Consider the following 57,671-nt stretch of genomic DNA (forward strand, 5'->3'; position numbering starts at 1 on the left):
GGGGGAGTTCGGCTCCGTTGGCCGGGTTGACCGGGATCAGCCGGGCACGCACCGCCGCGTTCAGCGCGGTCCGCAAGGTGGCGTGGATCCGCACCGCGGTAGCGGGCGACAGTCGGCGACCGGTCGGCGAGGGGCGGGACGTGAGCGTCGCGAGCAGTCCGTTGACGTCGCGGGAGGTGAGTTGGTGGAGCAGGATCCGTCCCAACTGCGGGATGAGGTAGAGGCGGATGTGTGTGGCGTAGCCTTGCCGGGTCGACGGACGCAGGGCGTCCTTGGTGGCCAGCCAGCGTGCCAGCCACTGCCCGATGGTGCATCCGGCCCCTGCTCCGTCGTGGTCGGCAGCGGCCAGGGCACGGCCTGCCGCCTGTGCTTCCTCAGGGTCAGCGTAACCGCCCTGGCGGACGCGCTGCCGCTGCCCGTCCAGGCCGCGTACCTGGACCGCGAAATACCAGCTGCCGTGATCGTCATCTACCGGCAGACGCGGACACGTCACCTCTCGTTGGCGTCCCGTTTCCGCATCCACACAGCCGCATCGCCTGCTGACCTGCACACGAGTCTTCGGCATCTGTCCCACCTCCACCCCTCACGGTGGGCGACGACAGACGCGCCAGCCAGGGCTCGCACTCGATCAGGGGATGACCTCAGGGCAAGTGTCTAGGGTGCGGGGAACTCAGGTTGAGCCAGGTCAGCTCTCCGTACCGGTTGGCTGCCTGCTGGGAGGCTTTAGGGCGTTCTGGTGCTGGCGGACGTTGGGCCTCTGTCCGGCCTTCTGGCGCTGGTTCGCCTCCGGCAGCGTGAACGCGTACGCCCTCAGCTCATTACGGGGCGTCACATCGTACGAGGTGGGCCCACCACACGCTGACCCTCACCCCTGGTCGTCCCGAGCCATCAGGTGGAACCCTGACCTCCGCTCTAGCGACAAGACTGGCGATCAAGTGCCGCCTCCGCCACCATGGGAGGCCGCCCTCAACGCGTCCTCTTCCCAGTCCGAGCAGAAGGAAGATCGCGATGCAGCCACCGATTCCCACTCCTGATCAGATCGGCACTGTCGACCTGGCGTCCTGGGCCGTCGTTCCCGGCCCATCAAACCAGGACAAGGACGAACACGGCGCCTGGGACGTCACGGCCGGCGACGAGGAGCAGTACGCCCTGTACTTCGAAGTCGCTGACGCCGCCCACCCCCGGCAGGTCGCCGAGTTCATCGTCGAGGCGGTGCGAGCACACGCCACCCGGTTGCGGCTCAGCGCCGCCTTCGACGACATCCTGCGCGAACGGGAGCGCCTGCGCACCCGCCCAGCCGGTGCGGACCTGTACGAGCTCGACCGCAGCCGGGTCGTGGCGATGATGGCGCAACTCGGCAAGCTCGCCGCCGAAGCCTACGAACCCGCGTCCGCGTCCGAGCAGGACGCGCAGACGCAGCGCATCTATGACGAGGTCACGCATCTAGCGGCACTGGCCGTGAGCTGGCTTGAGGCCATCCACGCCCGCTACGGTGCCGACGGCGCTTAGCGCGCTCGGCAAGCCTCCTCGCGCAGCATGCCGACGACGGCAGCCAGGTGGTGAGACAGGGAGTACGCCTTCCACTCGGTGCTCCCGCCAGGGCCGCCGTCCTCACAGGCCGCCCTCGCGATCTGCTCGTCACCCCAGGAGAAGCCCGTACCATAGGTCGGCCAATCCGAGGAGCCGACCAGCCTCTTGCAGAGCTCGAAGAAGCCCTTGTTGCCGCGACTTGTTCCCTTCGGCCAGTAGTACAGAGACCATTGCCGTCCGACCGTGTAACGCAGGTTCGGGGGCGGCCACTTGTCGTCTGCCGGGGGAGGGCCCGGATGGTCGACTCCGTAATCCCCGTAGCTGACGTCGTTCCACAGCCGGCTGATGCGGCACCGGAGGTCTGCCTCCCGCCGTGGGATGCGCCTGACCTCCGGTACGGCAGGCTTCACCAGATCCTCGGTGGAGGGAAACGACCCTCCTACGACCGTCACCGATTGCCAGGCGATGTCGAGGAGGTGGCGCAGAGGGCCTCCAACGCCTGTGCAAGTTTCGGAGGCAGAGGTGAAGTAACCGCAGTCGAGCATTAGGTCCGTTCGCTCCGCCGTTTCCCCCACGGCTTCCAGCTGATCCAGGAGTACGCGCGAATCAGACAGGTTGAAGGCGAAGGGGCGCCGTACGCGGAGGCACACGCCAGTGTGCAGTTTCTCCGTGGCGCGTCGCACTTCCTCCAGGTTCTCCGGCGCCTCATCCGTATGGATGACGGGACGGAAAGAGCCGACGCCGAGGTCTGCGACAAGGAGCCTGAGTGCCTCATATGCTCCTGAGGGCCCAAACCGGTCGGCAAGGGGCCTGGTATCCAGTGCGAAGTCGATGCTCTTGTCCAGCAGGCGGTTCCGGTGGATCTCCGACAGTACTCGCTGGACCGCGACCTTCGGCGACTCATCTTCAGCGCGCGCCACGATCTCGGTAAGAGGCCGGACGCTGTCCGATATCCGGTCACTCATATGCCTGAGCGCCAGCAGATTGGGCCGGCGACTGTTGATGATGACCACGTACACCGTCATGGTTGGTTCTCCGTGCGGTTGGTGAACCTCATGGCGGGTGAAGCGGCCATCCCTCGCCTGTGGGCAGGCCGCCACGGCCCGGTGCCACCGACGGTGAACTCTGCCTGTCAGCACGTCAATATCCGGAGAGCCAGATCCTCACATCGAAGAGTTGACGGCAGGTGTACATGGGGCAGATCCAGTTACGAGCTGTATTAGAGCAAATAATGCCTATGTGTTGGTTGGCGGCAAGAGGAGAAGAAGTTGCGACTCTTGCCGAGGTCTGCGGCATTTGGCGCATTGTCTATCCGTCGCGTCGAAGAGCGCGCGCTGGATCTCGTTGGGGACTCGTAACGCCAGTGACTTGTCACCGCCGAGCCGTCATGATCGGAAGCAGGTCACCCATTTACCGCTTGTGTCCTCCCGACGTCAGAGGCCATGGCGTCGCCGGCCTTGAACGCCGCGGCGTCCCCCATGGCTGCCGGCAGAAGGGGAGACGGATCACCCGGCCGACGTCAACGCCCTTCGGGTGGCTTCAAGCGCGAACCGGGCGGGGTCGAATTCCTGCGCGCTGTCCAGACCGGCCCAATGGACATATTCATCGTGCTCGTCGTGTCCGGGATCGGCCAGCGCCCGTCGGAAGTGTTCGTAGCCTCCGATGCCGCCGACGTCCTCTGGCGGGCAGGCGCCCGCCCCGTCCACCAGCACCGGGTAACGGACTCCTTCCTCCGCGGTGAGGATCTCCTCCAGCACGATGTCATGTCGCCAGCTGTCGCCCAGGTCGTACTCATACTCCATGGCCGCCCCGGCCTGTGTGAGCACCTCCTGCAACCGGGTCTTCTTCTCGTCCCGGACGTCCAGCTCCCATTCGGGTGACGCCTGGCCGTACAGGACGCCGCCCACCGTGAACAGGTGGAGGTGGCTGTTCTCCCAGCCCATCGCCGTGACCAGGATGTCGTGCAGTCTGGCGAGGGTGATCCCGGGGGAGACGAGCAGCCGCCGCCAGATCACCGGGTCCGCGCTCTCCTGGAGCGTCACCCGGATCTGGTAGATCGGCTCTCCCGGTGCGGCTTCACCCAGGGTGCGCTGTACGGCGTGCACGGCTGCCGGGGTCAGAGCCGCCGTCTCCTCAGTGAGCTCGACCACGCCCAGCCGAGCCAGGACGGTCAGCAGCCGATCGATGTCCTGATCGGTCATTCGCCGTTGCGCTTGCGGGTCGCGCATCTCGTAGTACGGCGATGCGATCTGCCAGGCCAGCTCCCGCAGATTCGCGACGGGCACCGGTCCGCCGTACAATCTACGCTGCAGCGCCGGCCAGATGAGCGCGAACTCCTCGCCGACCAGGGACGAGTACCAGTAGTTCTTGGGGAAGAGCGCCTGGCTCATCTTCCCCAACGCCGTGAACGACGCCTCCCGCAACCGCTTCGGGTCGTTCAGCAGTGGCGCCGCCTTCTTCACTGGCAGCAGCCGTCCCTTGACCACCCTGACCAGCCCGGTCGCTTTGGCCCATTCCACGATCAGGTTCAGTTCGGGCAGTTCGGTGCTGCTCTTCGTCCGGAACACCCGGTCGCCGATCTTCGGGTCGATCTCGTCGCCGGTCTTCAACAGCGCCACCAGCGTTCGCGCGTCCGACAGCGTCAGCTTCCCCGTCTGGGTCAGCTTTCGGCCTTCGCCCACCCACTCGGTGAACGCTCGCAACTCCTCTTCCATAGCGTTCAGAGTATGGCGCGGCGTTCGGCCTCAGCCGCCCGCGCCGCGCGAACGAGCCCTCCTGGCTCATGAACACCCGTAGGATCGGGTGTCGTGGCGAAGAAGCGCAAAGCGAAGGCAAGCCCCACGCGGGGGGTCAGCGGTCATCCTGCTCGGCGCGCGCTGCAAATGGCCGCCCGCCAGCCCGCACCCGATCCTCGTTCCGGGCTGGTTGAGTTGCTGCTGGGGACCGCTGGGGATGAATGGTGGCCGGACTCTCAGAATGCGATCATCGAGCGCCTCGCCGACCTGCCCGCCCACTCGCCTCTGCGGCTGGAGAACGCCGTCGTCGACCTGGTCGGCGAGGAGTTGTGGACACGTACTCAGACCGAGACCATGGGTTTCCACTGGGACCAGTACTTGGCCGCTCTGGCCGATCTCGTCCGCGACAAGATCCAAATCGGCGCGCGTACCGGCGGGCAGGTGGATGACCTGTGGCAGTTGCTGCACGGGCTGGCCGCGATGACCCCGTCGTCCAGCGGGCAGATGCTGCGCCGCGACCCCGACCTCGCCGTTCGAGAAGCCATCGAGGACACCACGGCGGCCTTGACCGAGGCTGGCATCGCTCCCGGGTGGCCGAGCGAGGTTCTCCGGGCCGCTCCTGCCGGGGAGCCACTGCTGCTGGCTGACGCGTACGGCTCGCGGTACGCGCTCCTGGCTCCCTTCACCTGGGGCGAGCAAGACCCGCACTGGTACTGCTGGGACATCGACCGTTGCACCGGAGACCGGGCCGTGCATGCCGGCGTCTTCGCCTCACCGCAGGAAGCGTTGACTGAGTGGCGAGCCGCAGTCGGGACGCACGCGGCACCCGCCTTCGCCCAACCGGCTCCGTGCGACCAGGCCACAGCCCGCGACCTGCTGGATCCGCTGTGCCGTTCCGACCTCGTGGGTGCCCTGCTGCTCGGCAGTGAGTCGCGACAACTCATCGCCGAGCATTTCCGCCTGCGCCAGCGCGCCCGCGCGCTCTGCGAGTCGTTCACCGTCGCTCCCGAGCCCAAGCCTCAGCAGGACCTGAACCCGATCATCGACGACTTCACCGCCCGGCTACGCGATCGAGATGACCGCAGCCCCGAACGGGAAGATGTCGCCACGCTCGCCGACAATTGGTCCCAGTTGTCCGGGCCCGGCTATTACGCCTGCTCCCCGCACCGGATCGAGCACGCCGTGATCCTCATCGCGGACGGTTACATCGAGAAGTACGCCGAGGCCGCACTCGATCTGCTGCCGCAGTGGGTCGAATGGTGCATCGAGCGCACCGGCCTGACCGGCGAACTGGCAGAGCGATCCCGCCGGGCAGCCACGAACAACCGGTGGGACGGATCCAACAGCATGGACCTGCGCCGCATCGAATAGGGCGGGCCCTTGCGCTTTCCGCGTGATGTGGTTCAAGGACTGAGCGAGTATCCATTATGGTCGTTCGGGTCCCTGGGGGTGAGGAATGCCGCCGTGCTCGGTGCGTGCTCGTACGCTCCGTCACGCGTTGTCAGGATCCGGCACTGCCTGACAGGCAAAACGCGCTGAGGCGGCACGAACCAGCACCCAAAGGCACAGGGCGGCATTAAAAGATCTTGCTTCTAATCCGATGGCCGCAGTGCTCGCAACTCCGATGTCTGCGCTTTCGAGACGAGTCGAGGCGAAGCTTGATCTAGTCTTTACGTTCGATCGCGTTGGCGGCCAATACTTGATTGATCGAAAGCAGCGCGTTGCCAATGATTTGCTGAACATGTACAGAATGCCTTGTCTCAAACTTCGGTAGGGCTCGCGCACGAGTTCTGGGACTTCGACTGCCTAATCCGACGGTCGCAGGTTCGAATCCTGCAGGGGTGCGCTTTGATCATGTTCTGACCTGCGGTTTTGTGGAATCGGATGCGTTCTAGAATTTTCGTCTAGTGCTTGCGTGCTCCGTGCGTGCTCGCGCGCGCCAACCCCCGCACACGCCATGATCGACATCGGCCTTCTGGGGACTACTTTGGCAAAGGAAACGGCCCCGTCTCGCCGTGCAAGCGCGGCGATCACTGGGCCGGTCTCCTGATGTAGCGGGTCAGGCCCGCAGCGGGATCACCTCTCCCGGTTCCTCCGGTTCCTCCGGTTTCTCCTCCTCGGCGAGCAGCGAGGTTGCGGTCTTCTCCGCGGCTGCCATCGCCACCTCGGGGAAGACCGAGGTGTAGGTGTCGGCGGTGAAGGAACTGGAGGTGTGCCCCAGCGTCTCCTGCACGACCTTCATCTCTACCCCGGCGGCCGGCATCAGCGAGGCGGCGCCGTGGCGGAGACCGTGGAGGCGGATGGGTGGCAAGATCCGCCGTGGCGGCCTCGCTGGGAGCAGAATCCCGACACCGGAAATATCGGCAGGTCGTCGACCGGTGGCAGGTCGGCTTCACCGACCTGACCGGCGGCCGGGGGCTGCTGGGCCAGGTTGAGGGCCGCGTCTCGACCGTGGTGGCCGCCTGGCTGACGGCCCAGCCCGCCACCTGGTGTGGCGCCATCACTCATGTGGCCATCGACATGTGTGCCATATTCCGCTCGGCGATCCGCGCTGCGCTGCCACACGCGAGGATCGTCGTCGATTATTTCCACGTGGTGCAGCTGGCCGATGCCAAGCTCGCCGAGCTGCGCAGGCGGCTGACCTGGAGATGCGCGGGCGCCGGGGCCGCAAGGGCGATCCCGAATACGATCGTCGCAGGCTGCTGCGCTCGGCCGCCGAAGAGCTCACCGATCAGCAGCGCACCGTCCTGGAACGGGATCTGACCAGGCCGGCTGGCACGCCAAGGTGAAACTGCGCGATCTGCTCGCCTTGGCCCGCACCCACCCTGCCTGCTCGCAGATCAGCCACCGCCTTCTACGCCTGGTGCGCCGACCACGCCTACCTGCCCGAGTTCGTGACGCTCGCCGCGACCGTCGAGGCCTGGCAGAGCGAGATCGTGTTCCGCTCGAATATTGAGTTACGCGCCCTGAGCTGTGGTTAAGCGACGTGGTGGTATTCGCTGATTGTGCTTGCGACGACGGGTTTTCGGCGGATGGAGCGCAGGTCGAGGAGATCGGTCATGTCCCGGGCGGGCTGCGTTCCCGTGTTCGGGGGACGTTGGTGCCGGGACTGGTGCGGCCAGTGCCCGTTGTAGTGGATCAGATACTCCTGAAGCAGGCGGGCCAGGTGACGTTCGTTGAGGATCAGGACCCGGTCGAGGCGTTCGCGGCGCAGGGTGCCGATGGCGCGCTCGCAGATGGCGTTCATCCTGGGTGTCCGCGGCAGCGTGGTGATGTCCCGCAGCCCTTCGGCTGTGAAGACATCCCGGAATGCTGCGGTGAAGAGCGGGTCTCGATCGTGGATCAAGAATCGCAGGCTGGCGATGCGGTCACCCAGGTCCATGGCCAGGTTGCGGGCTTGCTGCACGATCCATGCTCCGCTCGGGTGTGCGGTTACTCCGGCCAGGTGCAGTCGACGGGTGCCGTGCTCGATGAAGATCAGCGTATACAGCCGTTTGAGCAGTATGGTTTCGACCATGAGGAAGTCGCAGGCGGTGATCGCGTGGGCTTGGGCGGTCAGGAACTGCGGCCAGGTCGGTCCGGCTCGGCGGGGCGCCGGATCGATACCGGCAGCATGGAGGATCTCCCACACCGTGTAGGCCGTGATCGCCTGGCCCAGGCGAGCCAACTCGCCTTGGATTCTTCGGTGCCCCCATGTTGGGTTCTCCCGGGTCATCCGAACAATCAGTGCCTTGGCCGGTTGGCGGGTGCGGGGCCGTCCTTGGCGCCGTTTGTCGGTGAAGGTCCATTTACGCGGTACGAGGTTGCGGTGCCGGCGCAGGATCGTCGCTGGGGTGACCGGGAGTACTTCCGCCCACTGGCGGCGGAGTACCAGCCGAGACAATGCCGTGAGCCAGAGCCGGTCGGTGTGATCCTGCTGCGGCCGATCACCCACCTGACGGCGGAGTACCTGGTTTTCGTGACGAAGCACCAGCAGCTCAATGTCCTTGGACAGATCAGAGCGCACGAGCACCGCCAGCAGGCCGAACAAGCCCCTCATCAACCGGTAGACAAGCGACAACAACACTTCATGATGGTCGCAGCGGACGCTCTGATCCTGCAGCAAAACTCCAGCTCACAACACTAGGACGCCGGAGGGGTGGGGAGGAGCTGGTCGAACGCCAGCCCGCTGGACGCCTCGCCGGAACCGGTCGTCCGGGTCGCGGCGAGCCAAAGCAGCACCCGGCCGTCCCGCCACCGGGTGCGCTGGTAAGCCAGCGACACCTGAGTGCCGGCCCGCGGTACCTCCTCCTCGAACACGTGGTACGGCTCCGCCGGCGTCTGGTCGAGCCCGGTCCGCAGCAGCGTGGTCCGGGGCCGGATCCGGGCGCCGGGCGGCACGCCCTCCATCGTGCGCACCATCGCGCCCCGCTGAAGCTGCGTCTCCCGCACGTCGCCCGGCACGTGCATGACGACGAAGGGGATCCAGTTCTCCGGCACCGTGGTCATCGCCCGGTAGGAGATCGGCGCGGCGGCGTCGCCGGTGACCGGGGCGTCCGGCGGCAGGCCCGCGAGCAGCCGCCGGTGGGCCAGGGTCTCCTCGGCCGCCTCTGACCCCCGCTTGCCCGTCCCTGAGGCGAGCGGCACTACCCGCTCGACCGCCCAGACGAGGTTGGCCACCTCGTCGCGCATGAAGACGACGTCCTCCAGCGGCGGCCCGCCGATCGACTGCGGCAGGACTGGCGGCAGGAACAGCGACAGGTCGGCCGGTTCGCGGCCGGTTCCGGCGACGTCCAGCGTGAACATCGACCAGCGCTGCCAGTCCTCGTCCTCGCCCCGGCCCGCCGGTTCGATCCAGAGCCGCTCCCCGAACACGTTGGTCACGGCCAGCCCGGCCACCGTGGCCAGGGTGCCGACCGGCAGCTCGTACGGGATCGTGAACCAGTCGTTGCCGTAGGCGAGCGCGAACTCCATGAAGAGCAGGCGGGTCAGGTCGGTGGTGTCCACACCGACGTCGCCGAGGTTGGTGCGCCCGTCTTCGAACGCCCACCAGCGTTTGTCCGGCATCCCGTTGAACCTGGTCGCCGTCGGGATCGTGGTCGACGGTTCGGCGAGCGGGCCGGAGCCGCGTGCGCCCGCCGAGTCGACGGAGAACGCCGTCCAGTCCAGCCGTCCGCCCGGGTACTCCTCGGCGACCAGGCGCTTGGCGCCGTCCGAGACGTTCGCGGTGACGGCGAAACGGTGCTCCAAGTGGGCCGGGTCCCACGCCGGCCGCCAGTCCGGCCGCTCGAACATCGCCTCGAACCAGCCGACCAGCTCCACTCCGGCCTCAACGATGGCCGGCTTGTCGGCCTCCGCCACCGGGATGCCGGTCAGCGGGGTGTTCGACGGGCTCGCGGTCAGATGCCGGTAGAGAAGGTAGCCGTCCATCGCCCGGCCGGCCAGCGACTGGAGCAGCGCGTACACCTCCAGGTGGGCGACGCGTTCGGTGTCGGCCTCGTCGGCGGGGTCGGGGGCGGCGAAGGCGTACCGTGCGATGAAGGCCTGCCGGTAGACCGGCGGGACGCGCTTGAGGAAGCGGCGGCCGAGCATCATCCGCAGGTCGAGGGCGCCCGTGGTGAGGTGGTCCAGCGCCCGGCGTTCGACCAGCGCCTCCAGCGGACGGCTGCCGTCGTAGGCGGCCGGGGCCCCGTCACGGGCCTGGAAGGTCGCCGGTGGGGCCTGCGCCACCTGGACCTTGGCCAGCACTGGCGACCCGGCGTCGTCACCGTGGAACTCGCCCATCTGCCACTGGCGGGTCAGCATCCAGAGCGCGTCGCGGATCTCGGCGCGAAGCGCCCGGTCGAAGTCGGGCGAGCGCGGGCGGCCCTCGACCCGGTTCCAGATCGTCACCGAGGACCGCTGACGCTCGGCGAGCTCGGCCCGGAGGTTACGGATCAACATCGGATTAGGCATGGTCGTCTCGCATGATCCGGTACAGGTCGTTGTTGACCGCAAGGTTGGCGGAGATGCCGAGGCCGCGCACCGTGGCCTCGGTGAGGGTGGCCGGCAGGAAGGAGGCGTACGCGGTCTCTGCGATGGCGGCCGGTTCCAGGGCCCGCTGCCGCGCCAGGTCGAGGGTGTCGTCCAGGGCGGCGACGAGGTCGTCCCAGCGCCAGCCTCCGGCCGCGTCGGGCGGCACCACGAGCAGCATCGCCTGCGGCGGCTCGGAGTCCGGGCTGTCGTGGTGGAACACGATGCCGGTGGTCGCCGTGTCACCGGGCACGACCTCCACCCACTCGTCCAGGAGCAGTCCAGCCTGTGGTGCCTTCCGGTCGAACGCGGCCGGGTAGTGGGCGGTGTAGAGCAGCCGGTCGCCGGTGACCGCGGTGCCGGGGGGCCATTCGAGCGCTAGCCAGGGCTCGGTGGCGTGCGGGAACTGGGCCGGCGTCAGCTCCGGCTCCGGCCGGGCGAACGCGCCCGTCAGCAGGGTGGCCTCCTCCCAGGAGCGCATCGGCCCGCGTACCCGGGCGAGGCTGTGCAGCCAGTCGTCGACCGGGAACGGCCGGGACACCAGCCCGGCCAGCAGTCCGCCCGAGCGGCTCCACTGGAGTGCCGCGTCCCACTCGGCGCCCAGCGCCTCAGGAACGTCGAACTCCGGCACGAACACCGCGTCAGGGCCGAGCAGCGCGGTTACCGCCGACGTCAGCGCCTCCACGTCCGGCCGGCCTAGGTGGCCCGCCGCGACCTCGCTTCTGTCCTCCACTTCCGTGATCATGGAGCTGAGCGCCTGGAACGCCTCCCGGCAGAGGGCGGCTGCCCGTTCCTCGTACTCGCCGAACGTGAGCGGCTCGGTGTCGAACTCGTCCACCGGCAGCAGCGCGGCGACCTTGGTCATCGCGTCGGTGAGACCGGTCGCGGAGCCGGCCACCGCCTCGAACTCGGCGAGCCGGGCGGCGAAGGCGGACCGCTGTGTCTCGATCGCCGTGCGGAACGGCCCAGCCTCGGTGGGCACCGGCCTGGTCGGCGTGGCGCGGAGCTCGCGGTCGGCGCGGAGCAGCACGGCGACGCGCTCGGCGTCGGTGGCCGGCGGCGGCAGCGCGTTGTCGTGGGCCAGCGCGGTGTCGGCGCGGGCCAGCCGGGCCCGCCAGCGTGCGGTCAATGCCGCCACGGCCGCCAGGAGGTCGCCGAAGAGGATGGCCCGGGTCGCGGCGAGCCGTGCTGCCCCTCCGCTCGGCAGACCGAACCGGCCGGATTCGATCAGTGCCGCACTTGCCTGGTCCACCAGCTCGTCGAGCGAACCCTCCGCCGCCGCGGCGATCCTGGCGCGGAGGTCCCGCAGATCGGTGAGATGGGCGTCGAGTAACGTCGCCACGTCCGCGACGCGGGCCTGGTCCGCGTGCACGTGCGCGTCCGCGGTGGCCCGTGCTTCGCCGGCGCGGAGCACGTCGGTGGCCCGCAGGGGGCGGCTTGTGGTCACCACCGTGCGCAGGTGGCCGACCAGCGGGGCGATCTCGAAGAATGTCGCCTTCCCCGGCACCCGCTCGGTGAAGTGCACGACCGGCGCCACGTCGGGCCGCAGCCCCGCCTTAGCGGCCACGTGCCGCAGGATCCGTTCGTCCAGTTCGCCGAGCGCGGCCTCCGACTCCAGACGGACCAGGTAGAGCAGGTCGATCGGCTGGAGTCCCAGCTCCGCCTGGCTGACCAGCAGCTCCTGGCCGGTGCCGTCAGGGCCGGTCCAGCGGACCAGGACCACGACATCGGCGGGCGGCGGCAGCATCGCCGCGGCCAGCTCGTTGACTCCCGGCTCCGCCATCGCCCGCGGCGTCATCGCGATCCCCGCCACCGGGGACGCGTGATGGTCCAGCCCGGCGCGCAGGTGCACCGCCACCCGGTGGGTCAGCGTGAAGCCCTGCCCCGGGGTCTCCAGCACGGCCGGCTCGGGCGGGAACCCACCACGGCCGATGGCGTCCAGCGTGGACGCCGTCCGCTCGGTGTTGCCGAGCACCGCCTGGTGCACGCCTTCGGCCAGCACCAGGTCGCCGAGCGCGTCGTGCACGTCCAGCAGCCGCTCCACCTCCAGGTCGATGGCCTGCCGCTCCGCCGCAGATGGGTCAGGTAGGTCGGTACGCCCGAACGGGTAGGAGGACTCGCCCGACTCGCGTACGTGCCGGACCAGCTCCAGGCCGTCGACGCAGATCCGGCCGTCCCGGTCACCGGCCAGCGGGAAGGCCAGCCGGAGCGGGTGGATGAACGCGTCCACCTCCGCCAGCCCGTGCCGGTCGTGGAGTCCGCGCTCGAACCGGTAGCCGAGCAGGCCGCCCAGCGGCTGCCCGTTGCGCAGGCCCTGGAGCACCGACGTGGCCAGCCGCATGCGCCCGGAACTGAGGTTGACCGCCATCGTGCCAGGGTGGTCGGGGGTGGCGTTGGCCACGTAGCCGCTCCGCAGGATCGCCGCCGTCGCGGCGTGGTTCAGCGACGGCGCGTGGACGAACCCGCCGTTGGCGCCGTCCCGCACCGGCGTCGGCCCGTTGTCGAACGCGGGCTTGAGCTCGTCGGGCAGCTCCACCGGTTCGAGATCCCGGTGTTCCGGGCGTACGTCGTGCAGCCACCCGTAGGCGCCGACGTGAATGCCGCGCCGCGGCTCCGGACGCGTGCCGTCGATGCCGTCCTCGGGGGAGAGTCCGCGCATGTCGAGCAACCGGCGGGTCACCAGTCCGAGCCGCCAGGCGTCCACCCGGTGACTGGCACAGTCGAGGTGCTCGGCCAGGAGCCGTTCGAGCCGGGCCGTCGGCAGGCCGCACATGGCCTTGATCGCGTCGGTGACCGCGCGGAGGTGGCCGGCGGCCGGTTTGTCGAGCAGCGCGGGGATGATCTCGTGCAGCGGGCGGAACGGGTCGCCGGTGATGTCCGGCGCCCGGTCGTACAAGGCGTTCCACCGGCTCTCGGTGCTCCGGGCGTCGGCCACGTGCACGAACGGCGGTTCCCGCCGGGCCGCAAGCAGCCCGGCGGGGGAGATCAGCCCGGCCTCCAGCCGGAGCCGGACGGCCGCGTCCCACCAGGAGAGCAGGACGGCGTGCCGGAGCAGGATGTAGAGCAGGGCGGTCGGTTCGCGGTCGCCGCTGAACCCGATTTCCTGACGCACGTCCTCAAGCGAGGAGCAGCCCGCGTCCGCCAGCCACAGCAGGTAGTCCCGCCCGTCGTCGCAGTACGCGCGGACCGTCGCCTCCTCCGACAGCGGACGGTCGTCGACGATCGGCCCCTTCAGCCGGTGCTGCGCGGTGTGGAAGAGCTTGCCCAGGAGGTCCGGGGTGTCGTTGCCGGCGTACCCCAGCCGGGCCAGCAACTGGCGGCCGGTGACGAGGTGGCCGAGCGCGGTCCAGGCGTCGAAGAACTCCCGGCCGAGGTTGTCGAAGCGGAACCGGTTGAACAGGTCGGCGATCGACTCCGCGTAGCGCTGGTGGAACTCCACCGAGGCCGGGTGGAGCGCCACGATGTCCAGCAGCGTCTGGTGCGGGTCGCCGGGAGCGTACGCGTGCGGCACCGTCTCGGTGAGCTTGGCCAGGTCGTCGGTGACCACGCCGAGCAGCTTCCCGAGCGCGGTCAGCATTGGCAGGTCCTGCGGCTTCGCCGGGTCGCCGGTGCCGAACCGCAGCCGCCCGTACGCGGTGGCGGGCAGGATGCCGTACGGCTGGCGGCCCAGGCGTAGCGCTGGCACCCGGCCACGGCCGCTGACGTAGCCGAGGAAGAAGTCCCGGGTGCGCGCCACGTCGTCGTCGCCGAGCAGCGGATGCATCATCGACTCAAGGAAGTAGCCCCAGGTGGCAGGCCAGAGCGCGGTGTTCATCGCGTACGCCTCGGCCTGGTCGGTGTGGGCGGCCCCGGCGACCGCGGCGAACACGGCGGGGTCGACGCCGAGGCACTCGGCCAGCCACTGGCCGTCCTGTTTGGCCGCCCAGCGCGGCTCGTCCACCAGCGGCGTACCGGTGCCGAGATGGCCGTCATAGCTGAGGTCGGGGTCGTCGAGACGGCTGAACCCGGAAGGCACGCCCTCGGTGTTGTTGGTCGGCGTGCCCTGGGCCGGGATCGACATCCCCAACCGGCTGCGATGGTGATGGGTGAGCAGTCGCTCCAGGTTCGCCTGATCCTCGCCGGGGGTCGCGCCCGCCCGGATGCCGACCGCGAAGAGCCGGTCGAACCCGTTCTCCAGGCCAGGACCCAGCGGCACCCGCATCGCCATGCCGACGTCGACCGCCGCGTCGAAGTCGACCATCCAGCGCAGGTCGTCGGGCACCACCAGCTCGCCGTTCTCGATCCGGAACTGGTCACCGGGCCCGGCCGCCGGATCGGGGCCGACCGCCAGCGACGGCGGGATCGGGTTGCCGGCGAACTCCAGCACCGTCCGCCCGGAGTTCCGGCCGACCATGACGATCCGGTCCGGCAGCAGCCCGGCTCGTGCCGCCTGGGTCCAGGCCGACGGCTTGGTGTCGGCGGGCGACGGCAGTTCGCAGAACGCGACGGTGACCTGCGCCTGCTCCGGGTCCATGCCCTCAGGCCGCTCGCCGAACGCGTGCGGCGGCTCACCGAGCACGGCCCCGGCCCTGGCCTTGCCCACCGAGGCGCTCAGCTCGGCCGCGAACGCGCCGTCCGGGTCGCCGTCCGCGCGCCACACCTGCTCCCAGTACCGCGCGGCGGCGGCGCGCTCCGACGCGGTCAGCGCCAGGTCGCCGGCGACCACCAGGATCACCTCGTCGGCCGAAGCCCGGACCGGCTCGGCGGACGGGTCCAGCGGGGCGAACCGTTCGATGATCCAGCCCGCGCGGCCGCTGCCGCTGGAGGCGACCAGGGTCCGCCACGCAGCGCGGCGCAGGCCCTCATCGCCCCCGGCCCGGAAGATCGAGGCCCAGAACCGGGTGGCGTTGAGCACTTCGCTGTCGCTGAGCCGCTCCTCGAACCCGTCGACCGCCCACTGGTCCGGATATATCCGTACCCACAGTTCCGCATGGATGAAGCGGGTCTCGATCCGGAGCGGCATCATCAGGAGCGGTGTCCCGGCGTCGAGGCTGGCGATGGCCTCGCGCGGATCCTCGGCGAGGCCGCGGAGCTCCTCGGTCAGCCGGTGCTCCGTCTGGCGGAGCCTCTCGCGCAGCCCGGCCAGCGTGGTTTCGGCGGCCGCGAGATCGCCGTCGAGGTCGGTCAGTGGCTGCGGCGGTCGGGCGAGCCGGGGGTCGGCCCGCCGTGCGTCGGCCTTACGGGCGCGCCGCAGACGGGTCAGCCGGGCGTCGGCCGCGGCGATCTCGGCGCGCAGGCCGGCGGCCTCCGCGGCGTGTTCGCGCAGGCGGCGGTGGGCATCAGTCACGGCCGAGCAGCTCCCCCGCGTGTACGGCCACCAGAACCGGCGCCTGGTAGAGGATGTAGGCCACCTCGGACGCGTTGAGGTCCGCGCCCCAGTGCAGAAGCCGGTCCTCGGCCCACTGGTCATGCTTCTCGGCGTTGGGGCCGGTCGGTTCGGTCAGGTGGTGGCCGGGTGCGGCGGGACCGACCGGGATGAACGGCAGGCCGGCTGCGACGTCGTCCCAGGCGAGGTCGTTCCAGACGTTGAGGTCGCCCGTACGCGCGATGTCGAGGCCGAAGCGGGGTTCCCCGGGCCGTTCGCGGAGCACGAAGAACCAGCCGGGGTCGGCGTCCGGCACTTCGGGGTCCTGGCCGCGGGCCTCCTCGACGGTGAGATCGAAGCCGAGGAAGGTGATGTCCGGATCGATCTTGGCGCCGAACAGCGGCATGCGCAGCTTGCCCGGCGGCGGGTTCTGCTCCTCGGCCGGGGTGAGGTCGTCGAGCTCCCGTTCGGCGCCGGGGTCGATGTCACCGTCCGGGGTCAGCCGCCACTTCGCCCGCTGCGCGTAGATCACCGCCGTGGGGTAGCGCTTGAGCAGCTCGCCCCTGATCACCAGGACGACCTCCTCCTGACCGGGGCCGCCTTGGTCGTGCCGGTCGTGCCCGCCCAGGGGCGAGGGGAGCGCCCAGTGGTGGAGCGGCGGGATGTCGCGGAGCCGCTCCCGGCGCTGTGCGTCGGTCTCGCCCGCGACCGGGAGCTGGTGCGCGGGGTCCCAGAACTGCCGGAAGTAGCTGCCCTGCTGGTCGGTGGGGTACTCGCGCCAGAGCAGCTCGCGGGCCATCTCGTGATTGAGCCCGACCAGGTACGCCTCGATGAAGCGCTGGTCGGTCTCCAGCATGGCGATGCTGTCCGGCGGGATGAGGGTGAGGTTGGGCAGGAACAGCTCCGACGACCTGTCCGCGAGCGGCCGGTACATCGGCAGGTCGATCTCCGGGTAGGCCATGACCTCGCGGAACGCGGCCACGGCCGGCTGGAGCCTGTCCGGGATCGTCATCCCGGACAGCACCCGGCGGGGCACGGTCACCTCCGGGTCGAGCAGGTCCAGCGCCGCCTCGGCCAGGTCGTCCACCTGCACGCCGGGCCGTACCGGCTCGGCACCGGCCTCCGTCGAGGCGCCGATCACTTCGGCGTTGTCCTGGATGCCGGACTTGTACCGGATGCTGACCCGGCTGTCGTCCGCTGTCGGCTCCAGACGGGGAACGTCCCTGCCGGGGTTCAGCAGCGTGAAGCCGCCGTACCGGGGGAGCTCGGCGACCAGCTCCGGCTTGCGGTCATCGCGGGCGAGCAGGAAGGAGAGCCGGTCGCGGTGGCGGTCGAGGGACCCCAGAAGGACCCGGGAGGTGGGCGCGCCCGGCGGCGCCGTCTTCGGCCGGCACGCGGTGGCCCGCTCCTCGGCGATGGCGGCCAGCAGGCGGCGGGACGGGTCGCCGCGGCGGGTCAGCGCCCGCACCACCGTCGAACCCGGACGGCTGATCCGGCGCATCGCCGCGGTCAGCGGGCCCTTGGCGACCCGGCTCACCACCAGGCCGTGGGCCAGGGTGACCCCGCCGTGGAGGATGCGCGGATGCGCCGGCGCGGTGACCGCCAGCAGCCGGCCGGGGTCGGCGGCCACCTGCGCGGCGAGATGGCGGCGGTGCAGGCCGCCCGCCACCTCCCGGGTGAGCTGCCCGAGGCGGATCCGCCGGTTGGCCGCCAGCACCGCGCCGACCTGCTCCCAGGCGGCCGTCATGTACGTCTCCTGGTTCTCCTGCACGACCGCCGTGCCAAACCCGGCCGCGACCCGGAAGCGGGGGTCGAGGTTGAGCTCGTGCACCCAGTTGCCGTGCAGCTGCGGCTCCGACGCCTCCAGCAGGCGGCTGGTCCGCGCGTGCCAGCGGCCGTACAGCGGCGGGGTGACCACCGGGTCCGGGTCCGCCGCGTCGCCGGACGCGTAGTCGTCGCTCAGCTCGATCAGGTCGGCCAGGGCCGCCTGGAACGGGTGCGGGAACGGGACATCCCAGTTCTCGTAGCGCTCCGCCTCCTCCCGCGCCTGGTCGTCAAGGTTGATCGCGGGGATCCGCAGCGCCCCGCCGAGGCGCAGCACGCCGCCGAGCCCGGGAACGTCGACGCCGGGAAGGCCGGGCAGCGGTGTACGGACGTCCATGTCGCGACGGCCCACCCGCGGGTCCATCCGGCGGGGCTTGAGCAGGCGGACCAGGGACTCGAAGTCGCCGACCGTGCCCGTACGGAACCGCCAGCGGTGGTAGTAGCAGTAGTGCGCGGGCGCGCCCCGGTCGGCGTAATCGGCCCAGGCCGGATGCGTGGCGGCGGGCGTCGCGCCCGGGTCGAGGCCGAGCCCGGCCAGCCGTCCGCTCTCGAAGGAGGGCATGACGAAGGCGTGATAGACGGTGTCTGGGCGGAGCCGCCGGGGGCAGAGCAGTCGCGACAGCCCGAGGTCCGGGTTGGCCCCGACCATCGTGTCCAATCGTGGCAGCACCTCGGCCATGTCGTCGGACAGCACATCCCCGGACGCGTCGAGCCCCCCGTTGACGTGGACGTGCGCCCAGGCCCACAACTCGCCGGCGGCGGGAAACACGCCGGGATCTTCGACGATCACGTACGGCGCCGGCTTCCCGCCCGCCGTGCCGTCGGTGAACTCGCCGTCGGCCAGCACGACCAGGGCCAGCCACGGCATCAGGCGCTTGGACCCGTCCGGCGGGGCCGGGGTGTAGCGCCACGGCAGGTCCTCGTCGTAGAACTCTACGAACGGCAGGTAGTTGGGCTCGAAATCGGTGATCCCGGCGCGCGGCTCGGTCCGGACGATCGAGCGGGCGTCCAGGCCGACCACGTCGCCGGGCCCGTACAGTTCGACGTCGCGGCGCACGGGCACCGACGTCGTGCCGCCGCCCACCGCATCGCCGCTGAGCGTCAGGTCGACGCGGATGCCCGCCCGGGTCGCGCCGCCGGGCGCGGAGCCCATCAGCGTGGCGACTCCCCGCCGCAGCCACGGCAGGAACGAGTAGGTGCCGATCTCGGTCATGCGGTGGCCGCCTCGTATGCGGGGATCACGTGGATCAGGCCGGCTTGGCCGGGGTCGCCGGCGACCATCGCGCCGAGCCGCTCCCTGGCGGCCGACTCGCTGCCGAAGACCTGCGTCGCGGCGCGGTTGTCGACCGTGGAGGCGACCACGAATCCGGCGTCCGCGACCACGACCCCGTCCTGGTACGGGTCGAGCAGCCGCGCGGCGGCAGCGGAGACCGGCGACCCGGCGATGCTCGCGCCGGCGACGAGATGGCCGAACAACCCGCCGGCGATGGGCCGGAAGCGGCGCTGCCTGCGGCGGAACCGGTCGTCGATGACGACCTCCTCGAAGCGGACGGCCCGCTGGGTCATCCGCGCGGACTGGGCGCCCGTACCGGTCGGTACCAGCTCCATCCCCGCGTGCTGGCGCTCGAACGACGGCCGGGACAGTTTGGCCGCGTCGTCCAGCTCCAGAAACTGCGCCATGGCGAACGGCTCGGTGACGTCGGCGCCCCGGCGCAGCGCGGTGCCCTGGACCGTGAGGGTGAAGCGGGTCGCGTCGCCGGCCCGGTTGCCGCCGACCTTGGCGATGCCGATGTCCAGTGGCACGGCGCGCTGCCGTACCTCCAGAACGCCGGTCGGGTGGAGCACCAGGGCCCCCGGCCCGGAGTCGGGCAGGCCGCGCAGCGACACGAACAGGTGGGTGCCCGGCCGGAGAAACGCCCGCCACGACTCCGGCTTCTCCAGCTCGGTACGGAGCAGCGGCAGCACGTTCACCGGGTCCAGTTCGGTGTGCTTCGGCTCGCCCCAGGTCTCGTCGAAGTCGGCGGACACGTCGAAAAAGAAGAACGAGATCGAGCCCTGGCCGCGAGCCCGCCACGGCGAGGTGCCCTCCAGCGCGAACTGCAGGTGGATGCCGAAGACGCCGAGGCCGAAGACCTTCAGCGACACCGACGCGGAGATCTCGACGATGAAATAGAACGGCGAGAACCGGAACAGCGCGTCGAAGCCGATGTGCCCCTCGATGCTGATCGCGCTGAATCTGAAGAACAGCTCCGCCGCCGCGCCGAACTGCGCCGTGTTGCTGGTGACGGCGAAGTAGTTGGTGATCCGGATCCGGCCCCAGTCCTCGTCCAGGATGCTGACCATGATCCGCTGCGGCACCGGGAACGGCAGCGGGGGCGGCTCGAAGGCGGGGTGGAAGCCGCCGACGCTGACCACGAACTCGGGCTCCTCGCCCCAGGCCACCAGCAGGCCCATCTCCCCGTTGATGGTCAGGAACAGGATCCGGGAGTCGAAGAGCGAGGCGAAGAAGTACAGCCGCTTGCGGTCGAACTCGATCGCGCCGGCGAAGGTGACCTGAAGTTTGATCAGCGGCTTGTCAGGGGTGGGCAGCGCGACCTTCAGCACGCCCACGATGGCGATGTTGCCCGGGACCTCGATGATCACCCCGACGGAGGCCGTGATCAGCGCCGGCGTGCCCCAGCCGATCTTGATCATCGGGCCGACCAGGAACGTGTTCCGCTTGGCCGGGAAAAAGGCGCGCAGGTCGCTGAGGATGCGCGGCGCGTTGGCCACGACGTCGCGGGGGAACATCACCCGCTCCACCGCGCCCGTGCGGACGCCCTCCATCAGCGCCCGCAGGTTCATCGTCCTGTCGATGCCGAGGAGGCCGCCGACGCCGAGTAGGACGAAGCCGAAGCCGAGCTGGACACCGCCGGGGAACTCCGCGGTGATGACGATCAGCATCGAGAACCCGGGGTCGCGGGTGGTGATCAGGCCGACCGCCGCCACCGCCAGGAAGTCACCGAAGACCAGCTCCAGGGCGCCCGCGTACTCGCCCCGCTCGCTGTCGATGAACAGGTAGCCGCCGCCTTTGACGACGCCGACGTCGAGCGAGAGGCCGACGCCGGTGGGCGGCTTGAACCGGAATTCGAGGTCGAACGGGCCCAGGTTGCCGTCGCCGCCGGGCGGCAGGCCGAGGAGGATCTCGGCCCCGAGGTCCTCCACGACGGCCCGCAGCGGCCCGAGCGCGGCCTTGATCGTGGCCATCAGCCCGATCGGGAACCCGGCGGGCTTGATGCCGGCCCGGACCTTGAGGTTGTCGATCTCGATCGGACCGAGTTGGATGTGCGTCGGGATCTGCACGTCGAGCCCGCCGCTGCCGGTGAAGAAGACCCCCGAGCCGGCCCGCCAGCCGAAGCCGAGGTCGAAGTGGGCCTCCAGGGTGAAGCCCGCCATGACACTGGAGATGAACCCGTCGGCGCCCGCCAGCGAGATGACCAGCTTGCCGCCCTCGACGGCGCCTTCGACGCCGACGTCGCCACCGGCCCGTCCCGCGTCGACGTCCCACGCGAAGGAGGTGGTCAGGCGGACCCTGATCCGCTTCGCGCTGAGCTCCGTGCCACCGGCCACGCCCAGCAGGACCACCGCGTCCTGGTCAGGGCCGGGCACCTTGTCGAGCCCGGCCGCGAGCGTGCCCTGCACCTTGCCCTGGGGCGGGATCACCGAGAGGACGGCCGGGGGCTGGACCCGGAGGCCGGTCGAGGCCTCGACCCCTCCGGTGGCGCTGAGGCCGGCCACGAAGCCGCCGCCGACGGGCATCGTGAGGTCGATCCCGTCGGCCAGGCCCAGTTTGGCGATCAGGTCGAGGCCGGCGGGCGTGACCGTGGGGTCTGTGGGGATCAGCGCCGCGAGGAAGAACTCGATGAACGGGCGCTCGGGCGGCCCGGGGTCGACGCCGGAGGCCACCGGCGTGCCGAGGAAGGTGAGCAGCTCGTAGAGCAGGTCGATGAGCAGGGGGCCGTCGAACTGCGGCGTGCCCCAGCCGAAGAGCGAGCGAAAGGCCGTCTCGGGTGAGGAGAAGAACTCGCCGATCCGGTTGAAGTCGACGAACCGCACCGTCGTCTCCGGCAGCGCCGGATCGGTGGACCCTTCGTTGACCACCGTCATGCCCAGGACGCCGAGCGCGGTCAGCACGCCGGAGAGGACCCGCTGGTTGTCGATCAGATAGGGGAAGACGACCCGGTCCAGCAGCCGCCTGGGCAGCTCGTTCACGAACTGCTCCAGGGCGCCGGGGAGCACGTCGAGGTCGATGGATCCGACCTCCTGGGCGATCGTGTCGAAGGAGCCGATCACGTCGACCAGTTCGGCGACCAGCGGCGCCGCCTTCGTGGCCAGTTCCAGCGCGCCCGCGTCGGCCTCGATCGCCTCGGCCAGGTCGCCGACCAGGCCGGGAAGCTCCTGTGCGGACGCCGCGCAGGAGTCGAGGGCGCTGACGAGGGCCGGTGACACCAGGTTGGGCGGGATCCGCAGGCCGAGGTCGGCGAGCACGGCGATGGGGTCCTCGGCGAACTCGTCGCCGAGGTCCGCGAGCGCCGAGCCGAACATCAGCGCCAGGCGTTCCAGCGTGCCGGGCTCAGCCACCGTGGCCTCCCTCGTCGTTCTCCGGCTGCAGGGGCGCCGGCGGAGTCACCTCGACCGGAACCGAAGGTGAGCGGAGTGGGGGCGCGCCGGTGATGTGGATGAAGCGGGCCTCCACGCACGGCAGCTGGTCGGCGAGGATCCACAGCATGTAGTAACCGGGCGGCACCAGCGAGCTGTCGGTGCCCGGCACCATCGTGACCTTGAGGGAGGTGGGGCCGTTGGGAGTGAAGGGCAGCTCGACGAAGCGCTGCTCGGTGTCGGTGTGGTGGGTCACCGCGGCCGGGCGCATGATCGCCACCCGGGTGATCCGGGCCGCGTCGGGCGTCCGGACCGTGAACGTTGACCCGTACTTGACCTGGAGCTCGCCAGGATTCAGCGGCGGGAGCACCGGGCGGGTGCCGGACTTGTGGAAGTACGGCGGCTGGTAGATCTCGTAGTCCTTGCGATTGAGCGGCTGTGAGAAGATGGCGCCCCGGTGCTGCGGCGTGTTGGTGAGGACGCTCGACAGCCACTCGTTGACCCGGGTGATCGGGGTGCCGACGGCCGGAGACTCGAAGTCGACACGCGTCCCGTCGGTGATGGCCCGGGGGAGCGGGGTGCCGATGTCGAGGATCAGGTAGACCGCGTTGACCGGCGGCTGCGGCGGTTCCCGCAGCCCGGCCAGGGTGGTCCTGATCTCGTGCGGGCCGCGGTCGATGACCACCTTCGTGCCGACCGGCAGTGTGGGGAACGGTTCCGCGTAGGCCGACGGGCTGAGGTCCACGAGAAGCGACATGGCGCCGGCGGACATCCCGCGCAGCAGCCGCGAGGTGCCGGTGTAGGTGCGCCCGTTGAAGGTGTTCGGATAGACGAGCGAGGGTTCGTGCTCGTTGGGGTCGGCGCCGCCCGCGATGATCACCGAGCCGTCGGGGAGCAGCATCGCGATCGAGTGGTACATCCGCGGGTGGCGCATCGGCGCCCCGATACGGAATCCCCCGCCGGGCGTGAAGATCTCCACCTCCAGCGTCGGGTCGGTGACCGGCACGGTCTGCTGCGCGGCCCGCGTGCTGTTGGCCTTGGCGTGCCACTTGTACATGCCGTGGCCGCCGAGAATGAGCACGGTGGCGTCGGGCAGCAGCACACAGTGGCCGTTGATCCGCTTTGGCCGCTGCATGGTGGGCCCGGCCGTCCACCGCGGCGCGCCGGGGATGCTGGTGTCGAGGATCTCCGCCGGCTGCGAGGCGGCGACCTTCTGGCGTCTGAAGCCCACAGTTCCGCGTCCCGGGTCCGTGATCCGGTTGAACGGGGGCGTCAGGGCCCTGATCTCGGCACGCACCAGCGGCACGTCCACGGCGTCGACGGCGAGCCCGCCGCCCACCACCAGGAACTTGCCCACCCATCTCGGGTCGCGCTTCTTGGTCGCCGGATCGAGCACCACCGGCAGCATCACGCTCATGCCCTCCTCCCGCTCGGGCTGCCTGGCCTTGGCCGTCGGGCGCACGTACGGGGTCCACCTGCCGCTGGCGGCGGTGCCCGGGGGCGCGCCCGGAGGCGGCGGCTGGATGGTCAGCGAGAGGGTCGGCGGCTCGTCGATCTCCTGGCCCCACGTGGTGTGGGTGGTGTAGAGCCGGTCGTCGGGGGCGAGGTGGATGCCCGGGTAGATGGGGATCGCGCGGTTGTCGGCGCCGGACACCGCCTGCGGCCGGTAGTCCGGCGACCGGAGATGTTCGACGACGTTGGCGATGCCGCGGTGGGTGGCGTGCACGGCCAGGTCCGGGTCCGGCCACTTGAGCGGTGAGGCGGTGTCGTAGACCGCGAACTCGCGCCGGCCGGAGACGACGATCACGCTGCCGTCGCCGAGCACGACCGCGGTCGGATACCAGCGGCCCTGAATCAGCTTGCGCTTCGGATCAGGTGTCTCCCACTCCCCGCCATTGTTTCCTTTGTGCGGGTTGAAGATGACGATCGTGGAAGATCCGTTGCTGCCCCGGTAGTCGGTGCGCGGGTTGTAGGGGGTCCCCTTGGCGTAGTGGTCGAGCTGCGAGCCGCCGACCACCAGGATGCGGCCGTCGTCGAGCTGCACGCAGAAGCAGCAGAACAGGTCCGCGCCTCTGGGGAACGGCTTGCGGACCGCTGCGCCCGGATTGCGGGGATCGAACACGTACGCGACGAGCGGGTAGTCGAGGGTCTCCGCGTGCCCGCAGAACCAGAGCACCTTCCCGGTGTGCATGAGCACCGCGTGGATGACGAACAGGCCACGCTCGTCGCGGACCGGGTTGCGGGAGTCCTTGTCGTACAAAACTTCGCCCGCTTTGAACGGCACCCGCTGTGGCGGCTGCCAGAAGCCGTGAGTGTCGGACGCCATCAGTGCCCCCCGTGTCCGACGCCGCCGGTGAGGTGCGCCGCTCCGGCTGCGACCGCCGCGGCGATCAGTACGACCCCCGTGACGCGTGCCAGCACCGCACCCCACGGCGCGTGCTTGTGCAGCGCGGCCACGCCGCCGAGCGCGATCATCAACAACGGATTCGCCATCCCGGCCGCGAACATCACCACCATCAGCCCCGCGCAGCAGCCCAGGCAGTAGAGCCCGTGATCCAGCCCGACCAGGGCCGCCTCCACTCCCGCCGGACGTCTGCCCGACCAGCGCCTGGCGATGATCCCGAACGGCGAACGGCAAGCGGTCAGGCACCGCGCGGCCGTGCCGGAGAGCTGGTAGGCCCCGGCGCCCAGCAGGGAGAGGGGCAGTACGGCCCAGGCGTAGGGAGTGCCGCCGACGAGCGCGTGCACGAAAGCGTTGACCCCGGCGAGCACGAGCCCGGCGACCGTCCAGGTGGCCAGGTAACCGGCCACCACGGTGGCGACCAGCCGGCCGGCGTCGCGGCGGTCGCCCAGCATCCGGGCGAACAGCCGGAGCAGCGGCAGCGACGCGGGCAGCATCGTCGCGACCGTCATCAGCAGCCAGCTGACGGTGAACCAGCCGACCCCCGCCCAGCCCGCGGCGAGGTCGTGTTCGAGCAGCGGCCCCGCCGCCAGCAGCCCGGCCACGGCAACCGCCGCGACGGCGACGACGGCGACGGTGGAGCGGGAGCCAACCGCCGGGCCGGTCACGGCTCGCCCCGGCTCTCGTACCGGAACGGGCCGCGCATCGCCGCCCGGCCGGCCACCTGCACCGAGGAGGCCTGCCCGCCCAGGTTGATGCGGAAGTTCGAGGTGGTGCCCACCTCGGCGCGCGGGCCGAGCACCTCGCTCAGCCGCCCGCTGCGCAGCTCGGTGACCGCGCCGTCGCCGCCGCGCATGACCGACCCGTCGCCGCTGACCATGCGCCCGACGGTGACCGACAGGTGGTCGTCCTGGGTGGTCAGGCTGATCGGCGCGCGGGCTGCCTCGCGGAGCACGCCCATCAGGCGGCCGAGCTCGCCGAGCGGCCCGCCGTACCCTCCGGTGAAGGCCGACGCGAGCGCGGTGAACTGCGCGTCGTCGGCGTCGTCGTCGACGAAGAGCGTGACCTCCTGCCCGCCGTCGTCGCGGTGTCCCCGGTGGAACGAGACGCTGACCACCGACCGCCTCGACACGTCGACGTCGCCGATCGTGCCGGCCTCGACCGACCAGCAGAACGCGCCCGTGCACCGGCCGTCGTCAGGTGGCCGGCCGACCCAGCACGGGCAGATCGTGTAGCAATCGCAGAGCTCGAAGAAGAAGCCGTCAAGCCGGTAGACGGGCAGGTTCATGGGCGGTCCCCCAAGCCGATGCCCCAGTACGGATGGGGCCGCCACGCACCATCGGCCGCGTTCAGCCATAAGCCGGCATCGGCGATTTCAGGTTGCCCGCGCGAGATTCTCGGCCGCGTTTCCCCGTAATGTGCCACATGAACCCCCTGCCCGCAGAGATGTCAATGTCCCTGCCCCCGCACCTGGGGTCAAGGCATCTGTCCGCTACTGGCCAGGGCGACGCGGACATCAAGATCAAAAAATTTGATTCAACGTTACTGAGAAAGGTTCCAAGACTCCGGTGTTCCGTAAAACGGCACTTACTTAGGCATTTAGGTGACGACCGGAAATATGTCATAGTAAGCGGCCAGGGCGGCACCATCGGGAAGCTTCGCTGGGGTGACGATTCGCGTTACGCGAGATGTCGACCTAATGTTGTCGGCTCGGAAGTAGGGCATAGCCTGTGGGGCTCAAGAACTCGAATCACTTCCAGCGCAGTGCCCTTGAGGGGCCGGTGGGCGGAAGGACGCCTCACCAACTGGTAGCGCGGTGGGAGGGCGTCCCGGCCGCTTCGGCCGGCAGGTACGGGCGTGAGGCCGTTTCATCAGGTCGCGGTGCCAGCGCAGGATGGTGATCTGGTGGCGTAGGGCGAGAATCTCGACGTCCTTGTCCCGGTCGCCGGTAGCAACCGCAGCGCGGCGAAGGTGTTTGTGATGGTGAGGTAGGCCAGGCCGTAGGAGCACAGCCAATCATCCTGGCGCACGCGTTTCCGTCTTTTGAGGGCCGGAGCTCGCGAACGCCATGCGGAGTCCCACATGGCTATGACCTGGGCGGATGTAATTCTCGGCAGGCGCAGGTCTGGCGCCCTTCGGGCCCGCCGCGTATGCGGGAAAATCGGCTCGGATCCCACCGGCAGTTCGGCGTCAGGCGTGCCCGAGCCGCGGAGCCAGGGCTCAGTCAGCGGTGGAACTCCGCGACGGCCCTGCCGAGGTCGCGTTCGGTCTCGCCGGGTGTTTGTAGACCCCGGGCGGCCAGGTAGTCCAGGCGTTCTCGGGTGTCGGGCAGGGCGATGAGTCCCTGGAACATGGCGGCGTCGGAGCGGACTTGGGCGGCGTCGGCGAGCGTGAGGTCGTTGACGGCGCGCTTGGCGGCCCGGACCCCTTCGGGTGGGTAGCCGGCGATGCGCTTGGCCAAGCGCTCCACGAAGGCGTCCAGTTCGGCGTCGGGCGATCCAGCCGTAGCGCTCGGCGAGGTCGGCGTCGAAGTCGTCGGCGCCCACGATGGCCTCTATGGCGCGGGTGCGGCCGAGCCGCCGGGGCAGGTCCTGGACGCCTCCCGCTCCCGACAGGGCTCCGGTGCCCATCTCGAACTGCGCGAAGATCGCGTTCTCGCGCGAGGCGAAGATCATGTCGCAGGCGAGGGCGAGTTCGTTACCGCCCCCGCGGGCCTGGCCTCTCACCTTGGCAATGGTGATCACCGGGACGCGTGCCAGCTTGTGCAGGAACATGCCAGCGAGGCGTCGCCGGGACCGCCGGCTTTCGCCGCCTCCGCCGTGTACTGCGGGACCGCCGCGAGGTCCACATGCGCCGAGAAATAGTCCGGCGAGGCGGTGACGCCGAGGAGACGGATACGGCGGGTGGTGTGCTCGATGACCGCCAGAACGTACGAGCGGGCGCCGGTGAGGGTACGAACTTCGAAGAAGTCGCACGCCGGCAAGGCGCCTGCTTGGCTGCGTAGGAACGCGGCCCAGGTCGTGGCGGTCCGTTCGGGAGACAGGTCGATGCCGTGTGCTTTGAGGATCTCCCACACCGTGGAAGCGGCGACTTTGATACCGAGCGTGGCCAGCTCACCGTGAATGCGCCGGTAGCCCCACGAGGCGTTCTCTCGTGCCAGCCGCAACACCAGCAACTGTGTAGACCGGACGGTACGCGGACGTCCACGCCCGCGAGGCGCACTGTCCGCGGCATGATGGCGCCGCAGCACATCGCGGTGCCAGCGCCCCTGAAGTAGGCCAAGCGCAATAGCACGATCGACTGTCATGCCGTCCGGGGTGCGCGACCGAGCGCAAGAGAACGCATTACCTCCATGACCTGCACGGATGAATATTCGGCACCCTCAGCCCCTTCGTCACCAGATAACTAACAGTGCTCGTTACGGCTGCGTCTGCAGCACTCCCGTCAACCGGTCGTAGCGGTAGACACGCATGCTGGATTCGGCCGGGTTCAGCAGCCGCCTGACCCGCACGACGAGCACACCGTGGCGAACGTGGTCCTCGGTGCTGACGCGGAGCCAGGGGTCACTGTCCCGCAGTGCGGTGACCTCCTCGACGAGATCGCCGTTGCGCCCTGCCGCGATGGCGTAGGTACGGCCTTGCGGCGAAACGATGCCGATGCCGCCGTCTGCTCGGAATGTGAAGGTGACGACAAGATTGCCGCGACCGCCGTTCGCCCCGCCCGCAAAGTCGTACAGCGGCGCTGGATCACCCACGTAGTACTTCAGCCGGCCCATGCCGGTGACGTCCATACCGTTGTAGAAGTCCTTGCGCGCCACCTCAACCGGATGATCAGGCCCGCAAGATTCCCACCAGCGTCAGGCACGAGGGATGATTGTGCCCGTCAGCTGAGGAATTGCTTCTGCTGAGTCTCGCCGAGCTGGATCTGCAGCCGATCGAGGGGACCGGTGATCGTGGTCGCCCTAGCCCCGGGTCCTCGTACGGCATCGAGCCGGAATCCTCCGTCGAGGTCCCCTTGGCCAAAGTACGCCGTGGTCCCCGTGATCCGTTGAACGGAGATGTTGAGCGTGTCCTTGGATTCCGGCCAGCAGAACACGAGCATCGCAGTGTGAAAGGACCCGTCGGATTCCGCACGGAGCGCGATCAGGCCGACGAGGGCGGGAACCGCAGGCTGGATCGGGATCACGGAGATGGCGAGCGTACGGCCGCCGCAGTTCACGACCGCTGCGGATTCCGGCAGGCCGAGGCCATAGACGTCGCCGGCAAGGCGCCGGGCGTCCAGCGGCACTGATCCCGAAGCGCCGAACGGCGGCCCGTCCGCGGGCATCAGCTCCGACTCGGAAATGACCGGGAACTCGTAACCGCTCAGCCCGTGCCGGTAGGCGATCACCGACTGGGCGAAGGAGGCGTCCTCCACTGAAACCAGTGCGTCGAGGGACTCCACGCCGCCCACCCTGGCGAGCCCACCGATGATCTTGTGTCGTACAGGGGGAGAGGACTCCCGCTGCAGAGCCTCCAGCAAGGCGCTCTCAGCAGAAGGCGCAGCGGACTTGGAGAGCAGGGTCGCCCCGGCTGCCCGTACGGTCAGATCCGCGCTGTCATCCCGCAGCGCCGTCAGAAGCAGGTCGGGTGAATCGACCAGGGCCAGTGCCTTGACCCGGTATTCGGGGTGGACATTGCCGAGGGCGACGTCCCGCAGTTCCTCAACATCAGAGGGCCGGAGTGCGATCGCGGGAGCGTGCTCGTTGCGCAGCAGCGCGGAGAGGTTTTCGGGGAGCATCGTGCCCTCCTCAGACGTGGAAGACGAAGCAGTGCTTCTTCATCGAGTCGCCCTGCCAAGCGTGGATGTGGGTGTTGCTGTTGGAAGCGCCGTTACCGCCGATGAAGTTGTCCGCGTCAGCGATATGGCTGAGTCCCAGGTAGTGACCCATTTCGTGCGCGAAGGTGTTACCGGCGTTGGCAAGGCTTCCGTTCAGCGACACGACGCTCCCCGTCATGCCCATAGAGTTCTTGTCGCAGGACCCGCCGACCGCCGACCATCCGTCGGCCCCGTTCATCGAACGTACGACGAAGACGTCCAGCGCGTTGTTGGGGACGGTCCACAGCCTGGTCAACTCTTCGGCCTCCGCCAGGCTGTCGATGATCTCGAGTGCGCCCGCGTGCACCCGGTCGATCCCATAGTGCCGGATCGTGCCGATGTTGAAGCCCACCTGCTCGAAGATCTGCCTGGCGATGGTCGCCGAGTCGATCATCTTGGTGTTGTTGGCCGCAGTGAAGAAATCGCGCCCCACGGTGATCAGGTTGACGTCGACCGTCGGCAGCCCCGGTATCCACCACTTGAGATAAACTCGGGCGTCGGTGCCTCGGCGAACTACCGTCTCATGGTCGCTTCCGCGGGAGATGACTCCTGGCGTCGATGTCAGGATCGCGCCGTCTTCGTGACGCCCCCAGCCGTGCCAGTACCCGTCGTAGTAGGCACGCTGCCAGAGCGAGTTGTCGCCACCCCTGACGTACACGTTGCAGACCGCGCCGTTCCTCGAGATCGTCACCGGGTCGTTGACGATGCCCGCCGAGGGCGCCCCGAGCGAGATCCACCCGCTCCAGCTGCCGTTCCACCACTTCTGCCACAGCTGCCCGTCGGTTCCGACCGCGAACACATGCTCGTGATCAGGCCCCATCGTGCCGAGACCCGGCGCGGAGGTGAGGACTGCTCCGTCATCGTGACGCTCCCAATCGTGCCAGAAGCCGTCGTAATAGGGGAGCTGCCAGAGCGAGTTGTCGCCGCCTCGCACGTACACGTTGCAGACGGTATTGTTGCGGGAGACCGTCACTGGATCGCCAACGATCCCCGCCGAGGGTGCCCCGAGCGAGATCCACCCGCTCCAGCTGCCGTTCCACCACTTCTGCCACAGCTGCCCGTCGGTTCCGACCGCGAACACATGCTCGTGATCAGGCCCCATCGACCCGAGAGCGGGCGCGGATCGCAGTTGCATGCCGTCGTTGTGGCGGCCCCACCCGTTCCACGACCCGGCCCAGTACGCCTGTTGCCAGAGCGCACCGTCGGCCCCGCGTACATAGATGTTGGTGACCTCGGGATTCCTTGAGACAGCTGCGGTTCTCCCGTCGAAGCCCCCAGCAGGTCCACCCACCGGAATCCAAGCACTCCAGCCCATGAGAAGCCCCCTTCGGCAGATGTTCTGACTATCCACCGAATGCGGCAAAACGCCATGAGTTTCCCAGGCCAAGTTATGAGCCGGCGGCTGGCACCCTTGGGCGAGTTGTTTCCAAGAGCCGTCGGCACCATCGACGCATGAACCTGAAGAGCGCATACCTGACCGCACCCGCCCGAACACTCGCCTACGGGGTCCTCTGGCTGATCGATGGACTGTATGGAAACCGTGGCCCAGGAGTAAGGTGCCCAGTGTTTCCGAACAGCTCCCCAATTAAGGTTGGGGGTGGCCGGAAGAGGGCTCGTACACCCACGAGCTTAAGGACCAAACCGTTCGGATGCACTGGACGCTGCGGCTCTCCAAGGTGCCAAGTCTGCGGGATAATCCTTCTTGCAAACCCTCGATTGCCGGAGCGTGATCAGGGCGCGGGCGAAACTCCTTCGGTTCTGGCGGTTGGGCTGAGGGCCGCGCGTTCGAGGATGTGGTAGACGATGGCACGGCCGACCGAGAAACACCTCCATGAGTTCGGCGATCGTGTAGTCGGCGAGTGCCGAAATTACGCCCGACGGCCTCACCTGAATGTCTTTGATGAGCGAAGATCATCTCTTAAGCGGACGCTCAAGCGATGTTGCGCAGTCGCTCAATCGAATTGAGCAACTGCGCAAGTCGTTTTGGGTGACCGCTCAGACGGTGGCAATCAAGGTCCGCGCGTCTGCCAAGAACCGCAGGTCATCACGTGAATCGAGTATTCGAGCCCCACACCGTCGGCGACGACCGGCTGCGGGGCGTCAACCGGCGACGCAAGGGCACCGCCAACACCCTGGCCGCACTGAAGTCGATCAGCGGTGCCCGACCAGACGGCGCACCGATCTACATCGTCCTGGACAACCTCTTCGCCCACACCGGCGCGGACATCCGCCGCTGGGCGAAGAAGAACAAGGTCGAGCTGTGCTTCACCCGACCTACGCCTCCTCGGCCAACCCGATCGATGCCCACTTCGGCCCACTGCGGCAGTTCACCCTGGCCAACTCCCACCACCGCAGCCACCCCGCGCAAACCTGGGCCCTGCGCCGCGACCTGCGCTGGTGCAACGCCAACGCCCGCCACCCCGACGTACTCGCTGCACAGCGCAAGGAACGCGCCCGCATCCGCAGCGGCGCTTCGAGGCCGAGCTCGGAAAGGGGAACTGGACTTGGCCCATGCTTCCCCCAGCGCGAGCTCACCTCCCAGAACACCGCACCCGTCGCGGCGGCCCACGACCGCCGCGCCACACCGCTGCTCGCCGGTGACCATCGCGCGGGCCGGATTTTCGCTGGGAAATGGTAGGCCGCAGAAGTCGGCCGGTCTTCGTCACAGGATTGTGGCTGGATCGTCGAGACGCCGCCGCTCATTCTTTGGAAAGCCGCGGACTCCAGGAGGCCGGTATGCCGAGTGAATTGCGGGTCAGCGTCACAGCGGAGGACCTGATCGGGCGGGACACCCCCATCACCGTCTCCGCGGAAGAACCGATCGATCCGAGATCGGCACAAGGGGAGATCGGCATCCGCGGCCGACGGGTCGTGGTCCGGCTGGCCGACTCGGGCAGGACGGCGGAAGTGCAACCGGCGGAGAAACTCCCTCCGGGCCGGCACCACCTGGTGATCGGAGAGCTCTTGAGCGCCGCGCGCCGCCGCCTCGCCGAGCCGTTCGACGTGCCGTTCCTGGCGGTCGACACGGCGGCGCGGATTCCGGCCGGCCTGGGTGTGGAGGGGTTCGCCAGGATCGGGATCGGCCAGTTCCAGACCACCAGGGTGCCGCTGTCGCAGCGCCCATCCGAGCCGTTCATCGATCTGTTCAAGACCACCGACAGGACCACCGGAGAGCCGTTCGAGCTGGCCTTCGATGAGTCGGGCACGCCAGTAGACCCCGCGCAGGTGCTGGGCGACGTCGCCCGGCGCAGGGCCGTGCGCTATGGGAAGATCCACGAGAGCCTGGAGCGGAGGATGGCCGCGGGCGGGGCCGTCCCGGTCGCGTTCTGGGCCGCCGTGCCCGCCCACTTCGGCGGCTACGACCGTCCTGCCGATCGGCCCTCCTCGGAGCCGGAGCCGGAGGAGCGCCGCCTCGACGTGCTCGTCGAGCAGGCTGCGGATCGGCTGGTAGAGATGGTCGGCGGCTACGGCGCCGCCACGCCCGACCGGGTAGCACCGGTGGTCTACGCGACTCTGCACGCCGACGCGATCATGCAGTTAGCCGGTAGGGACGAGGTCGCTGCCGTGTTCCTGAACGACACGGAGGCCGTGGTGGACCTGCGTGACTCCATGCGGGTGGCGCGCTCCGACGTCGTACACGACAGCGGCCTGGACGGCACCGGTGTACGCGTGGCGGTGTGGGAGTTCGGCCCGGATGACAGCAGCAATCTGCAGATCGTCGCCAGCTTCGATCCGAAGTTCGCCATCCGAACCAGCCATGCGAGACTGACCCACGCCATCATCAAGAACACCCAGGGCGGCCGAGCACGGGGCCACGCTCCCGGGTGTGAGCTCTATTCGGCCAACTCCTCCTCTCTCGACGCGCTCGTCTGGGCGGTCCGGGATCAGCACTGCACGGTCGTGAGCCAGAGCTTCCACCGCTCCGACGACGCCTCCACCGCTTCTCCGTCGTTCAACGACGTCTACAAGGACTATCTGGTGCTGCGATGGCCGCACCCGACGATTGTGCAGGCCGCGGGCAATTACTTCGCCGGGGACAGCGACGACATCCATCCGCCGTACGACGAGTACGTCAACCACAAGGGCTACAACGGCCTCACCGTCGGCAGCCACGACGACACGGCGACGGCGATGGCGAGCGACTCCGCGTTCCGCAACCCCGCGTCACCGCACGCGGACCGGGAGTTGCCCGAACTGGCCGCCAACGGCACTGGGGTGACCGCCGCGGCCCGGACCGACGGGGGCACCAGCTTCGCCGCGCCGGCGGTGGCCGGCTGCGTGGCGCTGATCCAGCAGGTGGACGCGGTGCTCCGGTCCTGGCCGCAGGGGTGCAGGGCGATCATGTTGGCGGGCGCCGGTCGCAACCCGGAGGGAGCGGGCTGGCAGGACGACCTGGCCGCCCATGTGGACGCCGCCGACGGCGCGGGTGCCCTGGACGCGCTGGAAAGCGTCCTCATCGCCCGGGCCCGTGGTGCCGGGAATGCTCCGGGAACCCGGCGGGGCTGGGACGTGGGAACCCTCAAGTCCCAACATTTCACTCAGAACCGCATATCGACCTTCGCCTATCGCGTGGAGGTGCCCAAGACGGTGCTCACGCCGTTCGTGAAGGTCGCGTTGGCCTGGGACAGCACGGTCGCCGAGGACCCGGCGATCGGCGCTCCGCTCAGCACCACCCTGGCAGTCGATCTCGACCTGCTGGTGCGGCGGGCCGACGGCACCCTGGCGGCCGCCAGCAACTCCAGGGACAACAGCTACGAGATCTGCGAGTTCCCGGCGGCCCCCGGGGAGACGTACGAAATCCGGATCAGGCGATGGTCCGGTACCGTCAACACCTGGTTCGGAATCGCCTGGACGGTGAGGGGCACCACGATCGACGACGACGTCTCCCCGCCATTACCTTCCTGACCCAAGGAGGCGATCAGGCCGGACCGCGTTTCCAGTCGCTGTAGCCGGCGCCGATGGCCTTGATCCGCCACCAGCGGCGAGGCGGCTTCAAAGACTGCGCCCGCACGCTGTACACGCCGTCATCTCTCTCCGTCTCCCCCGTCTCGGCCGTGGTGTTGTTCCTCGTGTAGATGAGGGCCCGAGTTCCCCTTGCGCTGTCGCGTGGCTTACTGTATCCGGGCGAGTAACGCACTTCGATTCTCGTCCTGAAGCCGACGCCGTCTCGGGTGATGGTGATGTGATGCCAGAACCCGCCCTCCTTCGCCTTGCCGATGCTGTGGCCTTTGAACTCGAACTTGCCAGCGTCCATCACCACGACCTTGATCGGCTCGTCGTGACTGCCGGGCACCAGATTCTCGGCGGTCCGCAACGTCACGTTCAGCGTGCCTGGGCCGTCCGGGAAGACCTCCTTCCTGAACTCCCCGTCTTTGTCGGACTCCGTCCAATCGAGCTCGAACCCCTCGCCGTTCGTCGGGAGGTAGTGCAGCGAGACGATTTGGAACGGGAACGGCCGCCAACCGTCGCCGACCTCCCTCAAAACCTGTCCGGAGACGGCGACCGGCGAGCCGAGCGGGATCTCGGTGGCCGGGTCGATGGTGAACTCGATCAGCACCCGCTGCCGGGGACGGTCCCACATGACTTCGAACGTCTGCTCGAAGTCGGCCCCGATGTGCAGACGCCACAGCCCGGTGTCCGCGTCCGGAGCGAAAGCGTACTCGGCGTACCAATGCGTGTCGGCGATGTAAGGCTTGGGAATCAGTGGCATGGTCGTCATGCCGTCGGGGTGGAGCAGGCGGCCGTCCAGTGCCGTCAGCTCCGTGCCCGTCACGCGGAAGAGGGCCAGTGTGGGGCCGGTGTCGCTCAGCATCACGGCGGGTTCGGGCAGGATCTCGATCTCCTCGATCGTGGGCTGCGCCGCGGCGATGGGTGACTCAGACATGCGTGACCTCCTTTGTCAGTCAGCAGACCTTCCGGTAGTCCGCCTCTCCGATCAGTTGCCGCCACTGGATTTCGTCCAGCGTGGTTCGGGCTCGCGCGCATACCTCGTCGGCCACGCGCTCGGGGTCGATGGCCAGGACACGCAGGGCGCCATCGGTGCCGACGCTGTGCAGCGCGCCGCCGTCGGCGGTGAAGGCGAGCGCCAGGATGCGGCCGGCGTGTTGCAGGAGCGGCGCCCCTAGCACGCGGCCGTCGGCGACGTTCCAGAGCCGGACGTGGCCGCTGGCGCCACCCGCGGCGAGCACGTGGCCGTCGGGGGAGAACGCGGCGGCGGTCAGATCCTCGAACTCGTCCTCCGGTACGCGCATGTGCCCCAGGTGCCGGAAGGCGGCCGCGTCCCACAGGTCTACGCCGTAACCGGGACCGCCCGCTGCGACGATCGTGCTGTCAGGGCTGATGGCGAGGGAACGACCCCCCTGTCCCCCCTTGCCGAACAACCAGCGCTGGTACACCCGCGGGGAGAGCCGCACCAGGCCGTTGTCGTCGGGGCCGTTGACGGCCAGCAGGCGGTCGTCGGGGCTGAACTCCATTCGCATGTGACCGCGCTGATCGAGCGTCTCGATCTTCGTGCCCCGGCGGACGTCCCACAACTGGACCTGCTGCCAGCGGGCGCCGTCGAACGGGGCGATGGCGGCCCGGGATCCGTCCCTGTTCAGTGCGATGCTGCCGACTCCGGTGGTTGGTCCGACGGACAACGTCCGACGAGGTGTGGCCGTCTCGACGTCCCAGACGACCGCTTCCGCGCCTTCCTCCGCCACCGTGGCGACCGAGCGGCCATCCCGGCTGAAGGCCGCCTGTTTCAGCGGTGGTACGTTCAGCGTCCTTGGTCCCGGACTTGGTGGCGGGCGGGCGTCGGTCAGCACGGTGGCAGGGCCGTGGAGGAGGGCGGTCCTGGCCAGCGGATCGAGGGCGCCGATCCGGGCGCCGGCCATGAGCGGCCGGTGGGCGGTGAGCGCGGCAATGTCGAGTTGGACGACCTCGCCGTTCCTCATCAGATAGGTCAGCGTCTCGTCCTTGGCGCCGAAGCGCGGCTCGCCGAGGACTTCACGAGCGGATCGGGTCAGGATCTTGAAGCCGTCGCTGCGCCACAGGGTCACGGCCTCGTCGTCGTAGGTGGCCACGTACGCGCCGTTCCCGCTGAAGGCGATGGCCCGTACCGCCGTGACCGCCAGGCTCTCGGCCTTCCACTGGTGTCTGCGCAGATCCCAGAACCGGACCTGGTCACCGGTGCTCACTGCCAGCGTCGTGCCGTCGGGGGCGAAGGCGGCGGCTCCGCCGCGTACCGGCTCGGCTCCGCCGGGTGGCGGCAGCGGCTTCCGGTGAGCGTCGAAGAGCTCGTACGGCGCGAGGTCGTGGGCCCTGACCATCCTGGTGCCGCCCGGCGAGACCTCCATCAGCGCCAGGTCCGCCCCGCTCGTCCAGAGCGGCCGTTTCCGGTCGGTCACCTTCCAGGATCGCCCTCCCTCCGTGGATTGCCCGGTCAATACGGTTCCGGAGGCGTTGAAGCCCAGCCGTTCGGCTCCGCCCTTGCCGAACGGTCTCCCCATCGCCTCGCCGGTACGCGGGTCCCAGAGCCGCACGGAGTGTTCGGAGCCGACCGCCAGCGTGGCACCGTCCGGGCTGAGCGCGATCGACGTGACCTCGGGGCCGAGATCGAGGTTCGCGCCTGGCAGCCGTCGGCCGCTGGCCACGTCCCAGCGGGACAATCTGCCGCCGTTCACCACGGCCAGGGTCGTGCCGTCGCGGCTCAGGTCGTAGTGATCCGCCCCGGCGGCCGCGGCCGGGCGCAACACGTGCGCCTCACGCTGCGCTAGGGAGCCGTACAACGCGCCGATGGTGTCCAGGTCGTGCGGCGCCAGCCGCCAGGCCGCCACGCTGAGCAGCATTGCCCTGACCGGGTCCACCGCGCGCGTCGCGTCGGCGCGGGCCGCCGTCTGCCGAGCGATCCGCAGGTCGTTCTGGCGGGCGGCGGACGAGCTTCGCTCCGCGGCGAACCCGCCTGCGGCCAGGACGACGGCCAGCAGGAGGGCCAGGGTGCCGCGGGAGAGACGAAGGTTGCGCCGGCGGCGGTCCTCGGTCGCACGAGACCTGTCCAGGAAGTCCAGGGGAGCGCCCGCCAGGGCGGGATACCGTCCGGAGCGCGTCCAGCGCGACGCGGCCTCCCGAACCGTGGTCAGCTGGGTGCCGCGGTAGAGGAACGACGCGTCCCGGTGCTCCAACTCCCATTGTTCGGCGTCGTCGAGGAGTTGGTGGTGCAGAACATGATCGGTTTCCTCCTCACGTAACCAGCCCCGTAGGCGCGGCCAGGCCCGCAGCAGGACGTCGTGAGCCAGCTCCACCGTCCCCCTCTGCAGGATGACCAGGCGTTTGGCGGTGAAAGCGGCGAGCACGGCAGAGGCCAGGTCCCCCTGGCGGAGGTCCGCACGCCGGGCGCGCCGGCGGGTGGTCCGCCCTGCAGCGGTCACCGAGACGAGCTGGGTGATCATGTCGCGGGCGACGGCCCGACCCTCCGGCGTGAGGGCGTGGTAGACGCCGTCGGCGCTGCTCTGCACCGCCTGCGCGATTCCGCCGGAGACGCCGTACGCCCGGTTCGTCAGGCAATCCCCCTCCCGGTTCTCCCAGGTGATCAGCATCGCCTGGGAAAGCAGCGGCAGCGCCCCCACCTCGTACGGATCCGTCCCGCCAGCGGAACGCAGATCGCTGAGAATGGCGTCGACGAGTCCCGCCTCGAGCTTGAGACCGGCGCTCTTGGCGGGGCCGGAGACAGCGCGCCGCAACTCCGACTCGGACATGGGACCGACCAGGAAGTGCCCCTCCCGCAGGACGCCTGCCAGCCGCGGGTGAGCGGCGCAGCGGGCCCAGTAGTCGCCGCGCACACCGAGCACCACCAACGCGGCCGGCTCGGCACCCCCAGCGGCCCGGCCACTCATCGCAGTCAGGGCGGTGATGAACGTCTCGGCGGAGGTCTCCCCCGCGAGCGCGAACACCTCCTCGAACTGGTCCACCACCAAGACCAGCCGCCGCGCCGCCCCGGCCGGAGCGAGTCCGTCGTGGCGGCCGGGGCGCATCGCCGACCCGTGGGCCAGCACGGCCTGCCTGCCCAGCAGATACGCCTGCTCCGGCCGTTCGGTCAACCCGTCATGAACGGCGATCGCGTCCATGCCGCCCAGGGCGGCCAGCCGCATGGCCAGCTCCTGCACGGGAGACCGGGTCGGCGTGATCAGCAGGCGGGGCCAATCTTCGGAGCCTGGTAGCAGCGCTCCTCTGGCCAGAGCCGGGATGAGCCCGGCGCGCAGCAGCGAGGACTTGCCCGCGCCAGAGGCCCCCGTGACCACCACCATGCCGAGCCCGTCCAGCGCCTCCGCCACCTTGCCGACGAGTTCCGCGGTCAGCCGTTCCCGGCCGTAGAAGACCTCGGCGTGTTCCGATTCGAACGGCCACAGCCCCCGGTACGGGCAGTCACCGGACCAGGAGCCCTCGTCGGGGCCCGCATCCCGGGCCGCGCGCGTACGCCGTTCGACGAGCGAGACCTTCTCGTGGATCAACTGCAGGCTGATCGCCTGGTCGCGCAGCCGCTCGCGGTCGGCCCGATGCTTGGCGTCCTGGAGACGCAGCATCTCCTGGATGGAGAACGCCGTGTCGCGCACCACCCGCAGGACGAAGCCGAACTCGGCGAAATCCACGCTGAGACCGGTCAGCATGTCGGCCAGATCGGCCTGGAACCCTTCGTCATCGGTTTCGACTGCCGCCTCAATGGCGGTGCGTATCCCGCCGACGGCTTCCAGAACAGCGGCGATCTCCGAACGCAACGTCCTGGCCTCGGCCTCGCCGCTCGTGAGGGCTGCTTGCAGTCGCTCGGACAGCTCCCGCTCGATCACGTCGACAGAGGCGGGGTTCCGGGCGTCGCCGCGGAGGCGGTCGATCGCTTTCGTGACCACCTCGGTTAGGACGTTCGCGCCCACCGACCCGAGGACCCCGATCCCGACCACGCCGACCGTGGAGGTTCCGACTGCCGCAACGACGGGGGCTAGCGCCGCCGCGCAGAGCAGCGCCACGAAGGCTGGCGGAGAGATGCGCCGCAGATTCTGCCCCGCCCGACGCGCGTCCCGGACGATCCGCAGGCGTATCCCCGCCCGCATCTGCCGGGCCTCGTCGTCCGCCGGCCGTGTCCGGCTGGTGTCTGCCACGTGGCTCACACCCCCGTCCGCATCTCCGGCATGGCGTAGACGGCCGATGCTGCTTCCGGGATGGTAGGTGTTCGCGAATCGCCCCGCCTCAGGGTCGGTCTCGGTGAATTCCCTAGTCCTCACTGGCCTGCCGCTGCGAATGGCAATGCGGGCATGTGATGGAAGCCGATGCCGTGTCGGCGTACCTTCAGGTCGATGATTCTGGCCGGGTCAGTGATCGGTTCTGGGGCGGCGCGTAATAGAGCCGCCTGGTCCAGAGCCTGATGGGCTCTGCGCCGGTTGTAGAACTCCTCATGCTCGCGCAGGGCATGCCGAAGATGGTGTTCGTTCCAAAGCAGGCATCGATCCAACAGTTCACGGCGGAAGGACTGCACCCACCGCTCCATGACCGGTGGGTGATTGTGTGCGGGCTCCTCCAAACAGGTCGGAAGATGACCTGCCTGCGGGGCACCTGAGGACCGTTCGGGTGCCGGAGCACGTGCCGAGCACAGCGACTGTCATCTATATGTGGTGCCGGCGTGGTCTGGGGTGCAGGATTCGTTATGTGGCGCACCTGCCGTGATCAAATCAGGGTGTCAGCCGTGCTCGGTGCGTGCTCGTACGCCCCGTCACACGCCGTCAGGACCCGGCACCGCCTGACACGCGAAGTACGCTGAGGCGGGACGAACCATCATCTAACGTCACTGCGCGACACTAAAAGATCTTGCTTCTAATCCGATGGCCGCAGTGCTCGCAACTCCGATGTCTGCGCTTTCGAGACGAGTCGAGACGAAGCTTGATCTAGTCTTTACGTTCGATCGCGTTGGCGGCCAACACTTGATTTATCGAAAGCAGCGCGTCGCCAATGATTTGCTGAACATGTACATAATGCCTTGTCTCAAACTTCGGTAGGGCTCGCGCACGAATTCTGGGGACTTCGACTGCCTAATCCGACGGTTGCTGGTTCGAATCCTGCAGGGCGCGCTTTGATCATGGTCTGACCTGCGGTTATCCGGGATCGGATGTGTTCTGGAATTTTCGTCTAGCGCTTGCGCGCTCCATGCGTGCTCGCGCGCACCAAACCCGCACACACCATGATCAACATCAGCGCTCTGGGACCACCTCGGCAATGGAAACGGCCCGTCCCACCTGCAAGCGCGGCGATCACGCGGCCGGTCTCCTGATGTAGCGGGTCAGGCCCACAGCGGGATCACCTCTCCGGGTTCCGCCTGGTCCTCCTCCTCGGTGAGCAGCAGGGCTGGGCAGAGAAGACCGCGGCCATCGCTCGGGGAAGACCGAGGTGTAGGTTTCGGTGGTGAAGGAACTGGAGGTGTGCCCAGCGTCTCCTGCACGACCTTCATCTCTCCCCCCTGCGGCCAGCATCAGCGAGGCGGCGCGGTGGCGGAGATCGCGGAGGCGGATGGGTGGCAAGATCCGCCGTGGCGGGCCTCGTTGGGAGCAGCATCCCGACACCGGAAATATCGGCAGGTCGTCGACCGGTGGCATGTCGGCTTCGCCGACCTGACCGGCGGCCAGGGGTTGCTGGGCCAGGTTGAGGGTCGCGACTCGACGGTGGTGGCCGCCTGGCTGACTGCCCAGCCCGCCGGCTGGCGTGGCACCATCACTCATGTGGCCATCGACATGTGTGCCACATTCCGCTCGGCGATCCGCGCTGCGCTGCCACACGCGAGGATCATCGTCGATTATTTCCACGTGGTGCAGTTGGCCAATGTCAAGCTCGCCGAGCTGCGCAGGCGGCTGACCTGGAAGATGTGCGGGCGTCGGGGCCGCAGGGGCGATCCCGAGTACGATCATCGCAGGCTGCTGCGCTCGGCCGCCGAAGAGCTCGCCGATCAGCAGCGCACCGTCCTGGAACGGGACCTGACCAGGATTGGCACCTACGGGCGGCATATCCTGGCCCGCTGGCACGCCTGTTCTACCTGCTGCATGCCCGCGGCATGGGCCTGAACGGCGGGATCGACGACGCCGTGTTCGGTGCACTACTGAACGAGGTGCTGCGCCGCTTCCAGAAGGAGGCCGGGCTGAAGGTGGGCGGCGAATGCGGCCCGAGGACCTGGCCCGCGCTGCTGCGCGTGGACTGACCCTGTGTGGCCACCTCCTGTACCAATCCCGATTCCCGTTGTATCCCGGGCCCGCGGAGGAGTAAGAGTCCAGTGAACGAATCACTGGACTGATCGAGAAGTGCGACTGACGGTCAGGCGGGTCCCTCGCAGTCTGGTTCGGAGTCAGGCTTGGCCGGCGGCCGGAGGATTGTGCGCGGGGATGTCTGCCAGGTGAAGCCATGCCGGAGAAGGAGTTCGGCGTGGCGGTTGTCGCTCCGATGCATGGCGATGACCATGAAGACGGCGATCCCTACCGGCATCCCGGCCAGGAGGAGATCCGGGTAGGCCTCAAGATCTAGGTCGAACAGGAAGCCGATTGCAGCGCACACGATCGCAGCGCTGACGGCCTGCCGCACGACAGCGATTAACAAGGCAAGCAGGTTCTTCCACTTGGCCTCGCGGATCACGGCTTCAAGCTGCTGTTCATAGGTCTTCTCTACGGTCACAGCGGCGGATTCTGTCGCAGTCAGCGAAGGCGGCACCAGATGCTGCCGCTAACTGATTCATAACTGGGCGGGCCGAGCGGCCGTCCGCCTCAGGCCCCGGGACGGACTGCCCGACGGGGCACGACCCATCGCCACATAACCGATCCCTTCGAGGAGCATCCTCATGCGCCCATCCCAATAGCGCCATCCGTTTCCCTCGCTGATCTTGATGGCTTGCCCGACTGGGCGGGCCTTCCGCGTTCCACCCCCTATTTGGAGGATCCATGTATGCAGAGCCCGTGACCTACGGCAAGCCGGTCGAGCGGAAGGTGACCGCCGCGACGGTGGGCAGCTACCTCAGCCTGCTGACGATCTTGCCCGTCCTGCAGAGGGTGAACGCAGACCTCGACCTCATCGCGTTCCTGCCCGACTGGCTGGAATCGCTGACGGTTTCGCTGCTGCCCGGCCTGATCCCGTACATGTCGGGTTGCAAGGCTGAGCACACCCACCCGGCCCGCCCTGCCGCTGGACCAGCGTTGATACAGCCAAGACATTCACTACGCCACCTGACTGGAAAATCCACCCGCAGCCAGGCAGGCGGCAGCGAACCCCGGCTGGAGCTAATCGGCCAGTGGAGCGCTCCGGCCGAGCCGGTCTCGTCGGCGTATCTATGCGTGCGTGTCGGCCAGAGGAAATCCATAGGCGCGACCGGGCGTGCGGAACCAGTCCTCGTCGAGGAAGCGGCCTGTCATCCGTCCTACGATGGTGAGAAAGGCGTGCGCCAGCCGTTCTTCGCCCTTGTTCGGATCCTCGTCCCGGGGGAGCCCTTGGGCATAGGGCTCGAATTGCTGCCCGGGCAGCAATTCGCCCGATGGCAACGCCGGGAGTTCTGCGACCAGGTTTCCGTCGCGGTAATAGTCTAGGTCGGACAGTCCGTCGATCTCCCGGTGCCAACTGACCACAAGCATTCCTCGATCTCCGGAGCTGAGCCACCACCCTCCCGTTTCCGGGCCGCTGGTGCTGATCACGACGGACCAGCCGGGACTGTGGGGTCCGATCCAGAGACTGTCCTTGTCGTCCAGTGGGACGGACCAGTCCGTCATCGTGGCCGCTTCCTGGATCAAGCGCACGTCACGCCTGGACTGCGGATTCAGGCGCAGCAGTCCGGCGAGCTCGTCGAGATCGTCGCGTTCCACCCAGAGCCCGAAGAAGGCTTCATCGAACCCGTGCGCCGCCAGCAGTTCATATTGATCACGTTCTGGCGATGCGGTTCGGATATCGGTCATCTCATCGTCTCCAGTTGCTCAGGTCACCCGTGTTCGGGGTGCCGCCCGGGCGGCACCCCGAACACGGGGTTCGCAGATCAGTGCGGTCCTGGGATCAGTTGACTATCCAGACCCAGAAATTGTCGTCGGGCAGGACCCGGTTGCGCGTGTAGAAGCTCCCGAGGGCCCGTCCATGACTTCCGGGAGCGGTGCTGTTATGGCTCTTTCCGACCGCGCGGAGAGAGTAGTGGTTCTTCATACCGTTGTCCGCCGCGTAGCCGGCTCCATTCTTGGTCGAGGCGAATGGATACTCGTCACACTCGGCCTTCTTGTACACCGGATCGAGCAACGACAGTAGCGGCTCCCGATAGTTCTCCGGGTAGTAGTACTGGCAGTAGCTCGTGTATTGGGTGCCACCCACTCTGAAGGACCTGGTGAAGACGTTCCGGTTCTTCGACTGGTTACCGGCCTTGTCCTTGGTAAGAGGATCGCCCGGCTCCACCTTGTTCGGGTCGGTGCCCATGGGGGCCGCCCAGTTGCCTGGGATGGACTTGGTCTTCTCGGTGCCGAGGACACCCTTGAGCGGGGGGTCCTGCGTTTCGTTGTCGCGGAGCGGCGGCACCGTGTACCTGTTGTCGCTGACGCCCGTGTTCTGCTTCAACGCGGCCTCGATGTGGTCGATGACCTGCCTGAAACTGGCGTCCTTGCTCTTGGACATGATGAAGATCCGCTTGGCGAGGGGGAAAATGCACGCGCCGGTGTGCACGGCGGCCGTCGTGGCAGCCGCGGCCGCGACCGTACCTTCTCCTTCGGGATCCGCGTTGGAGACGCGGTACCAATCGCAACGGACGTGTGGGGTGTAGGGCTTCTCGTTGGGGTCGTTGCCGGAGGGGTCGCCGCCACCGTTGTGCTTGCCGAGAATCTGTCCCTTCTGGTCGTAGGCGACCTGGCTCCACAGGTACATGGGCCTGAAGGTCCATTCGTCGTCTACGTCGACCATAGTGGGGCGGAGGGTGCACTTGTCGGCCTTGTCGCCGTCGGTGTCCTGCATGGTGAAGAGGAACTCGTCGTCCCCATCGGCCTTCCAGCCGCTGAGGCTCGTCTGGCGGCTGGAGCCCGACGCCATCGTGCAGGTAGAACCGCTGTCAGCGGTCGGCTTGACCTCCAGCTTGAGGAGCTCGTCGTCGTCTCCCGTGGTGACGTTGTCCAGCACGGTGTACGTCTTGACGTTGCTGATCTTCGTCCACAGCTTGATCTGTTGCGGCTTGAGACCGCTCGTGCCACCGTTGACAACGCCGTCGCCTGTGGCGTTGCCCAGGTAGGTGTGCATCACCCACGTTGCCTGGAATTGCAGGCGGACCGAGTCCTTCTTGCCGGCGCTCGCGATCCACTTGCCGACCTTCCGGGCGAAGACGTAGTCGATCACGTTGATGTAGCGGCTCCAGCACGTGCTGTACGGCCTGACCACGAGGTGGGCGACGTTGCCACGCCCCATGGTGGGGTCGATCCCGGCCTGCCGAGCCACTTCGAGGCAATCCTCCATCGAGATGTGCTCGTAGTTGAACGGTGTCGTGGCGGCCACCGCTGTCTTGCCCGGTTCGGCGGTCGCGGACGGCTCGACCCGCGTCGCAGCCTTGGGCTTGTGGCGGGTCTGCCCCTCCGGCAGGTACAGCGACGAGGGGCGACCGTGCTCCCTGGCCTTCTTCACCGCGCCGCTGCTGAGGGCCGCGGCCAGGGCGTTCGCCGGGACCAGCGTCACCTCGTCGAAGTAGATCGTGGCTGAGCCGTTCACGTAGACGACGGCGTATGCGGCTCCTGCCGGCGCGCTGACCTGGCCGGAGACCTGCTGCCATTGCCCGATGTTCTCGTCGATGGGGAAGTTGTCGACCGACAGGAGCTCGAAGCCCACGTCATACCACTCGATGCCGAAGTTGAACCCGTCCAGGGAGGTCGCGGCCTGGTAGAACCAGCCCGACAGACCGTAGGCAGTGCCCTCGGAGATCTCGAACGTCTCCGCGGCCGCTCCCCAGGTGCCCTCCAGCGGGACGAACTTGGCCGAGGCGGTCCCCTCATGCGCCCGCTCAGTCGACCTTGTCAGTTCGTCCTCTTCGAAGTACGTGTACCAGGGGTCGATCTCCGACTCGAAGTACGGGTTGGGATTCACCGGCTGGGCCGCCGCCGCGATCGTGGTGAACGACCACGAATGCGCGGTCTGCGTGTTCCCGGCGGCGTCCGTGGCGCCACCGGCGGTCGCGGTGTAGGTCGTTCCCGCCTTCAAGGGAGCGGATGGGGTGAAGACGGCCACGTCGTCCTCGGCCATCGAGACGGTCCCCGTGACGGTCGCGCCCCCGCTCTCGGCGAGGGTGACCTGAGCGCCGGTCACCGGCTCACTGTAGGAGACGCGCAGTTGCGTGCTGAGCGCCACGTCAACGGCCCCGTTCGGCGGAGTCGTCTGCGTTACGGAGGGCGGCGTCGTGTCTGGGGGGACGGTGGGAGCCGTGGTGAAGGACCATGAGTAGGCGGTCATGACATTGTCGGCGGCGTCGGAGGCGCCGCTGATTTCGGCGGTGTAGCGGGTGTCGGCGGTGAGCGGGGCGGTCGGGGTGAACGTGACCGTGGTGGCGGCCTGGTCGAGCGACATGCTGCCCTGGACGATCGTGCCCGTGGCGCCCTTCAGGGTCAGGACCGGGTCCTGGACGGGTTCGCAGAAGCTCACCGACACCTGGCTGCCTGTGCCCGCTCCCGTGGCATCCGCCGCAGGGTGGTGTGAGCGGATCGAGGGCGCGGTCGTGTCGGGGTCTTGGCGCGGCGGGCAGTCCGAGACCGTGGTGAACGTCCACGAGTAGTCGTCGGCCGTGTTGTCCCAGATGTCCTGAGCACCGGAGACAGTGGCGGTGTACTGCACACCGGAGGCCAGCGGCGCTGCGGGGGTGAAGATCACCTTCGTTCCGGTGCCGTCGGCACTGGTGGTTCCGGAAACCTCGGTCCCGTCGGCGGCCTTGAGGCTGACGGATGCGCCGACTATGTTTTCGGAGAAGGTGGCCGACAGCGTCGTGTCGACGGGCACCCCGGCAGCGCCTGGCGACGGTGTCACCGACGTGACGATGGGAGCCTCGTCGTCCCCGACCTTCTCCGGGTCTCCCTCCGCTCCGCTGGTGTCGAGTTTGTCGGTGCCCACGGGATATGCCTCGGCGGCATCCCCGGTGTTGCGGGACTCCTGCAGGAGGGCGGTGAACTGGTCGCTGACCGCGACGTTCTCGATCTCCTCGGGCTGGTAATCCTGAAGCGCGACCGCCTCCTCGTACGTGGGATTGGTCGTCTGCTCGGTGAGCGCGGAGTAGACGATCGAAGCGCGTGGCGCGGGCTCGTAGTCGATGAACAGGACCGGACCGCGGCCGTCGGATCCGGTGTACTGGTCGGAGCGGTATTGACGCCAGTTGGCTCCGGCGGCTCCCTCGGTGGCGGCGCGGATCATCAGCCCGTGGTCCGGCGTGCCGTTCGCCCACTCCTGCACGATGTTCTGGATCGAGTGGTACAGCTCGCCGCTACCTGAGCAGCCTGCCAGTGTGTTGCTGTAGCCGCCGGGGGCGACCACCGCGTCGGTGCCGGTGCTGGAAGGCTGGTTTCCCCACGTCAAGGTGGAGTAGTCATAGGGCAAGGTGAGCCGCCGCGCGACGATTCCCACGCCCACGGTGGTGCCGCACCCGCTGGCGTGGTAATTCCACAACCGCAGGTCGGCGTCGATGATGGTGGCGTAGTCCAGGTCCGTACCGTTGATCACGTATCGCAGGTAGGTGCGCCACAGCTCTCCGTCGGCCGACTTCCCTGCCCGGAGCCACGTGAACAGCGTCGCCGAGTTGGGGTACTGCACGCTGGTGACGAAGGTGTCGGAGGAATCTCCCGCGCCGATCCACTCACCACTCATCGGTACGACGACCGGGTAGGTCACTGCGGCATCCGCCAGGAAGGCGGCGTCGGGCGTCAACACCAGCGAGGACTTGCCGGAGGCATCGGTGGTAACCGTGGCGTCCACTTTGCCGATCTTGCCCTGGCCGGGCGCCTCGGCGGCCTTGGCGTCGATCGCCTGCGTCGCCAGAGGGGCGCTCTCCGCCGTGCCTTGCGCCGACATGAGCTGCGGCTTGCCGTCAGCGGCTTTGCCGAACGTCCGGCCCTTGGGCAAGGTGATGGGCAGGTTGACTTTGATGTGCTCCTGGGGAGGGGTGCGCAGCACCACTTCCTGGGCGAATCCGTTCGGGCGGGCGGTGAGCACCAGGTCGGCGCCCTCCGCCACAGCGTCCCGATATGTAATCTTGTTCCCGTTCACGGTCGGCTTGGGAAGCTCGCGGTCCCAGCCGATGGTTACGCTGCCGTCCTTGTCCTTGGCGGTGACCAGGGTGCGGTCACCCTCGCCGCCGAAGGTCAACGGGGTCTTGACCAGCTTGGCCGCCAGTGTGCCGTCTTCCTTGGTCGCGATCGTGGTGTCGACCGGCTGCCACGACTTCTTGCCGTCCTTGCCCGACACCTCCAACTGCACGGTTCGGTGCTCAGCTCGGCGTGCATGGTCTTGCCGTCGGTGTTCGCCCACACCTTCATGGTTTCGGTGTAGCGCGAGGGCAGGGGCACGCGTTTGCCGGTCTTGGCAGCTTTTGCCTTAGCGGCGTCAAGCGCCTTGTCCACGTGGGTAGGCGTGACTTTGCCTGCTGGGGAACTGGCGTGGGGTGGCTGGGTCGCACCAGTGAGGGATGGGGTGAAGCCTTGGGCATTTGAGGGTGCAGCCATCAAGGTGATGGGCAGCGCCAGGGCGCTCACTAAGGCGGCGCGGCGGCGCGTCCGGGCGGATAAGCCGGAGGTTGATCGGCGTGTGTTCACTCACGACCTTTCGAACAGATGTGGCAAAAACAAGTCGATGATCACATGAAGCAGGACTACTAGTAAAGATCGTTTTCAGTAACGGGAACGAAGTGCTCCGTGACGAGGTCGATTGGCAGGGGTCACCGACTCGCCCGAAGCTGTGTCCATGCAGTCCAGCGAAATCTGATCGGATCTTCTAATCCGACGGTCACAGGTTCGAATCCTGCAGGGCGCGCCACTCCACCTGCGCCAACCCGCACAGCGATCGCGGCCTGTGGCGGTGTGAGGCAGATGTGAGGCAAAGCTGAGTCACGCGCTTAGCTCCCGCCCCGGCGCGGACGAGGCGGACAGCACCAGCCGGACCGTCTCCCGCGCCGCGTGATGGGCCACCACCGGCAGCACCGAAACGTAGGTGTTGGCGGTTAGCACGATGCTGGCGTGCCCCAGCATCGTTTCCGACCCCTGCCACTCCCGTGGTCCTGCCCCAGCTCGTCGCGTCTGCGCTGACCAGCGCACCTCAACACCCAGTTCTCCGAGATGACCTGGCACATGTCCCCACTGTCGGGCAACCCCAGCGCCCGGAACAGATCGATTAACGGGCGCTGCTGCCCCGAGGCGTGCCTCGGCGAGCTGAAGCTGGCCGCCTGGACGATGATCAACGGTGAGTTGCGGCCCACGTTCGTCCGAGAACGCCAACGCATGCGCAGCCGGGTCAGCGCCGGCACCATCGTGACGCAGTGGATGAACCTCGTGAACTGGTTGAACGACCGTGGAATCCGCAGCCTCGCCGACTGCGACCAGACGGTTCTGCACGACTACGCCCAGCACCTTGTGACGCAGCACGCTGTCCGCTCCTCGGCCCAGGGAGTCTTGGCGGCGCTGACGAGGCTGTGGGCTTACGACCGGCTCACCGCGCGTCCGGCCGGCATCGGACGCCCGCCCTGGGACGAGTTCGGCATCGACGACTACCTTCCCGCAGTGCCGTCAGGCGGCGGAGAGAACCAGACCGAACCGGTTGCCGAGCAGGTGATGGGGCCGTTGCTGGTCTGGGCGATGCGGATGGTCGACGACTTGTCCGAGGACATACTGCGCGGCTGGGCGGAAGGACATCGGCTGATGGCGGCCGGCCGGGCCAACAGCGCCACGCCCGAGGGCAAGGCCGCGCTGCTCGCCTATCTGACGCCGTTGATCGAGGGCCGGGCCTCGCTGCCGACCACCATCCACCGAGGACGCCCCCGTTTCGCCCGTGAATACGTCCAGGGCCTCACCGGCGCGGCCAAGAGCCAGATCAACACTCTGCTGGTCCGCGAGGGGCTGGTCGCCGCTGCGGCTGAGCGGCCGGGAGGATGCCCCCTTGACGTCCCGGTGACCGGCACGATCGCCGGATCGCCCTGGCGTGACACGCTTGACCTCGGCGAGACCGACCGTCTGATGATCCATCTGGGCACGGCGTGTTTCATCGTCATCGCCTACCTCACCGGGATGCGTCCCGGCGAGGTGTTAGGGCTGCGCACTGGCTGCTGCTCGGACCCGGAGCAAGGCGGCGACGGCACGACCGGGCGGCACCTGATACGCGGCAAGACGTTCAAGACTGCCACCGACGAGCAGGGAAACCACGACTCCGCCGGAGCAGACCAGGACGTCCCATGGGTGGCGATCACGCCGGTCGTCAACGCCATCCGCGTCCTGGAACGCATGGTCCCGCCCGGCGGCCTGCTGTTCGACAAAGCCGCCCATGACGTCGCCGGGCGCCGCCCGGGCACGGGGATCGCTCAAGCTCGACACGATGCGGGACCGCATCGAGGCGTTCATCGCCTGGGCGAACGCCGAGGCCACCAAGCATGATGTTCCCGCCGAGACCATTCCGCCGGGCCCGCACGGCGTCATCGGCACCGCCCGGTCCAGGCGGTCCCTGGCCTGGCACATCGCCCGCCGTCCCGGCGGGCTCGTCGCCCTCGCGATCCAGTACGGCTACCTGCGCACGGCCTTCTCCACGGTCACCGACGGATACGGCTCCCGCTCCCGCAGCGGCATCCACGACCTCATCGACATCGAGACCGCCTGCGCCGTCGCCGACACGGTCATCGGCCTCAAGGACCACCTGGCCGACGGCGGCGGCGTGTCCGGACCCGCCGCCCGCCGCGCCATCAAGGCCGCAGCGAAGGCACCCCGCTTCGCAGGCACCGTCATCACCGCAGCCACGGCCAAACGCCTGATCGCCAACGAGGACGCCATGATCTACGACAACCCGCAGGCGTTCGTGCTGTGTCACTACAAGCGCGCTCAGGCACTCTGCCATCGCGACGGCGTCCGGGACACCCCAACCCTCGACCGCTGCGTCCCCGGCTGCGGCAACATCATCCGCACCGACGAGCACGCCGCCCAACTCCGCGAACGCGCCGAGTTCCTCGACAAGCGTGCTGCCTTCGCCGCACGACCGATCGGCGATCGGCTCCGCGCCAACGCCATCCGCCTCCGTGACCTGGCCGACACCCACGACCGCACCCACATCACTGTCAAGGACGCCACATGAGCCCGACCCCTGACGAACGCGAACGCATCCGCGCCGGCATCCACCGCCTCCTCAATGACCAGGCCGAACACTCCAACGGCGCCCTGACCATCGTCGCGCTCGCCCAAGAGTCGCAGGTCCCGCGCAACGCTCTCACCCAGCGCCACACCGACCTGAAGAACGAGTTCTACGAACTGGTCAAGGCACGCGGCGCGACCTCACACGTCGAGGTCCGGCTCCGCGCCGAGATCACGAGACTGAAGAAGACGATCGCGAACAAGAACAAGGAACTCGCCCAAATCAAGGAAGACGTCCCCGCCCAGGTCCGAGTCGTCCACCAGCTCACTCTGGAAAACCAGGAACTGCGCGAGCAGTTGAAGCTGCCCGAACCGAACGTCACACCGCTTCACCACCGGCGCTGAACAACCGTTCGCAGTGAACTCACTACATGATCTTTCTGCCACCGGACACCCTTGCAGACCTTGATCGCCCACTAGGGTGTCAGCGCATGAACACGGATAACTGGTTGGAGGACACCCGGGCCTCCTATGACACGGTCGCAGTCAGCTACGCCGACCAGATGCGCCAGGCGCTGGACGAGCACCCCTACCTCCGGGCGATCCTGGCGTTGTTCGCGGAGTTGGTTCGCACCGCAGGAGACGGACCGGTGGCTGACATCGGTTGCGGACCCGGGCACGTCACGGCTCACCTGCAGGAGTTGGGCCTCGACGCGTTCGGTATCGACCTTTCTCCCACCATGATCGACGTGGCCCGACGTGACCACCCCCATCTGCGGTTCGAGGTGGGGTCGATGACCGACCTCGACCTCCCCGACGCTTCGGTCGCCGGCCTGCTCGGTTTCTGGTCGCTGATTCATGTCCCCGACGACGCGGTTCCCAGGGCCTTCGACCACTTCAAGCGGGTGCTACGGCCCGGCGGGACCCTACTGCTCGGGTTTCACGTCGGTGACGAGTCACGGCTGAAGACCCGAGGTTACGGCGGGCATCCCATGAAAGTTCACATTCACCTGCGCCAACCCACGCAAGTGGCGGGATGGCTGCGCGATGCCGGGTTCACGGTAAAGGCCCAAATGCTGCTCGATATGGACGGGACTGCTCCAGGAGCAGTCCTCTTCACACGCGCTTAAGAGCCCTGAGAAGACGCCAAGATCTTCAACACGCTGACTTGACAGGGAACATCGTCGAGACCGGCACCGACTCCTACCGCCTCGCCCAGACCCGCGCAACCCAGCATGCCTGATCAGCCGGCCATACTCGCCATCAGCCTTGATGCCGCCGACGCGATTGAACTCGCCGAGCTCCTGCATTCATCGCCGACTGGCTCGCCGCGGACCCTGCCAGGCTGTCGCCATCGCTCCTGGCCCACGTCGGCCACCCCGCCTACGGCCTGGATCGCCCTCCGCGCCGATCTGGAGCGCTTCACCTTTCTTCTCGGAGGCAGCGATGGGGAGGACCTTTTCGGCCAGCCCTGACACCGGTCGCCAGCGTTGTCCTTGATGACTTCAAGTGGCGTTCGGCGGGCAAACTTCAAGATCGGTAAGAGGTCGGCCTCTCACTCCCAGTCGACCTCGCGCAGCGCGGCCACGCCCTCGTCCGGGCCGGCGATCACCTCGTCATCGCCGGCCTCGTTGGCCAGCGAGAGGATCCGGGGGGACAGCTCGATCAGCGAAGAGATGAAGGTCCTGAAGGGTGTCAAGGCCGTGGCCTGCCTCTTTATGGCTACACCTCGTTGGTCAGCTGGCTCGCTGGTACTCGTTGATCAGCCCGCCGAGAACTTCGCGGCGCTCGATCCGACCCAGCGGCAGCGGGATCACGTCGGACTCATCATTGGTGGGAGCTCGGAGGGCGAGGGAGCGGTGCGGCCGGTGGCGATTGTAATGATCGGCGTATTCGTCCAGCACGATGCGAAGGTGCCGTTCGCCGAAGATCAGCAGTCGGTCGGTGCATTCCATGCGGGCGGTGCGGACCCATCGCTCGGCCAACGCGTTCGCGCGAGGCGACCGCGGCGGGATCTTCAGCACGTGAATGTCATCGCCTGCGAAGACCTCATCAAAGCTGCTGGTGAACTTCGTGTCCCGATCCCGAATCAGGAACCGGAACGTGTTGGCCCGGTCCTCCAGATCGACGAGAAGATTACGGGCTTGCTGGGTAACCCAAGCGCCATCAGGGTGAGCGGTCACGCCGAGCACGTGCACGAACCGGGTGCCGACCTCCACCACGAAGAAGACGTACAACCGGCGCAGCGTGACGGTGTCCACCGCGAAGAAATCACACGCCAGCGTGCTCGCACTGTGGGCGCGGACGAAATCACGCCAACGGTCATCGGCGCGTCGCGGCGCCGGACCCAAGCGCCTCCGTTTCAGGACCCGGCGGATCGTCGCACCGCTCACCTTGTGGCTTAGATGCCGCAGTTCGCCTCGGATACGCTCGTAACCCCAGCGAGGATTCTCCCGCGCCAACTGCTGGATCAACGCCACGACCGCCGGATCGGTTGCAGGCCGTCCTATCCTCCGGTGCGGGTAGGTCCAGTGACGCGCGATCAGACGCCGGTGCCAGCGCAGCAGCGTCCCTGGCGTCACCAGTCGGTGGGCACGCAGCACCGCCGGCAGTCCTCGGGCCAGCGCGGACAGCACCGCTCGGTCCGCCCATGACAGCCGTGGACGGCGAACCTGAAGGCGCAGCACGGTGACCTCGTGCCGCAGGACGAGGATCTCCATGTTCTTGGACGCGTCGCTACGGGGCAGCAGCATCAGCCAACTCACGATGCGGCAGAAGATCATATAGAAGAGACGGAGCGTCACGAGCCTCGAGCATGCCTGACCCAGGCCACCGCTCCGACCAGGAAGCCGAGACAAACTCGCAGCTCACGACCGTGAAGGGAGTATTGACACCCTTCAGGTGCCCGGCCGGACGTACCCGCAGGAAGACGAACGCCGACGTCATCGCCCCTTTGGAGCCTTCGCGCCACGTGATCGGGACCGCAGCGGCGGGGCCGGCGGCCTGGATGTGCGCGGCCAGGCTGATGGCGGTGGCGGGATAGCGGGGCTCGGTCCGCCTCGGTGGCCGGCCCCGCCCGGACCAGGTCCGCGGCACCGGCCGCGCGTCCGGCAAGTGGGCCAGGGCATCACCTTTGACCTGCACGACATAGCCTATGCCGCGCTCGTCCAATGCGCCGCGTAACGGGCTGCTGTCGCCGTAGCCGGCATCGGCGACCAGCAGCGGCGGCCGTAACCCCTGCTCAGCGAGCGCATCGAGCATCTCCACGGCCATCTTCCACTTCGAGCGATGACGCTCCCCGTCCGGGATACCGCACCGATCGCGCCGCGCCGGCACCTGCGCGCGCAACTCGGCCTCGGCGGCCTGCTCGTCCCACGACGGCGGCACGAACAGGGGCCAATCCAGCGGGCAGGAGGCGGTGTCGGTGACGGCGTGCACGCTGACCCCGATCTGGCAGTTGGCCACCTTGCCGAGCGTGCCGGAGTACTGCCGCGCCACGCACGGCAAACCCTTCCCATCCTTGGGGAAGCCGGTATCGTCGATCACCCACGCCGCCGGCCGCACCACCTCCACCGCCCGCCGGGCCAGCCTGGCCCGCACCGCGCGCGTGTCCCAGGTCGAGGACGTCACGAACTGCTGCAGCCCTTCGTGGTCCACCCCCAGGCGGCCCGCCATCGGCTGCATCGATTTGCGCCGTCCGTCGAGCAGCAGACCACGCAGATACGTCATGCCCTTCGCCCGTTGATCCGAGCGTGGCATGGGCGCGAACATCTCCGCGGCGAACGTCTCGAACCGTTGCCGCGCCCTCGAAAGCTCGTCAGGGGTCACCCCAGCATGAAGCTACCCGCATCGCCTCGAGGTCTCTACGCCAAAGGGACCTAACAAAGTACTACTACTAACCTTCGTTGAAGGACGGTGCGCGTTTTTCCAGGAAGGCGCGCATGCCCTCTGTCTGGTCATCGCCGGCGAAGAGGGCGTGGAAGACGCGTCGCTCGAAGAGCATACCCTCGCGCAGGGAAGTCTCGTCTGCCCGGTTGACCGCTTCCCGGGCGGCCACGGCCGCCGGTTTGCTGAACGAGGCGATCGTGGCTGCGATCTGCGTTGCCTCCTCCAAGAGGCGGTCGGCTGGGACCACCCGGGAGACCAGGCCGGCACTTTCTGCCTCCGCGGAGTTGAGCGTGCGCCCGGTGAGGATCAGGTCCATCGCTTTGGCCCGTCCGATCAGGCGGGTGAGACGCTGGGTGCCGCCGATGCCGGGGATCACCCCGAGCCGGATCTCGGGCTGTCCGAAGACCGCGGTGTCGGCGGCGATGATGACGTCGCACATCATCGCGAGCTCGCAGCCGCCGCCGAGCGCGTATCCCGCGACCGCGGCGATCTTCGGAGTGCGCAGCGCCGCGAACTCCTCCCATCCCGCGAAGAAGTCCTCCTCGGCCAGGTCGGTCGCGGATTTGGAGGCCATCTCCCGGATGTCGGCCCCGGCGGCGAACGCCCGATCGGAGCCGGTGATCAGGAAGCAGCCGACGCCCGGGTCGCGGTCCAGCGGTCGCAGCGCGCCCACGAGGTCGTTCATCAGGTCGGTGTTCAGTGCGTTGAGTACTTCGGGGCGGTACAGGCGCACGGTGACGACGCGGCCGACACGATCAATCTTCGCGTGCATCGTTGCCTCCTCAGGAGTCCCAGATCGCGCCGTAGGCGGGGATGCCGCGGCGCTCCATGCCGTGTACGACCTGCCAGGTGAGCTTCTTGTTCGAGATGCAGATGACGGCCTCGGCACCGAACTCGGCGTACGCCGCGTACGCCAGCCGGACCATGTCGGGCTTGCCGTGTTCGGCGGTGTCCCAGAGGACCGCGTCGGGCTGGACGGCCAGGATCTCGTCGACGAGCGCGTCGCCGTAGGTTTTCCGGTGCCGGCGTGCCGACCACACCAGCCGGGACGGGACCTTCGCGGCCAGCAGGTGGGGTAGGCACGGCCCGATGCCGCTGCCGGTGGCCACGTACACCACCTTGGTGAACAGCGTCTCGATGTTGGCCACGCCGGCGGTGGTGATGCCCTTGACCCAAACATGCGAGGGCAGGTCGTCGATGAAGGCCCCGGTCCAGTCTCCCGACCGCGAGATCGTGAGCCGGAACCCCGGTCGTCCCGGGGTCGGGACGTTGGCGAACGAATGCCATTCCAGCAGCGGGCTTCGGCTGACCGCCGTCGAGGAGCCCGCGAACGGCGTGACACCGTGGTCGAAGTGCACCAGCGCCACATGTGACGACGGTCGCTCGATGACCACCGGTACCCGCCGCAGCCGCAGCCACGGCAGAGCGATGCTGAACGTGATCACGGCCAGGACCCAGATGCCAGGCGCCGCGGCGAGGCTCTGCTCCACGGCCCGCGTGAACAGCACGGTCTGGACCCAGAAGAGCACCAGCACGGTCCAGCCGCCGAACCGGTGCGTTCGTTCGAAGAGGTCATGGAACCTGGACCGCAGCGGAGGCATTGCCGTGACCACCATGCCGATAAGCAGCGTCACCAGCGCATAGGAGACCGCGAGGGTCCCGGCCGTCGCTCCGCCGCCCAGGCCCCGGACCGCGTGGTGGGTCAGGCCACCGACGAGCGCGAGGTACCAGAGCGTCCCCGCCAACGCGCCGCCGATGTGCAGACCGCCAAAGTGGTAGACCTTGGCCAGCGCCCACCGGACCCGCAGCGGCCACGTGGTGGGCGGCCGGATGGCGAGCCAGAAGAGCAGGTTGACGACGTACTGCTGCCGGATGATGACCGCCAGAGCGAAGTTCCCCAGCGCCGCATACGACAGAGCACGCAGGTCCACCCCGTCCCGAGACCACCACCCGCCCGAGCCCAGCCCGTACAAGAGAACGACCAAGTTCACCGCAAGGACGAAGGCCGCAAGCCGGTTGTAATGCATGAGATGCGGATGCTTGAGAACGCGCTGCGGCAGCGACGTCAGCTCAGGCAGTTCGACCTCCGACCGCCGTGTGACCCCTTCTCCTGCGTCGATCGTCGTCATGAAGCCACCTCCGCGACCGCCAGCCGGAGCAGGGCCTTCTTGTCGACCTTTCCTCTACTAGTGAGTGGGAGCGCTCCCATTACGTGCACTGCTGATGGCACGCAGTAATAAGGAAGCACGGCGGCGACTGCTCTTCGGGCTGCTTCCTGTTCCACATGCGCCCCGGTGACGAACGACACGAGGGTCCGGTCGTCGAGCTTGAGCGTCACCGCGCGATTGCATCCGGGCAGCGCCTCGAGGACGGCCGAGACCGAGTCCAGCTCGACCCGGAACCCTCGGACCTTGACCTGGTCATCGGTCCGCCCCAGGTGTTCCAGTTCGCCATCGGGCGTCCAGCGCCCCAGATCCCGCGTCCTGAACATCAGCCGTCCCCCGCCGAGGAATGGATCCGGCGCGTACCGTTCGCCGGTCAGCTCGGGATTCCCCGCATATCCCGCGGACACGCACTCGCCGCCGGCCCACATTTCGCCGATCTCACCGATGGCGCACGGGCGCCCATACTCGTCGAGCACGTACACGGTGTTGTTGGGCGTGGGCCGGCCGATGGTGAGCCGGATCGCCGCCGGATCATGGCGCTGCATCGTGTTGACGATGGTCGTCTCGGTCGGGCCGCACGCGTTGTAGAAGGTGCCGACAGCCGCCCACCGGTCGGCGAGCGCGCGGGGGCACGGCTCTCCAGCCACGGCCGCTACCCGTATCCGGCGGCAGCTCCCCGGATCGACCGTTGAGAGGATTGTCGGGGTGGCGATCACCACCTCGACGTCCGTCACGGTCTCGGCGATGTCCTTCCCCCGAATGACCAGCGTCGCGCCGTGCGAGAGGGTACCCAGAATCTCCCATGCCGCCATGTCGAACCCGATGTTGAGGATCTGCCCGACCCGCAAGCCCGGGCGCATGTCGAGGTCTCCGGGCTCGGTGAGCAGGACGTTGCAGACGTTCCGATGGGTGACGATGACACCGTTGGGCTTTCCTGTCGTGCCGGAGGTGAACAGTACGTAGCAGCCCCCGGCAGGATCGACGGGCTCGAACGCA

Annotated in this window: 39 protein-coding genes and 3 pseudogenes (1 of these 42 running past the window's edge); 11 read left to right on the forward strand and 31 right to left on the reverse strand. The window is 68.4% G+C overall.

Features of this window, described 5'->3' with window-relative positions:
• Positions 1 to 493: pseudogene (locus tag ACIBI9_RS62350) on the reverse strand (hypothetical protein); the annotation flags it as partial.
• A gap of 515 nt (positions 494 to 1,008) precedes the next feature.
• Here ACIBI9_RS62350 and ACIBI9_RS62355 point away from each other — a divergent pair.
• Entirely contained in the window at positions 1,009 to 1,509 is a 501-nt protein-coding gene (locus ACIBI9_RS62355; RefSeq protein WP_397237670.1) for a hypothetical protein, read from the forward strand.
• On the opposite strand, the gene ACIBI9_RS62360 is transcribed toward ACIBI9_RS62355, so the two are convergent.
• On the reverse strand, positions 1,506 to 2,555 hold the full coding sequence (locus ACIBI9_RS62360; RefSeq protein WP_397237672.1) for a hypothetical protein: 1,050 nt from the start codon (positions 2,553 to 2,555) through the stop codon (positions 1,506 to 1,508). The genes ACIBI9_RS62355 and ACIBI9_RS62360 overlap by 4 nt on opposite strands.
• Positions 2,556 to 3,035: 480 nt before the next feature.
• Complete coding sequence (locus ACIBI9_RS62365) at positions 3,036 to 4,244, reverse strand: plasmid pRiA4b ORF-3 family protein (RefSeq protein ID WP_397237674.1); 1,209 nt, start codon at positions 4,242 to 4,244, stop codon at positions 3,036 to 3,038.
• Positions 4,245 to 4,337: 93 nt separating this feature from the next.
• Here ACIBI9_RS62365 and ACIBI9_RS62370 point away from each other — a divergent pair, with 93 nt between their 5' ends.
• Positions 4,338 to 5,636, forward strand: a complete 1,299-nt coding sequence (locus ACIBI9_RS62370; RefSeq protein WP_397237676.1) for a hypothetical protein — start codon at positions 4,338 to 4,340, stop codon at positions 5,634 to 5,636.
• A gap of 688 nt (positions 5,637 to 6,324) precedes the next feature.
• On the opposite strand, the gene ACIBI9_RS62375 is transcribed toward ACIBI9_RS62370, so the two are convergent.
• The gene (locus ACIBI9_RS62375) at positions 6,325 to 6,576 is read right to left on the reverse strand and encodes a tyrosine-type recombinase/integrase (protein WP_397237678.1); all 252 of its coding nucleotides are present in this window, start codon (positions 6,574 to 6,576) and stop codon (positions 6,325 to 6,327) included.
• Positions 6,577 to 6,584: 8 nt separating this feature from the next.
• Here ACIBI9_RS62375 and ACIBI9_RS62380 point away from each other — a divergent pair, with 8 nt between their 5' ends.
• Positions 6,585 to 7,028, forward strand: coding sequence for a transposase (locus tag ACIBI9_RS62380; protein WP_397237680.1), 444 nt, complete (start codon positions 6,585 to 6,587; stop codon positions 7,026 to 7,028).
• 214 nt (positions 7,029 to 7,242) lie between these two features.
• On the opposite strand, the gene ACIBI9_RS62385 is transcribed toward ACIBI9_RS62380, so the two are convergent.
• The 15 genes and pseudogenes from ACIBI9_RS62385 to ACIBI9_RS62455 all read right to left on the reverse strand — a co-directional run bounded on the left by ACIBI9_RS62385 (position 7,243) and on the right by ACIBI9_RS62455 (position 30,707).
• Positions 7,243 to 8,370 (reverse strand): integrase core domain-containing protein, encoded by a 1,128-nt coding sequence (locus ACIBI9_RS62385; protein WP_397237682.1) that lies wholly within the window; start codon positions 8,368 to 8,370, stop codon positions 7,243 to 7,245.
• Between the two features lie 17 nt (positions 8,371 to 8,387).
• Positions 8,388 to 10,187, reverse strand: coding sequence for a hypothetical protein (locus ACIBI9_RS62390; RefSeq protein ID WP_397237684.1), 1,800 nt, complete (start codon positions 10,185 to 10,187; stop codon positions 8,388 to 8,390).
• Positions 10,188 to 10,191: 4 nt separating this feature from the next.
• Positions 10,192 to 15,582 carry a hypothetical protein gene (locus ACIBI9_RS62395; RefSeq protein WP_397237686.1) on the reverse strand — a complete coding sequence of 1,797 codons (5,391 nt, stop codon included), beginning with the start codon at positions 15,580 to 15,582 and terminating at the stop codon, positions 10,192 to 10,194.
• A complete protein-coding gene (locus tag ACIBI9_RS62400; protein ID WP_397237687.1) occupies positions 15,575 to 18,637 on the reverse strand; it encodes a hypothetical protein in 3,063 nt (1,020 codons plus the stop codon). The genes ACIBI9_RS62395 and ACIBI9_RS62400 overlap by 8 nt, the downstream gene beginning before the upstream one ends.
• Entirely contained in the window at positions 18,634 to 22,044 is a 3,411-nt protein-coding gene (locus ACIBI9_RS62405; protein ID WP_397237688.1) for a DUF6603 domain-containing protein, read from the reverse strand. The genes ACIBI9_RS62400 and ACIBI9_RS62405 overlap by 4 nt, the downstream gene beginning before the upstream one ends.
• Complete coding sequence (locus tag ACIBI9_RS62410; RefSeq protein ID WP_397237690.1) at positions 22,037 to 24,388, reverse strand: galactose oxidase-like domain-containing protein; 2,352 nt, start codon at positions 24,386 to 24,388, stop codon at positions 22,037 to 22,039. Before ACIBI9_RS62410 ends, ACIBI9_RS62405 begins: the two co-directional genes overlap by 8 nt.
• Positions 24,388 to 25,131 carry a DUF2182 domain-containing protein gene (locus ACIBI9_RS62415; protein WP_397237691.1) on the reverse strand — a complete coding sequence of 248 codons (744 nt, stop codon included), beginning with the start codon at positions 25,129 to 25,131 and terminating at the stop codon, positions 24,388 to 24,390. The genes ACIBI9_RS62410 and ACIBI9_RS62415 overlap by 1 nt, the downstream gene beginning before the upstream one ends.
• Complete coding sequence (locus ACIBI9_RS62420) at positions 25,128 to 25,751, reverse strand: DUF1326 domain-containing protein (protein WP_397237692.1); 624 nt, start codon at positions 25,749 to 25,751, stop codon at positions 25,128 to 25,130. The genes ACIBI9_RS62415 and ACIBI9_RS62420 overlap by 4 nt, the downstream gene beginning before the upstream one ends.
• A gap of 188 nt (positions 25,752 to 25,939) precedes the next feature.
• Positions 25,940 to 25,999: an FDLD family class I lanthipeptide gene (locus ACIBI9_RS62425; protein WP_397237742.1), complete on the reverse strand. Its 60-nt coding sequence runs from the start codon at positions 25,997 to 25,999 to the stop codon at positions 25,940 to 25,942.
• A 688-nt stretch (positions 26,000 to 26,687) separates the two neighbouring features.
• Entirely contained in the window at positions 26,688 to 26,933 is a 246-nt protein-coding gene (locus ACIBI9_RS62430) for a hypothetical protein (RefSeq protein WP_397237744.1), read from the reverse strand.
• Between the two features lie 85 nt (positions 26,934 to 27,018).
• Positions 27,019 to 27,237 (reverse strand): annotated as a pseudogene (locus ACIBI9_RS62435) (enoyl-CoA hydratase/isomerase family protein); the annotation flags it as partial.
• Complete coding sequence (locus ACIBI9_RS62440; protein WP_397237694.1) at positions 27,204 to 27,629, reverse strand: hypothetical protein; 426 nt, start codon at positions 27,627 to 27,629, stop codon at positions 27,204 to 27,206. The pseudogene ACIBI9_RS62435 and the gene ACIBI9_RS62440, both read right to left, overlap by 34 nt.
• 252 nt (positions 27,630 to 27,881) lie before the next feature.
• A complete protein-coding gene (locus ACIBI9_RS62445) occupies positions 27,882 to 28,280 on the reverse strand; it encodes a hypothetical protein (protein WP_397237696.1) in 399 nt (132 codons plus the stop codon).
• Between the two features lie 65 nt (positions 28,281 to 28,345).
• Positions 28,346 to 29,242 carry a HEAT repeat domain-containing protein gene (locus tag ACIBI9_RS62450; protein WP_397237698.1) on the reverse strand — a complete coding sequence of 299 codons (897 nt, stop codon included), beginning with the start codon at positions 29,240 to 29,242 and terminating at the stop codon, positions 28,346 to 28,348.
• A 10-nt stretch (positions 29,243 to 29,252) separates the two neighbouring features.
• A complete protein-coding gene (locus ACIBI9_RS62455; RefSeq protein ID WP_397237700.1) occupies positions 29,253 to 30,707 on the reverse strand; it encodes a zinc-dependent metalloprotease family protein in 1,455 nt (484 codons plus the stop codon).
• A gap of 619 nt (positions 30,708 to 31,326) precedes the next feature.
• On the opposite strand from ACIBI9_RS62455, the pseudogene ACIBI9_RS62460 reads away from it, so the two are divergent.
• Positions 31,327 to 31,787: pseudogene (locus tag ACIBI9_RS62460) on the forward strand (transposase); the annotation flags it as partial.
• Between the two features lie 269 nt (positions 31,788 to 32,056).
• On the forward strand, positions 32,057 to 34,225 hold the full coding sequence (locus tag ACIBI9_RS62465; protein WP_397237702.1) for a S8 family serine peptidase: 2,169 nt from the start codon (positions 32,057 to 32,059) through the stop codon (positions 34,223 to 34,225).
• Positions 34,226 to 34,238: 13 nt separating this feature from the next.
• Here ACIBI9_RS62465 and ACIBI9_RS62470 read toward each other — a convergent pair whose 3' ends face one another.
• From ACIBI9_RS62470 to ACIBI9_RS62480, 3 genes are all read right to left on the reverse strand, one after another.
• Entirely contained in the window at positions 34,239 to 35,204 is a 966-nt protein-coding gene (locus ACIBI9_RS62470; protein ID WP_397237704.1) for a hypothetical protein, read from the reverse strand.
• A 19-nt stretch (positions 35,205 to 35,223) separates the two neighbouring features.
• Positions 35,224 to 39,450, reverse strand: coding sequence for a hypothetical protein (locus tag ACIBI9_RS62475; RefSeq protein WP_397237706.1), 4,227 nt, complete (start codon positions 39,448 to 39,450; stop codon positions 35,224 to 35,226).
• Between the two features lie 119 nt (positions 39,451 to 39,569).
• The gene (locus tag ACIBI9_RS62480) at positions 39,570 to 39,824 is read right to left on the reverse strand and encodes a hypothetical protein (protein ID WP_397237708.1); all 255 of its coding nucleotides are present in this window, start codon (positions 39,822 to 39,824) and stop codon (positions 39,570 to 39,572) included.
• Between the two features lie 1,003 nt (positions 39,825 to 40,827).
• On the opposite strand from ACIBI9_RS62480, the gene ACIBI9_RS62485 reads away from it, so the two are divergent.
• Both ACIBI9_RS62485 and ACIBI9_RS62490 read left to right on the forward strand, forming a co-directional pair.
• Positions 40,828 to 41,397 carry a transposase gene (locus ACIBI9_RS62485; RefSeq protein WP_397237710.1) on the forward strand — a complete coding sequence of 190 codons (570 nt, stop codon included), beginning with the start codon at positions 40,828 to 40,830 and terminating at the stop codon, positions 41,395 to 41,397.
• On the forward strand, positions 41,388 to 41,531 hold the full coding sequence (locus ACIBI9_RS62490; protein ID WP_397237712.1) for a peptidoglycan-binding protein: 144 nt from the start codon (positions 41,388 to 41,390) through the stop codon (positions 41,529 to 41,531). Before ACIBI9_RS62485 ends, ACIBI9_RS62490 begins: the two co-directional genes overlap by 10 nt.
• A 113-nt stretch (positions 41,532 to 41,644) precedes the next feature.
• On the opposite strand, the gene ACIBI9_RS62495 is transcribed toward ACIBI9_RS62490, so the two are convergent.
• The 3 genes from ACIBI9_RS62495 to ACIBI9_RS62505 form a co-directional block, all read right to left on the reverse strand.
• A complete protein-coding gene (locus ACIBI9_RS62495; protein WP_397237714.1) occupies positions 41,645 to 41,998 on the reverse strand; it encodes a hypothetical protein in 354 nt (117 codons plus the stop codon).
• Positions 41,999 to 42,645: 647 nt separating this feature from the next.
• A complete protein-coding gene (locus ACIBI9_RS62500; protein WP_397237716.1) occupies positions 42,646 to 43,263 on the reverse strand; it encodes a hypothetical protein in 618 nt (205 codons plus the stop codon).
• Between the two features lie 94 nt (positions 43,264 to 43,357).
• Positions 43,358 to 47,776 carry an Ig-like domain-containing protein gene (locus tag ACIBI9_RS62505; RefSeq protein WP_397237718.1) on the reverse strand — a complete coding sequence of 1,473 codons (4,419 nt, stop codon included), beginning with the start codon at positions 47,774 to 47,776 and terminating at the stop codon, positions 43,358 to 43,360.
• A 968-nt stretch (positions 47,777 to 48,744) separates the two neighbouring features.
• Here ACIBI9_RS62505 and ACIBI9_RS62510 point away from each other — a divergent pair.
• The 4 genes from ACIBI9_RS62510 (at position 48,745) to ACIBI9_RS62525 (ending at position 51,752) form a co-directional block, all read left to right on the forward strand.
• Positions 48,745 to 49,938, forward strand: a complete 1,194-nt coding sequence (locus tag ACIBI9_RS62510; RefSeq protein ID WP_397237720.1) for a hypothetical protein — start codon at positions 48,745 to 48,747, stop codon at positions 49,936 to 49,938.
• A complete protein-coding gene (locus ACIBI9_RS62515; protein WP_397237722.1) occupies positions 49,880 to 50,626 on the forward strand; it encodes a hypothetical protein in 747 nt (248 codons plus the stop codon). The genes ACIBI9_RS62510 and ACIBI9_RS62515 overlap by 59 nt, the downstream gene beginning before the upstream one ends.
• A complete protein-coding gene (locus tag ACIBI9_RS62520) occupies positions 50,623 to 51,027 on the forward strand; it encodes a hypothetical protein (protein ID WP_397237724.1) in 405 nt (134 codons plus the stop codon). Before ACIBI9_RS62515 ends, ACIBI9_RS62520 begins: the two co-directional genes overlap by 4 nt.
• A gap of 86 nt (positions 51,028 to 51,113) precedes the next feature.
• A complete protein-coding gene (locus ACIBI9_RS62525) occupies positions 51,114 to 51,752 on the forward strand; it encodes a class I SAM-dependent DNA methyltransferase (RefSeq protein WP_397237726.1) in 639 nt (212 codons plus the stop codon).
• Positions 51,753 to 52,177: 425 nt separating this feature from the next.
• Here ACIBI9_RS62525 and ACIBI9_RS62530 read toward each other — a convergent pair whose 3' ends face one another.
• From ACIBI9_RS62530 to ACIBI9_RS62555, 6 genes are all read right to left on the reverse strand, one after another.
• Positions 52,178 to 52,321: a hypothetical protein gene (locus ACIBI9_RS62530; RefSeq protein WP_397237728.1), complete on the reverse strand. Its 144-nt coding sequence runs from the start codon at positions 52,319 to 52,321 to the stop codon at positions 52,178 to 52,180.
• Between the two features lie 37 nt (positions 52,322 to 52,358).
• The gene (locus ACIBI9_RS62535; protein WP_397237730.1) at positions 52,359 to 53,387 is read right to left on the reverse strand and encodes an integrase core domain-containing protein; all 1,029 of its coding nucleotides are present in this window, start codon (positions 53,385 to 53,387) and stop codon (positions 52,359 to 52,361) included.
• Positions 53,359 to 54,450: an IS701 family transposase gene (locus ACIBI9_RS62540; RefSeq protein ID WP_397237732.1), complete on the reverse strand. Its 1,092-nt coding sequence runs from the start codon at positions 54,448 to 54,450 to the stop codon at positions 53,359 to 53,361. Before ACIBI9_RS62540 ends, ACIBI9_RS62535 begins: the two co-directional genes overlap by 29 nt.
• Before the next feature lie 67 nt (positions 54,451 to 54,517).
• A complete protein-coding gene (locus tag ACIBI9_RS62545) occupies positions 54,518 to 55,282 on the reverse strand; it encodes an enoyl-CoA hydratase-related protein (RefSeq protein WP_397237734.1) in 765 nt (254 codons plus the stop codon).
• A 10-nt stretch (positions 55,283 to 55,292) separates the two neighbouring features.
• Positions 55,293 to 56,639 carry a hypothetical protein gene (locus ACIBI9_RS62550; RefSeq protein WP_397237736.1) on the reverse strand — a complete coding sequence of 449 codons (1,347 nt, stop codon included), beginning with the start codon at positions 56,637 to 56,639 and terminating at the stop codon, positions 55,293 to 55,295.
• A protein-coding gene (locus tag ACIBI9_RS62555; protein WP_397237738.1) for an amino acid adenylation domain-containing protein crosses the window boundary here: on the reverse strand, positions 56,636 to 57,671 show its 3' portion. The gene runs 503 nt beyond the window's last position; only the last 1,036 of its 1,539 coding nucleotides appear in the window; its start codon lies off the right edge, out of view; it ends in the stop codon at positions 56,636 to 56,638. The genes ACIBI9_RS62550 and ACIBI9_RS62555 overlap by 4 nt, the downstream gene beginning before the upstream one ends.

Source organism: Nonomuraea sp. NPDC050451 (assembly GCF_044458585.1).

Excerpts from the sequence above, each read along its gene's own strand:
- ACIBI9_RS62355 (WP_397237670.1), top strand. The coding sequence starts at position 1,009 with ATGCAGCCACCGATTCCCACTCCTGATCAGATCGGCACTGTCGACCTG.
- ACIBI9_RS62360 (WP_397237672.1), bottom strand. The coding sequence starts at position 2,555 with ATGACGGTGTACGTGGTCATCATCAACAGTCGCCGGCCCAATCTGCTG.
- ACIBI9_RS62365 (WP_397237674.1), bottom strand. The coding sequence starts at position 4,244 with ATGGAAGAGGAGTTGCGAGCGTTCACCGAGTGGGTGGGCGAAGGCCGA.
- ACIBI9_RS62390 (WP_397237684.1), bottom strand. The coding sequence starts at position 10,187 with ATGTTGATCCGTAACCTCCGGGCCGAGCTCGCCGAGCGTCAGCGGTCC.
- ACIBI9_RS62400 (WP_397237687.1), bottom strand. The coding sequence starts at position 18,637 with ATGACCGAGATCGGCACCTACTCGTTCCTGCCGTGGCTGCGGCGGGGA.
- ACIBI9_RS62410 (WP_397237690.1), bottom strand. The coding sequence starts at position 24,388 with ATGGCGTCCGACACTCACGGCTTCTGGCAGCCGCCACAGCGGGTGCCG.
- ACIBI9_RS62420 (WP_397237692.1), bottom strand. The coding sequence starts at position 25,751 with ATGAACCTGCCCGTCTACCGGCTTGACGGCTTCTTCTTCGAGCTCTGC.
- ACIBI9_RS62450 (WP_397237698.1), bottom strand. The coding sequence starts at position 29,242 with ATGCTCCCCGAAAACCTCTCCGCGCTGCTGCGCAACGAGCACGCTCCC.
- ACIBI9_RS62465 (WP_397237702.1), top strand. The coding sequence starts at position 32,057 with ATGCCGAGTGAATTGCGGGTCAGCGTCACAGCGGAGGACCTGATCGGG.
- ACIBI9_RS62470 (WP_397237704.1), bottom strand. The coding sequence starts at position 35,204 with ATGTCTGAGTCACCCATCGCCGCGGCGCAGCCCACGATCGAGGAGATC.
- ACIBI9_RS62490 (WP_397237712.1), top strand. The coding sequence starts at position 41,388 with ATGGGCCTGAACGGCGGGATCGACGACGCCGTGTTCGGTGCACTACTG.
- ACIBI9_RS62500 (WP_397237716.1), bottom strand. The coding sequence starts at position 43,263 with ATGACCGATATCCGAACCGCATCGCCAGAACGTGATCAATATGAACTG.
- ACIBI9_RS62510 (WP_397237720.1), top strand. The coding sequence starts at position 48,745 with ATGATCAACGGTGAGTTGCGGCCCACGTTCGTCCGAGAACGCCAACGC.
- ACIBI9_RS62515 (WP_397237722.1), top strand. The coding sequence starts at position 49,880 with ATGCGGGACCGCATCGAGGCGTTCATCGCCTGGGCGAACGCCGAGGCC.
- ACIBI9_RS62520 (WP_397237724.1), top strand. The coding sequence starts at position 50,623 with ATGAGCCCGACCCCTGACGAACGCGAACGCATCCGCGCCGGCATCCAC.
- ACIBI9_RS62525 (WP_397237726.1), top strand. The coding sequence starts at position 51,114 with ATGAACACGGATAACTGGTTGGAGGACACCCGGGCCTCCTATGACACG.
- ACIBI9_RS62545 (WP_397237734.1), bottom strand. The coding sequence starts at position 55,282 with ATGCACGCGAAGATTGATCGTGTCGGCCGCGTCGTCACCGTGCGCCTG.
- ACIBI9_RS62550 (WP_397237736.1), bottom strand. The coding sequence starts at position 56,639 with ATGACGACGATCGACGCAGGAGAAGGGGTCACACGGCGGTCGGAGGTC.